We start from the raw sequence: 57,671 nt of genomic DNA, 5'->3' as shown, positions 1-57,671 counted from the left end.
CCATTTACATATACGTCAACGTTGTATTCGCCAGGTAAAACAGGGTTACCATATTTAAAACGAGAAATGTCAACTTTTTGAGCATCTCCAATTAAAAAAGCAGAATCAAATTCAGCCTCTACTGGAGCACTCGTCGTTGTTTCTTCAGCATGCACGAATACAGGCATTGTCATTGTGACAACACCAGAAGCCAAGTAGTAACAAATATGGCGTTTTAATAATTTATAAGATTCTTGCCTTTTTTTTGGCATAGCTAAGTCCGCCTACACATATAGGTGCTTAAATTTATTAAAAAGATAAATCTGATTACTGGAGTTTTATCGGGTGCTCAACACGACCACCGTAGTCATTGACATTAATAAAACTCATATCTTGAAGGTTGCCATTCTTAAGCTGAACTGACGCTTCAGAAAAAGGCTTAATCATGAGCCCTTGAGGTAATAAATCAACTTTTTTATCACCTGCCTTTTGGTAAACAGAGGTCATTGTGATATGAAAAGGAGTAGGATTTTTTACCGTTAAACTTTGACCAGATTTAACCCATTGAAGCTTATCTGATGCTAAATTCGCGTCTTCTTTAATCGATGAAGGACGGTAGAAGAATTTAATCCGTGAACGAATTGCAAGTTGTAGGAAGTTATCAGGTGTCGTATCTTCACTTTTTGAAGTAGGTCTAGGTGGGATGTCTAAAATATTCAACCACAAAACCGTTTCTTGCTTCTGATTTAATTGAGAAGCATTGGGCAAAGCGGTAATACGAAGCGTCTGACTTTTCGTTGCTTCAACACGAGAAATTGGAGGAGCAATCATAAAAGGAACTTTTGATTGGTCCGGTGTACTCTTTGGGTCACCTTCATCAATCCAAGCTTGGACAAGTGCTGGCTTTGAACCGTTATTGCTAACTTGTAGCGTAACTTCGCGAGCATCCGACGGATAAATTACACGGGTGCCATGAATTACAATTTCTGCTTGAGTAGCAGGTGCGACAACTGTCGAAGCCAATGCCAAACTTAACAAAAAATTATAACTGTTCAATTTCATTTTTCGAGTTCTCAACCAAGAAAGATTCAGGAAAGTGTTACACAAAACAGGGTTTCCATGCGGACATAGAAACCCCGCTATCAATTAATTATTGATAGATAATTGTGTATTGAACAGAAGTAGTTACTTTACCAGCAGTAGAAGCGCCAGTTGCATAGTATTCAGCATAGTAGTTAAGGTCAGCACTTGCGCCTTCAGCTACGTCAACCCATTGAGAGTTAGCTTGAGCACCGTTTGCACCCGCAGCAAGAACTGGGATGAAGTTATTGTTGCTACCTAAAAGTTGAACGTTAACGTTTTTAGCACCAGTAGCGTCTTGGTTAAGTAAACGACCAGTGTTGAAGTCAACAGTTGCACCTGGTTCGAAGTAAGTAGCTACTTTACCTTGTGAACAGTTAGCTAAGTTGATTTGGAAAGGAGTACGACCAGCAACATCCCCAGCAACAGCTAAAGTTTGTTTAGAAACAGTTGGAAGAGTAACTGTGAAGTCTTTACCAGCAGGGGTAACGATGTCACAAGTTTTGTCTGTAACTAAACCATTAATTGTAATTGTACCATCAGCAGCTTGAGCATTCGCAATCCCTACAACCGAAAGAGCAGCGATCAAAGCAAGTTTTTTCATAGTGTTTTCTCAAAAGTCTGGATAAAAGTTTAATTCCTTACTTTTCCAGTGTTTGACATCTTGAAAAGTAATGCGGCGATATTAACACTTCTTAAACAAAATGCAAACCACATCACATTATTTTTCCATAATTTTAATTTTATCACATTCATCATTTGGGATGTAGAACGAGTAATTACAGCTTATATAGCTGTTTATAAAGGCTTTTTTGTTTTATGAAAATGAGGTACTTAAGAAAAAAGTAAGTTACATAAGAACACGAAGTAAATAGAAAAGAATTAAACAAATTATGTGAAAAATAAGCTTAAATTCTTAGAATACAATTATATAGAATAAATTATGTATATGTATACAGAAAAAACATACAAATAGTCATTTTTTATGAAAAAAGAGCGATTCGCCTATCAATTCATCAAAAATGCGATCAAGTCGACAAATCACTCTTTTATCTAAACTTATAAAATAAGCTCAAATACTATAGTTGTAAGTTAGTGATAATTGATAAGCACAATCTTGTGATTTGAACCTATGCTTTCAATGCTAGTGTCCATTTTCTCGGTATGTTGAGTTAATTTAAAAAGACTATCTTTATTTAAGTATTCACTATCAAGTTTAGTATTTAAATTATTTACCTCAACACATTCTATCTCACTATGTTCTCTTGAACATGTATCTTCAACAATATTTCCTCTTATCATTATTGTGTTACTTGCATAACAAAATAGTGGGGAAGTGGAAAGCACCATCAAAACAACAAGTTTAAAAATATTATTTTTCATTTTATATACCTATTTATAAAATAGTTTATATCTATTTGATACAATATTTTTAATTTAAAAACAATTATTAATTTAAAGGTAATAAAAATTTGTCAATTTTCGCGTGATGTAAATCACATTAACTATTTCAAATAATGTAATAGTTAAAATTTCTTAAATCTATATTAGTAAATAAAATATAGATATTCTCACAAAAAAAATTATCAAATTGTTGATATTTATAGAGTTAAAACAGATAAAAATTTGATAAGCATATTATATCATTGGGTAATTAATATATGGTTTATTTTTAATTTTTTATATTGCAATAGCATTACTGACAAACAAGTTGCCAAATACAGCAAAAGTGCGACTTGCATCGCTATTATCCAAGTAAATATAAAATAAATTACTATCATTAATTAAATTACAGTCAGAAGTCTCAAATAAATTAATACTTATTTTTATCTCAAACATTAGAACGCATAGAAATAATGAAATAAAATTTAATCACTAAAATATTTTTCAAATCAAATAAATTACAAGCTAGAGAACAGCAAAAGAATAATTCAAAACTGAGAAATATCATTTTTTCCTTAAGTTGCTATAACTATTATTTGAATCAAAAAATTTTATTTTAAGAAAATGAATTGCGGAAAGTAAATATGGATGTTGCTATCAATAGAGCTACAGAGCTACAGAGCTACAAGGATATTCTTAAAGAAAAACTAACGTATGTTTAACTCAACTTGTTCCTTTTTGGTCTTATAAAATTCAATAACTTAAGTAATAAGGTAACAAGTTGAGTTAATTTTTTTTTAACTGAACTTGTTACCTTAATGAGCAGTAATATAAGGATATTTTTAATGAAGCCTATGTAGAATTGATTTCAGTCCATAGTATTAGTGAGATGAGATAACTGATGTGTTTTTATATATAAACATTGAATCCTTAGTTTTCTGATACTTATATCTAGAAGATAGTGTTCTGGCATCCTAAAAAAATCATTGAATTAAAAAGTGGTTATAACAAATATATAGAAAGTTATATTTGTCTAAAATAATTGTTGATAAAACAACACTAGCCTTGAAAAATGATGAAATATAAACATTTCCAATCCTGCTATACTTTCATAAACAACTGAAAATAAACAATAAATTAAATTGGCATAAAAGCTGCTCAATGTAAGTGATGAAAGTGGAATTATCCTAAGGAATCCGTATGTCACTTGTAGTAGATAAAAAAGAAAATTCTGAAGAATTTGTAAAAAGCATCCTGTCTGAAATTTGGGTTACTCGTTGTCCAGTACCTACAGCAACAGGTATTTCATTAAAACGCGGTACTTTGGTTAAAAAGTTTGAAAAGCACGGCATTGATGTTGCCGTCTTACAAGATGCACGAAAAGGTTTATCAGTTCATCATTTTGATCATCAATTGCCAGCTCTGTTCCGAGAAGGTGGAAATGTACCTGCATTAGCTGCACGCTCTGAAGGAGCACCAAGCCGACTTATTGGATTGACCTGGATTGATGAGTGGCAAGTCATTATTGTGCGACCTGATTCAGATATTAGCCAGCCAGAGCATTTAAAAAATGCGAAAGTTGCTTTACCAGAATACGCTGACAAACGTGCTGGCAGCATTTTTAGAGCCATGTCATTGCAAGGTATTCGTGGTGCTTTACAACTTGCCAATCTCACTTTCCGTGATGTGAATTTTATTGAAGTACCTGAGCGTGCTGGATCTAAAGAGAATCGTGATGCAAGTACGTATTGGTCAGGTCTAGATGCATTAATTACAGGTGAAGTTGATGCTGTGTATGTAAAAGGAGCATCTGCTGTTGAAGCTGCAACTAAACGTGGCCTAAAAGTTGGAATTGATTTAGATAAATTTGAAGATGTGACTTCTCGTGTTAATAACGGCACACCTCGTCCCATTACGGTCCATGAAGATCTATTAGAAGATCATTTTGATGTGGTCGTCGATTTTCTTGAAGAATTGTTTGATACAGCTGATTGGGCACAAGATCATTTAGATGAGGTCTTGGTCATTCTAGAAGATGAAACGATTGCAGGGGCAGAGAGTGTTGCGACAGCCTATCGAAATAATTTTCATAAGTCTTTACATCCCTCACTAAGTGAAGAGCGTTTAGAGCTTTTAAAACAACAAAAAGATTTTCTTTGGTTGCATGGCTTCTTAGAGCGCGACGTCGATATTGAAACATGGGTTGATCATCGTCCCTTACTCGAAGTTTTAAAACGCCGTCAAAATAAAAAATTTTAAAGAGGATTTGATCATGACAACCCTTATTCAAACGCCATTGTCTCGTGAACTCAATGACTTTATCGAATTGAACCGTGAAAAAGCTGAATTTGCTTTTGAAGTCTTCCGTGAAACAAGAACAATTACTGCAAACGGAACAGTTAATTTTGTTGAACGTGGACCTGAAAATACCTTAGTCACTTTTAACTATGCAGGACCGTGGTCTAAAGATAAAAAAAGCAAAGTATTGGTGGAGACTATTGATGGTGAAGTTTTGCTGGGAAGAAAAAGTGCAGGTGGGCGCTATAACAAGCTTTTTAAAGAACATGCAGATGTCACCACAATATCTCATGTACACGCGCCGAATTTAGGCGCATGGGCTCAAACCCATCGTACTTTACCGATCCGCTATGTGCCTGTTCAGCGCTTCCATTTATTTAAAGAGTTGCCGATTTACATTGATCGCCGTCAAGCTGAAGTGGATTTTATTTTAGATCAACTCAAAGTTGATATTGAACATCGGGCCATTTTGGAAGCCAATGGTGGAGCAACTGTATGGGGACGCCAAGGACTACAGGAAACTGCTGAATTTATTTTATTGCTTGAAGAAGGTGCTCAAATTCAGCTGCTGGCTGAATTAGTCGGTGGCAGCCGAGAATACGGGCAAGGGGTTTTACATCAGCAATGGAAAATGAGCGGATTGACTGAAAAAGCAAAATCGCTGGGTTTACTTCCCCTGAATTAGATAAAGATTAAAAAATAAAGATCGAGAATACTATGGCTGTAAAACTTTTATGGTATCTCACTTCTCCAGATGGACCATATCCTTGGTTGGAATCTGGGCGGTGGGATACCGATTATGAACACTTGCAACAGATTGCGATTACCGCAGATCGACTTGGTTTTTACGGTTCACTCATGGGTACAAGTGAGTATGAAACACTTGCTGTTGCTGCAAGTTTAATTCCATTTACTGAACGTTTAAAGTTTCTGGTTGCCCAACATCCTGGAGAAGTCCAACCAGCAGTTTTGGCAAAATATGCGCAAACTTTTGATGCATTTTCTAAAGGGCGTTTGTTATTTAATGTCGTCAATGGAAATGATAAGGGTTTGGCAGCTTTAGGCATTCACTATACTCATGATGAGCGTTATGACTTTAGTAAAGAATACTGGAATGCATTTCAACAAAACTACTTAGGTGATACCTCGGGATTTGAGGGCGAGTTTATTCAAATTGCTCCACGCTTAGAGGGTGGATCTCCAATGTCCAAATGGCGTGGTCCAACTCAAAAGCAGGGTGTTCCTTTGTGGGGAGCAGGAACTTCTGCCAAAGGCGTTCAGCATTCTGTTGAATTATTAGATGTGTATTTAAGTTTTGCGAATACACCACCATTACTTGGAAAAAAGTTTAGCAAGGTTGCGGCTGAGGCAGCAAAAATTGGCCGAACTTTAGAATTTGGGACTCGATTACAAATTATTGTTCGGGAAACAGAAGAAGAGGCTTGGCAATATGCTCAGTCGTTACTTGACAAGATTGATGTAAATTATGCAATCGAAGCTGTTAAACGACAGCTTCCTCCAACTGAAAGTTTTGAGAGTTATCAAAGTAACAACACATCTATTCAAAAAAACTTAGAACAATTACGTCAAGGTGTTTTGCCTCAAGCTAAAGATTTTGAAATTTATCCTAATGTTTGGACTGGCCCATCTTTATTTGGTTTCGATATTTTAAACCCAGCCGCAGGAACTGCCTTAGTGGGTAGTGCTGAAAATATTGCCAAACGGATTAAAGAATACGAAAGCTATGGTGTATCAGCCTTTATCTTGTCAGGTTTTCCTTTAATTGGAGAAGCCTATCGGGTAGCAGACTTATTGTTTCCATTATTAGAGCTAGATCATGGTTTTGAGTTACCTAAGCTAAATAAAAATTCATCCATTGATTCCCTCTTGAATCAAGAAGTCGTGGTTTAAGGGAGAAGGCATGAATAAAATTACACGTAGAGAACTCATTAAACAGACTGGATTAGGTGTTGGTGCTTTGGCTGCAATAAGCCTTATAGGATGTTCTAAGCCCGATTCTTCATCTTCTGAAAGCGCCACTGCCGCTTCACTCCAAAATGATACGCCGAAAAAGGGTGGTGTTATCAAAATTGGAGTGATCAATGGTAACCAAGCAGGCAATTTAGATGCACATAAACCTATTGGTATGTCTAGTGCGTTTAGAGGCTGGCCTTTATATGCAAAGTTATGGGAATGGGGCAGAGATATTCAGCCAAAACTTGCCCTTGCTGAATTTGCTGAACCTAATAATGACGGAACGAAATGGACCATTCGCCTTAAAAAAGGACTCGAATTTCACCACGGTAAAACCATTACAGCTGATGATGTTATTTTCTCTTTACGCCGTTTGACCGACCCAAAACTTGCCTCGCCATTCGCAGCTTATCTTTATTCTTTGCAAAGAGATGCAATTAAAAAGCGCGATGAATACACCGTTGAAATTCCTTTTTCTCAAGGAAAGGGATTGGTTGCTTTACCAGAAGCATGGATGAGCTGGGGTGGTATTGTTCCTACAGATTATGACCCAGTTAAAAATGTAGTTGGTGCTGGTCCCTTTAAGCTTGAAAGTTTTACACCCGGCCAGCGTTCACGTTTTGTACGTTTTGAAAATTACTGGAAAGAAAATCAACCTTATGCCGATGCAATAGAAATTATTGATTTTAAAGATCAAACGGGGCGTCTTGCTGCTTTGCAATCTGGTCAAATTGATATTGCATCTGGAGTAAGTGCTGAGCATATTTCTTTAATTCAATCTAATAAACGGCTAAATCTTGTTTCATCAGAAACCGATGCTTGGCAATCATTTGATATGAATACGGCTAAAGCGCCGTTCAATGATCTTCGGGTACGACAAGCTTTTAGATTGATTGCTAATAGAGACGATTTGGTCAAACGTGCTTTAGCTGGGCAAGGACGAGTTGCAAATGACCTTTATTCGTTTAGTGATCCTGTATATGACCACAGTATTGCGCAGCGCAAGCAAGATTTAAATAAAGCAAAATCGCTACTCAAAGAAGCTGGTTTTAATAATAGTTTGACTATTGATTTATATACAGGCCCCGATAGCAATGCCGCATTAGTTTTTGCTCAACATGCTGCTCAGGCAGGTGTCATTGTTAATGTTAAACAGGTTGAAGCTGCTACTTTTGCGGATGCAGTAAAACAAGATTGGGCATTTAGTACAGGCTCGAACGTTTCACGTCCTTTCTTATTAACAGTCTTGCAAATTGATGGGCCAGGTGCGGCAAATAATAAAACTCGTTTTAAGAATGAGCGTTTTACGGAACTAGTGCATGCAGCATTGCAACAACCCGATTTGGAAAAACGAAAAGTTCTTGTTCATGAAGCACAGCATATTCAACATGAGCAAGGTGGTTTACTCATTTGGGGCTTTAATAATGTCCTTGATGCACATTCGAACCAAATTGGTGGTGTAACGCCTGATCGCACTGGTTTTGCTGCGTGGCGTACAGATGAATTCTGGCGTAGAGGGTAACCAATATGACAATTCAATCCAGCAAAATAGAAGCATCTATTCAACAACCAACAATTGCCAAGTCATTTGAATTTCCTGCATGGTTACCTTGGTTTTTGACACGTTTGGTGTCAGGGGTATTGGTTGTATTTGTTATTAGTCTTATTGTTTTTATTGCTACACAAGCGCTTCCATCTGACCCGGCTCGCGTCATTTTAGGACCAGAAGCACCTGAAGCGACGGTACAAATACTTCGTGAACAATTGGGATTAAATGATCCGATATTGCTTCAATACTGGCATTGGTTGAGTCAATTGTTGCAAGGTAATTTTGGACGCTCGATTGATTCCAATGTGCCTGTTTTACAAATTATTCAGAATTATTTTGGTAATACAGTTGCACTCACGAGCCTCGTGATTGTCGTTACTGTACCGATTTCAGTCGTGTTAGGTGTGTGGCTCTCGCTTCATCGCGATAGCAAACTCGATCGTATTATTGTCTCTAGCTCTATTGTGTTTAAAGCGGTGCCGGGGTTTGTTATTGCGATTTGGTTAATAATGTTTTTTTCAACATCGGTTTTACACATATTGCCAGCGGCCTCGTTACTGATTCCTAATGAGTCTCCTTATAGCCAACTAGAGTTTTTAATTTTACCAATTTTAACTTTAGCTTTATCACTCATTCCATATCTGATGCGTTTAGTGCGTGGTTCCATGATTGATGCGTTAGAGTCGGAATATGTGACCTCTGCGCGACTGCGAGGTATTCCTGAGCGCCGGATTATTTGGAAACATGTTTTACCTAATGCATTGGTTCCTGTGGTGCAGGGTACAGCATTGACCATACGAGTTTTGCTGAGTGGTGCTCTCATTATTGAGGTGGTTTTCAGTTACCCCGGTATTGGTAATGCGCTCAATGCAGCAATCGAAATGAGGGATATGGCTTTACTGAAAAAGATTTCCGCATTATTAATTTAGATCCTGCTGCGGCCAATGCAGCACTTGCAGCTAAGCAAATTGATGCTAGCTGGGGTTTAATGCCAATTCTAGCGCTCAAACAACAGAAAATTGTAGAGGTTCCGCTGAGTACTGGCCAGAGACAAGATGGTGCTGGAACAATTCAATCAGGTTTGGTGGGCCGTAGTGAGTTTATTAAGCAACATCCTGAAATTGTCCAAACATTGGTCAATACGGTTTTACAATCAGCACATTGGGTTTCACAGCCTGAAAACCGCGATAATGCCATTCAACTTGTCACTAAAAATGCAGGATTACCAACAGAACTCTATGCATTGAGTCTACAAGACAAAGCCTTAAAAACAGTTTTTTCACCACTTTTGGATGAATATTATCTAGGGCATCTACAAGAAGGTGTACAGACTGCATTAAAGGCCAAACTGATAAAACGTGATGTTGATGTAAAACAATGGCAAAATGCTGAGTTTGTCGAACGAGGGATTCAACAGTTGAATTACGTCAATTATTGGAACTCTTCAAAATGAAATGATTAAATTAATTTAGCTGTGCAAAAAGACCTTAACAAAGGTCTTTTTTATAAACCTCATAATACGCACCTAAAATAACTAATGTTTGTTTGTGGAGGCAACAAGTACAGTTCAACGTACGGCAACAGAATCAAGGACTTAATAATGAATTATATAACTGTTCGCATAATGTATATTATGTTAAATAGAAGATTTGGAAACCTACCATGTATTAGGCTTTGCTGCTCTATGTTGTTGCTTCACTACTTATTCTTTACTGTGATGAATACTTAGCCTGGTTAACTGCATCTGTTGTTCAAGCAACTTACTAAACGCCTAAGCCAGTTTTCTATTGGCTACTTATGCACTAAACCCTATTTCCACTCTTAGCTAGAATACTTCTCTAAGTAATTTTCTATACATTGTGATTAAGCTTTTATTTTTACCCTAACTGTGCATGACCTTTACCCATGTATTTTGCTGCTACTAATTTTCTTAAGATTTCTTTTCTTAAATCACCTTTTAAACGACAAAAACTTAGATTGACTAACCTATATCCCAATATTTCAAAAATTAAGTATCCAATTGAAATTTAATAAAAAAATACTATAAAACCCTATAAAAATTAAGAAAATAATATATGTGCAGCTATTCTTTAAATGTAGTCCTAATTAATTTTTCTATCATCATATGGCTTACTAAAATTTTCTTTTAACGCATCGATTAAGATATTTAATAAAGGTGCTTGCTCACGTCTATGTGGATAATACAAGTGATAAGGCTCATAGCTATGTCGCCAGTCTTTAAGTGTTTCTTCTAATTCACCACTTTCAATATAAGGCTGAACCATATCAATAGGTAAATAAGCGATTCCTACACCGCTCCTTGCTGCTTGAAGCACTGGAGATAAGGTTGTAAAAACAACTTTAGCGTTAACGGTAACTGTTTGAGTTTTACCTTGTTTGGTAAATTGCCAACGATAGAGTTCACCATGCGTGGGTAATCTTAAATTAATACACTGATGTTCAACTAAATCTTTTGGTTGCTTGGGGTGACCATAACGAGCCAAATATTCTTTGGTAGCAACCGTTAACATTTGGATTGGCTCACTCACTTGTAAAGCGATCATATCTTTAGAAACTAAACCGCCTCTTCTAAGTCCTGCATCAAAACGCCCTTCTACAATATCGACAAGTCCATAGTCAGAGATGATCTCTACTGAAATTTTAGGAAATTGTTGGATGACTTTTTTAACTGCTGGCCATATAACACTTTGGATTCCATATTCATCGGCACTGATACGTAATGTTCCTGCTGGATCATTTTTTAAAGCACTAATTTGATTGATGCCATGTTCTATTTCTTGTATTGCCGGCTGAAGCAAATTGAGTAGATATTCACCTGCTTCTGTAGGCGCTACGCTTCTGGTGGTTCGTGATAATAGTTTTATGCCAATTCGGTCTTCTAAGTTGCGGAGTGTTTGGCTAATTGCTGACTGGGATGTCCTGAGTTTTGCAGCCGCCCGCGTGAAACTTCGTTCTTGAGCAACGACCATAAAAGTGTGCAAATCGTTTAAATTTTCTTTCATTATTTATAAGTATTCAATATAAGTGCTATCTGATTATAGTGGATTATCATAATAAATCACCACGGTTATATTAATTTCATCGACCTAGTTCCTCTTTCGGAGAGAAGATGATGAAAACTGTAACTTTCAAAAATAAAAATATCGATGTTTCTGCAACTATTCGTTTTCCAAAGGATTTCGATGAAAACAAAACATATGCAGCGATTGTATGTGCGCATCCAATTAGTAGTTGTAAAGAGCAAACTGCCGGCTCAATCTATGGTGAAAAACTGACTGAAGCTGGTTTTATAACTTTAGCATTTGATGCATCGTATCAAGGTGCTAGCGGTGGAGAACCTCGCTTTCTTGAAGACCCTGCAACACGTGTAGAAGATTTCCGCTGTGCAGTGGACTATTTAACAACGCTTAATTATGTTGATGAAAACCGTATTGGTGTATTAGGTGTGTGTGGTGGCGGTGGTTATGCTGTCAATGCGGCTATGACTGAACGCCGTTTTAAAGCGGTGGCGACTGTTGTGGGTGCAAATTATGGTCGTCTCATGCGTGAAGGTGACCAAACACCTGAAGCAGCTATTAAAACTTTAGAAGTCATTGCAGCACAGCGTACTGCCGAAGCGCGTGGTGCTGAATCATTTATTACTCAGTACATTCCAAACTCACAACAAGAGCGTGAACAAGCTGGAATCAATGATATTGATATTAAAGAAGCGATTGATTACTACAAAACCCCGCGTGGTCAGGCAGAAGGTTCACCAAATAAACTTCGCTTTTCAAGTTTAGCCGCTGCTGTTGGGTTCGATGCATTTCATTTGGCAGAGCACCTACTCACCCAACCATTACAAATTGTGATTGGTGAAATTCCGGGCGGGTTCGGTTCTTATCGTGATGGTTATGAGCTATTTAGCAAAGCCGCTTCTAAAGATAAAAACCTTTTTGTGGTGAAAGATGCAAGCCATTATGACTTATATGACCAACCTGAACCTGTTGCTCAAGCTTTAGAAAAAATTATTCCGTTCTTTCAAAAGCATCTTTAAGCCAAATATTGGAAAGTTTCTCAATCGGGGAACTTTCCAAATAGATAGGCTTTAGCGATAGTTAAACAAACCTTTTATAATAAATAGCTGTGCCGTCATAGTTGCCATTTGAGCTTAATGCGAATTCTGGAATTACTCCCACACGGACAAAACCAATTTTGCTATACAAAAGTTCGGAAACATCGCCTTCACGCGTATCTAAAACAAGTAAGCGCAGACCTTTTTCTCTTGAAAACTTTTCTAATTCATCCATTAGTAATGTTGCTATTCCTTGTTTTCGTGCTGTTGTCAGAACCATGAGTTTTTCAACTTCTGCCCTATGAATTCCGTTCTTTTTACTCACCAAAGACAATTGAACACTACCTACAATCTTTCTTTGTTGAATAGCAATCCATAGGCGGCTATTACACTGTACTATTTTATGGTTGACCTCACGCCAATAATTTACGACCTCGTTCTTTTCTATAGGAGCCAGAAAACCTATTGAAGCTCCGCTATTTATAGAATCTTCTAACAATAGTGATAGGCCTTCTTCATAATCACCAATTTCATTGATCTCTAAAATTTCAATGTCTTTCATATTTTTTCTCAAAGTTATTTGAATAAAATTTTCTATGATGGTTCTTAATTCGGATTTGGCATAGATATGATGAAAAAAATATTCCAGGTGTGAAAGCACTAGCATTATTTAGACAAAAACATATGAATAAAACAACTAATGATTAATACATTAAATAAATAAGATAGTTTGTTAATTTTAAAAGAGTTATTAATATATAATTTACTAATCGATAAACATAGTAAATTTATTTTTATATAAGGTATTTTAACCAAAATGAATAGTTTTTATGATATTGAAAATATAGTTCTTGATGATAAATATATTTCAGATCCTATGCTTATAGCGTTAGCTTGGAAACGCTCACAAGACTATATCCGTTCTTTAAATTGGTATGCTGATATTTTTGAACTAGATAGAACTTCTTTGTTTTTTGTAGAAAAAAGTAAGGAATGGTCACAAGAAATACAAAAAATGGATTATACATTAGAACCATTGAAACTTGTGCCTGCACCGAAATCTTTTGAATGGAGCTTCGAGAATAGAGAAAATGGTACTAACTGGGGTCCTAAGTATAAGACAGCTGAAGAGTTAAAGAGTTTTACATTAAGACCATTAGCCCATATTGGTATCAGAGAGCAAACATTCTTTACTATATTAATGATGTGCCTAGCTAATGAAGTAGAAACAATTCAAGGGAACCCATCTTTATCATTTAATAAAGTACATTTAGATTCTGAATTCGAGAAGAAGGATACTATCCATAAAAAAATTAAACCACAGATAGTTAATTATGGTAATCGTCTGTATTGCACATATGATGAAAATGGAGTAGCACAACATAACTATGGAGCTACAACAATTTATAGCAAATACTTTAAAGATTATCGAAACTTTTTACAACGCCCTTATTACTTCGCGCAGAAATATATTACCGAAAAATTACCAAGTGAGGAAGTATATATTGTTGAAATAGATTTGAAGCGCTTTTTTGATAAGGTAAATAGAAATATACTTGTTGATAAGATTCTTTCTTTTAAGTCTTGTGAGAATATTAAAAATATTGAATATCTATTAAAACAATTTATTGAATGGCAATGGAGCGATTGTGCTTTAGAGCAGTTTAAAGTTTGTAGAGCTTCTTCAGATGATGTGCTACCACTAGGAATTCCGCAAGGATTAGTCGCTGGTGGCTTTCTGGCAAATATATATTTATTAGACTTTGATGAAAAAATTAAACAATATTTTGATAATTATATTAATGTACCTTCAGAATCAGATACCTCCCCTTTCAAGTTGATCGATTATTGTAGATATGTAGATGATCTTAGATTTGTTATTATTGGACCTAATTCTGATAATAATATAGCAATAAAAAATTTATTAAAAAATGAAATACATAACTTTGTAAATAACTTTTTAGTAGATCTCAAATTAGAAATTGAAATAAACGAGACAAAAACGAAAGTTTCTGCTTATAGAGGCAAGAAAATAGGGATTTCTAAACAACTCAATGAGATTCAGAATAAAACAAGTGGCCCGATGAGCCCTAAACAAACGGATGATTTGGTTAATGAGTTAGAAATTCTACTTTCTGTAGAAAAACAAGATCCTATTGGAAATCAAAATAGCAATGAATTTAATTTAGATACATTAGCAAACATTGAACATAATATTTTCGATGTCAGAGAAGATACTATACGCCGTTTTGCCACAAACCAATTAACTCGACACCTAAGTGAAATACGTCATTTTACATCACGGGAAATTGATGAATATGGTAAACCAATTCCTGGTGATTGGGATTATTTACAAGAACGTATTGCAAGACGATTAATTTCTGTATGGAGCAAAGACCCTTCTTTGGCTTTATTGCTTAAAAAAGCATTAGAACTTTTCCCTAGTCCTAAATTACTTGAACCTGTGTTAAACCATTTTCAAGTAATCTTAAACAAACATGCTACAAGTGAATTAGATGAAAAAATGAAAGCTGTAGTGCGCTACTTGTTAGCAGAAGTTTTTCGTCATGCAGCAACTATCATTCATTGTAAAGATGCTCACACAATACCAGCTCATGCAGATAGAAATAATTTCTTTGAAATTCTCCAAAAACAAGCCGTAGATATTGTTAGAAACCATAATTTAGATATTTCTGAAGGAAATAATGATTGGTGTTTTTTAGTTGATCAAGCTCGCTTTTTATTATTAGTTCGCTTAGACACTTTACTAGAAATAAATTCTGGGAATATTGAGCAAGATCTCATTTTCAAAATTGCAAAAGGGTTTAGAAATATCACTATAGATAAGAATCTAAACGAAGAGGATATAGCTGTATGTATACTTATTGCAGATCAACTATTAGAAGATAATCAGACTCTAATACGTTCTGTAAATGAATTATTCAATGAAAATAAAGTGAATCCACATAAAATATTAACATCAATATCAGTGCAGAATACCGAGCTAGCAGAAAGTTTAATTATTTATGCAAGAAAATTAAATTACAATTGGATTAACAATAATTATATAAGAGATATTGTTAAAAAAATATATCTGGATATTAAACCATCTAAAAGTGAACTAGAAAAAATTAAAAGTAAGCAAAGTATAATTCAGCTTATAACACGTCCAGACAATCCATTCTCTAATGAGATAATGGCAATAAAGTTAATGTTAAGTTTAATTGACAAAAAGCCTTCTTCTGAGATAGATCTAACTAATCTGCAAATTGACTTGTCAAAGACTTATATTATTTTCGAAAATGGTTACTCACAGCCTCCAAAATATAATCATATTGATCATAAGATAATAGTTGAAGAAATTGTATTTCAGAATATGTTATCAGATGATTTACTAGATATTGTTGATATTACTTACGACCAGAGAATTTTGCAAAAAATTGCCTTTACAATTCGTGCTGCATTGGCGGGTTCTAAGGATATTACAGGATTTGGTAAACACTATAATAGGAGATCATATTATCGAGGATTGAGATCTACACAGTCGAAACGAATAATTGGATTGTATACTACACCTGAATCATTGATTGGTGCTAATGCTCAAGTAACTGGCTGGTTAACAACGCTTATTTCTAAACTATTACGTTGGCCTGGTATACGTGTTAACGAACAAGGTTATAAATGGCCAGAAGAGTTAAATATCAAAAAAACAAAAAAACTATTAGAAGATCGCCTTGCTCTACTAAAAGCTAATTACTGTCAATTATCTCAAATTCCCTCACTTCCAGAACTTATAACGCCTGCATGGGAAGATAAAAAAGATTTAACAGTTGTTATGGTTCAATCCAAGCTTCCATCTGATATAGATTTATTATCTGATATGTACTTAGAGAAACCTAATTACCGTACGAAGCATAGACGCCATATTGCTGAAGTTTCTGCCCTCATATTACAGCATATTCAAGCACAAAAAATAGATAAAAATCATACTAAAATTCGTGATTCCAATACTGATTTAATTATTTGGCCTGAATTAGCCGTGCATCAAGATGATTTGGATATTCTTATTCAACTATCAAGAAAAACACACGCAATCATTTTTTCAGGTCTTGGTTTTATAAGAACTGATAATAATAAAACTATAAATACAGCTGTCTGGATTGTACCCAAAAAACATAATGGTAATCAGACAGAGCTGATCAGATTTCAGGGTAAACATCATATGACCAAAGGTGAAAAGAAATTAGGTGTACAATCATGGAGACCTTATCAACTTATATTAGAGCTCCAACATCCTAAATACCTTAATAAACCAGGATTTATGTTAACTGGGGCGATATGCTATGACTCTACTGACATAAAGTTAAGTGCAGACTTAACAAATAAATCTAGTGCTTTTATTGTTTCTGCGCTTAATCGAGATATAGCCACTTTTGATAGTATGGTACAGGCCTTACACTATCATATGTATCAGCATGTTGTATTAGTCAATGTTGGTACGTTTGGTGGCTCTTATGCTATGGCTCCGTACAAAGAACATCACGAAAAACTTATTGCTCATAGTAAGGGGAAAGATCAAGTAAGTCTTAATACTTTTAGTATGAATATGTTTGACTTTAGACGTGATGGAATTGGAAGTTCACTTAGATCTAATATAGAGAGAAAAACTCCTCCAGCTGGAATAATAATGCAATAACGAAAATTGTAGGAATAACAATTAGATACCATCATGATTAAAGTATAGATTTTTTTACTTTTTGATCATGATGGTATTCCCTATCTGTGCCCAACCAAACCTTTTGACTGTTAAAAAAATAAAAGAAAAGTTATGTATCCAAAGGGTATACGTCAAATTGTGACGCAATACTGACCTTTCTATCTAGATACTTTTTAACTTTATTGTTTAGATAAAGACCAGTTAATAAAGAGGATGTTACATATGGAGTGGGTTAAACTAATTGTTGAAGCCTTGTTAGGGCTTGGCTTTTTAGGCACAGTTATTAAATGGTTTTTTTTACCAAGATTTCGTATTGAACTGAGGAAGAAAAATTTCGAAAAAGATAAGATAGAGTTGGATAATTATTTAGATTTATGTAAAAAATTCAGCCAAAAGCTATTGCAACCTATACAGTTCCAATATGCGACTAATCATTTTTTAGGAACTACTAGATATCACTATAGCTTGTTCAATGAGCGAATTAATAATTTATGGAACTTCAATAAGGTTTTTTCAAATTTAAACCATAGCTACTTCTTTCTAAAACAAGTAGTTGAAAATAATCAAGCACATTTAGAGTATATCTTTAAAGAAAAAACGATCAAGAAAATCAGATCAATCTCAATAACTATACTTATTTGTGCTGTATTTATTTATTTGGGATTAATAATATTTGAAGTATTTTTCCTTAAAGAATTAATTTCAAGTAAAATTATAAATAAGGATACATATGCATTTTATAAAATTCTTTCATGTGTAATATATGTCATTCTGGTCTTAGGAGCATCATACTTGGGTGGTAAAGCAAGTACAGCCTTAGCATTAAAAGATATTTTTAATATTAGAGATAAAAATATCAAGATTGAGGAGTCTAAGATTAACACTAAGCTTAGATATTTAAATTAAATTATTTCAGCAAATTAATAAACGATACTAATAGAATTTATTAACTATATTAACTATTGATCAGAATTAAGTTTGATCAATAGTTAATATTATAAAATCACAGAACCGAATTTCCCCCTCAAAAACACCTCAACCACTCTCTCATCAAGCTCACCCAAACTTAAGCCCTGAATAATGGCGCCTTCGATTAAATATAAAAATAGTTTTGCATCGGTAAAGGAAACATCGGGGTTAAGTGCTCTAAGCTGGCTATAAATTTCATTGGTGAACCATGTTCTATAACGCACGGCGACTCGGTAGGCTTTTGGATGCGTCAGTTTTGTTTCAAAAATGGCTTTAAATAATAGGTAGTACAGCCCGTCTAAGTCTGCATGTAAAAGATAGAGCTTTTTGAGTTTATCCATTGCATTTGTGTCACGGTCGTATTCAACCACTGAAACCACTTTTTCTTTTAGGCGTTCTTTTTGCACAATTAGGCAGATTTCAATTAACCGTTCTTTAGAGTGAAAGTAGTTATAGAAAGTCGCTTTGGTAACTTCACACTCTTTCACAAGTCTGTCGATGCCGACCAGATGAAATCCGTTGTAGTGAAATAACTCAATTGATTTATTTACGACTTGTAATGCACGTGTTGGGAGAACTATTTTTGGCATATTTTTACCGTTATAAAAAATTATTGTTGTATATAAATGAGATATAAAAACTGCTGCCTTTCGGGAGAAAAAAGGCATAGCAAAGCCGTAAGACTGTGCGCAGCACATCTCAAGTTTTAGTTGTCTAAGTTTTAAGTAATAACGAGCTAAAGCCTGAAAAAGCCTTACGGCGATCAAGCTGCGTTAAATGTTTTAAGCTGTGTTGTTATAGCTTTTGGCAATGGCTACCAAGAAATAATGGATGTGCAAAGCCAACTCCTTATATATGGAGTTCTGCCAGAGCCTAAGAATTATGGTGGCAGAACGAAAGAGGGTTGACAGACTGGTACGACGCCAGCACACCCGAGGGTGTCCCTCTCCCGTCCTACCGCTACGGGAGGGAACGAGGAGCTTACACATAAGACTATTCCTCAGAAGAAATAATCCTGATGCGGTCGTATAGCAGTCTGTCAAAACTGCCTGGCAATGTAGGCCAGCCTGCAAATGGTAATCTTCAATATTTGAAGTGTCAATGTGAAATTGGCTATAAAATATTTAAATAGTTATTATTTTTCATTTAATTAGATAATTAAGGAAATTCTTAAGTATTATTTACAATCTACTTTTATATCATTAAGTTAAAGTTTAAAATTTCAGAAATTTAAAGTCTAGATTGGTTCATATCAACTAAGAATGAATAAATAAAAATGAGTAATTACTCTGATTAAGAAGTATTTTTATGAGTAGCTATTCAGTATAAAATTATGACTTAAGCGACCTATCTCACCAATTAGGCCGTGTCATATACTTAAAGTAATCAGAGCAAAAAATGACTCAAAATAAAGTTGAATTAGCAGAGAAATTGTCAAAAGAATCTCATCAAGGTCAAAAGTATGGTCCTCATGATTACTTTGATTACCATATTAAAGGTGTGGTTAATTCACTCATTGAGCATCGATTTTCAGAAGTCTATATTATTACAGCCCTTCTACACGATAGCGTTGAAGACACTCCTCTTACCCTAGACAAAATCGAAAGCTTATTTGGAAAAGAAGTCCGTGATGCCGTTGATGCATTAACTAAACGGGAAAGTGAAACACGCGAAGAATATTTAATTCGTTGTAGTTCGAATCCGATCGCTCGAGTTGTGAAACTTCATGATGCAGCTTTTAATGCGCATAACTCGCATAAGGACAATAATCACTCACGGGTAGATTATTACCTTCAAACCATTCTAATTGTTTCAACGGCGCAAGATAGGTTGGAATGATAAGGTCGAATTAGCTAGGTTTATAAAATACAAAACGATTAACTTGATTTTGTAACATAATCAAAATCACCATGAAAAAGGACTCTTGCCCTAGCTAACATTCACCATTTTGCGCATATATTTGCTCAATCCTATTTAACTTTCCTAAGAATTGAGCAAATTTTTGCTCATTTATGATCTACGGCAAACCTATCTCAAGGTTAAATACGTCCAACTTCTAAATATGGAATCAGGTTTTTATCAAAATGCGGTCTTGGGTCGCCTTCATAACTAATAAAACCATGCATTCCTGTTAAGCGCTCACCTTTATAAAACTGGTTTAACTGATAACGCGGGTCTTTATGTGAAAGCGTAAAGCTGACTACACCAACGCCCTGCTGTTTTGACTTATTATAAGCATCTTCAAGCATTTTGTGATGCAAAGCTAAATCTTGTGGATGGCACATAAGCGTATGTAACACATGGTACTGAATAGAGTCACCAAGTTTTGGCAAACGCATGCCCTTAGTAATTGGTGTCAACAAGTTATAAACGGGTCTAAAAATTCCAATAACTGAACTGTAATGCAAAATTTTAGTTTGCTTAATACTGTGCTGATCCCATAAACCAAACATGCCCACCAGTTTTTCACCCTTAAAGTAAAGTGAAAAGTCTGAGAGTTTTATTCCTGAAAAATACTGGTGCCCTTGAGCCAGTTCTTCAAAGTTATAGGCGGGAATAAAGTTATAAAACCCTGCCATGTCGGCAATAAACTGATTCATAGCCTCCACATGCTGAGCTTCAGCTACACATGTACGAATCTCTTGAATGTCACTTTGCTGAGAAGTCTGCTTTAAAAAAGCCGTGATTTTTCGTTTTGCGCCTGTACTCGTCAGACTGAGTGTTTCTATAAGTCCTTCATCATAATAATCGGGCATTCCCGTTTTGCCCGTTTGGATGGCAGCCCGTGCCGCGTGGTTATCATCAAAAATAATCATTTGGCTATAGTTCGGTTCATGCATGGTCTGTTTTACATGCTTTGCCAAAACCTTCACCAGTGATTTGCCACGATAGTTATGATCTACCCGTAAATCACCCGCATATCTTAAATTTTGAATGGCTCGGTCGACATAACACGGGCGGTAACCATTGCTATAACAAGCGACATTCTTTTGACTCTCTAGGTCTTCAATCACGACGTGCAGTTTATGCCGATAGACAATGTCGGACGCCCTAAAATAACTCGGTTCGCGCTGAAAGCTAATTTGTATGCCTTTGGTGGTCATCGGTACGGCGATTAAGTCTCTTAAAGCCTGATCATCTGCCAAAGTGGCTTCACGGGTAATCAGCGTATTGTCAGCAAGTGATGGATTTGTTTTCATTCATTATTCACCTGTTGTGCGGTATGTACGGGGACCAAGTTATTTAAACGTCCCATTTGGTCGAGTAGCTGATAGACAAACACCACTTCGTCTTGGTCATTCACAGTTTTCTGGGTTTGTACATCGAGTAGCTTTTGCTCGGTATTGAGCAAATCAAACGTGGTTTTTGTGCCCACATCAAACTCTTTACGTGTGTAGACAAAGGCAATAGACGCAGCCTCTATCGCATTTGCCAGTGCTTCTTTATTTTGTCGAATGGTTTGAAGCTGTGCATAGGTGGTACGTGTTCGCTTATTTAAATCTAGTTCAAGACTTCGCGTTTTTTGGGTAGCCAAATCTATATCGGCCTGTGCTTTTTTGATATTGGCACGATTTAAACCATCGTCATAGAGCGGTACATTCAACTGCACCCCAACCATGTAGTTATTACTTTCCGAACCAATATAGCTTGCTTCATCTTGTTTTCCGGCACGGCTGGTGAACATCACCGTTGGCCAGAGTTCCCGTTTGGTTAGAGCATATTGTTTTTCTGCGGCCTGTTTTTCGTATTTGCTACGCATTAAAGCTGGATGGTTTTTGGTTTGAGCCAAAATTTCATCCAAGCTCGCGGGAATAGCGGGTAGTTGTTTAATCGCAACAAGGTTGTCAGGTATTGTACCCGTTACTTGGTAAAACTGTGCTTCGCTGACGGTCAGATTAGATTGCGCCTGTGTAATATCGGCTTGGCCTTGCGCGACTTGTGCCAAAACCTGGGCTAAGTCTGCACGGGTAATCATCCCTACATCAAAACGGCGCTTCGATTCATATAAAGACCGTTGCAGATTTGCCATGGTCTTTTGTCTGAGTTCTAAAATGGCTTTCTTTTTTAATACGTCGGTATAGACCATGACCGTATTTAAGATAGTTTCTGACCGTTGATCTGACAAACCTTCGTTTTGGGCAGAAAGCTGACTTTCGGCAACATCAACTCCTAAACGATGTCGGCCAGAGGTATAAATCGGATAATCTGCCTGCAATTGTAAACTTCTGCCTTTACGGTTTCCTTCGGTTGGAAACAGGACGTGTGAAGGCGTATCTATTCTTTCATAGTCCAGTTGGCCGACTAAATTGACTTTGAGCCCATCACGCTGCTTGGCTTGTTCAAGCATTGCAGTTGACTGGTTCACGCTTAAACGGCTGACTTCAAGCTGAGTTTCGTGCCTTAAGCTAGCAGACAAAGCCTCGTCTAACGTCATGGCATGTGTATTCGACACAACCAACACGCCTAAATATAAGGCGTGTCGAAGTATTAAAAACCGAGTATTAAATGGTTTCATCCCTTTCATAGTTGTTCCAAACTATTCAGGGTGACTTTTTTGAGTGGCTCAGGTTTGATATTGCCTTCAATAATGCCATCAAACATGACTAGTTTTTTGTAGGCATTCCAGCCATTATTGGCTTGGCGAATCTGAGGCTGGTCGAGCTGCCCCAAGTTACGTGCAAGTTCGTAATGGAAGTTTTGACGCAAAATACTGTCGATATATTCGTTGCTAATGCTGTGATGAATTTCACCTTCAAAAAGCACGCAATAAAATGGTTTAACCAGTTGTTGGGTATCAATCGCCAGTAAAGAAATCGCTTTCGATTCCGTTTCATTTAATTGTGACAACAACTGTTGAGCTGTTTCAGGTGCGAGTTTCTCACCAACCAGATCTACACCAAAACGACGGCCTTGGAACTCAAAACACGGAATTTGCTCTATAAAGCCAGTCACTTTTAAGCAATCATCCAGACAATAACGAAGTAAGCCATTACCCGAGGTAATGAGCGGGCTGACCACATCGCCTTGTTTAAGCTGCCACGACGGAATGATTTGACCTTGTTTATCGCCTTCTAAATATTCAAATTCGTAGAAGTGACTTTGATACGCCAGTGGGTATTGGTCGTTATAGGGAATCGTAACAACCCCTTCAGTCGCCCATAACCCTTTTCCTTCAAACTGGACACTGGGTAACTTCTCTTTTAATTTTTCGGCCCAAGCTTTTGAACCGGCGGTATCCCAACTCGACACTAAGCTTAACTTTGGCCAGAGCTTTTTAAAGTCGATTTGTTCGCCGTTTGAACTGTCAATTAAGGCTTGAGCACTTTCAGTACTATGCGGTGCATTTACTTCTCTTAATGAACTTTGGCGATGTCCCCATAAACCAGTCTCTAAAACCTCAATAACTTCCTGTTGCATCGACTCTAAACGCTCAAGCAATTGCAATGCAAACGTTGGGCTCCATACAGAAATCATGGCTAAGTTACGGTTTGCGACCAAATAACAAATGGTGGCAAACAGTGCGTCGTCAGCATTGGCTGCAAAGGCAACGTTACTTGGAACCGCTTGGGTAAACTTAGATAAAATTCGCTTACCTATACCGAGTAGCGCACTGTCATCATTTAAGTTTTTATCTTTTAAAACTTCACGCTGACTTTCAGGCAACCATGACACCGACCAATAATGTGTGCCGGAACTGAGCTGTGGGCATTTACGGTATAAACTCGCCATCCACGGCGCAATCGCATGATCAAGTTCATCTAAAAACAGCTTGGTGTATGGAATAAACTTGATTTGTTCACTCGAACCACTGGTCGGCTGGAAACGAACCAGCTTACTACTCGACAGTGAAAGTTTTTGTTCACGGTAACGTTGAATGTCTTCTCGCCATGCGCCATAACGTGTTGCAGGAAATGATTTTACAAACTGCTCATAGTTTTGAACTTTCTTATCTTTAGCAAAGGTCGAGGTCTGTAATATCGAATGCAAAATTTGACGTTGCGTGGTCTCTAAGGCATTAAATTGTTTTTGAAAATTACGGTCAGATGCATCACACCATTTTTTTAAAATCAGATGTGAACCTAAAGTGAGCCATTCATTAGATTTCATTGGATGGCCTCTCTACGTTTTGTTTTATGAGTTACGCATGCTTCAAACTTTCCTTTACTGGTTGGCTTAGTCATCAGCTTTACGGGGAAACGAGCTATATCTTTCCAACCAAGACGGCCTATACAAGGCAGTTCTGTGCCTGCTTTCCATGTCGGATTTTTTTGTTCAAAAAAATGAATATTAGGGTTCTTTTCTCTCATTTCGGCAGTAATCGGTGCAACTTCGCCTTTTAATGGTTGATAGTCATCACCAAAATTTAAAAGTCCCGCTTCACGGTCATAATATTCGCCAAAGAATTTTTCACAGTAGTGTTCAACAACTTCCGAGAGATGCTGGTTTTCATCTTTAATATTTGGGTAATAGACATAGTAGTTATTGGCAAGTAAGAGATAGGTCTTATAGCCCTTAGAAATGAGGAGCCAATAGAGTTCGTTAAATGGATATTTGATTCGAAGCTTAATCATCAGTTTGAGCATAGTACTTTGCAGACTACGCGTGCCCCAAAACTTTTTCAAAATGACCGTATCACCGCTAAATAACACGGTGTAGTCCTTACCGTTTAAGTAAAAATGCTGCACCACCACAGTAGAGAAACCGACAATCTCATCTGTTTGAGAGTCAAAAATTAAGATCGCGCCACTTTTATTTTGGAAATCATCTACGAAAATAGAAAATCTCGTATTTTCATAATACTGCTCGTAAATGGAATACATCACTTTTAATCGCTCTGTATCGATTTGTTCCTTTTCAAAATATTGCCCATAGGTACTATTTTTCAGGTTCAATTTTGAAATCAGTTTATACGTTGTATTAATCATAATCCTTTAACCTTCCACCTCTAATTTGCGAGTTCCCCGATCTCATCAACCGATTTTAGAAAACTCATCTCAATGTTCTTTTTCTATGAAGGGATACGTTTTGATATGCCCTATTGTTTTTCATTCTTTGAAAGCTGCTCTTTATTTCTAAATCGCTACATATTCATTTTCTTCCCCCGATCCATAAAGATGGTTAAAAAGGCGGTCACAAACATGATGATTGCGAGCATGCGTAATAAGTCATTAAAACTCGATGTCAGTGCCTGAAAATGAATGTCTCGATAAATCACACTGAGCGCGATTTGCTGAGCATTTGCACCGACTTCCTGATATTGCGCCGTGAGCTGATCCAGCCTTTCTGTAAAGATCCAGTTTTGAGGTGTCATCGACTGATTAATCTGGGTGACATGTAGCGCAGTCAGCCAATCTAATGATGAGTTAATCAGTGCCAGTCCAACCGCGCCGCCAATATTGCGCATCAGGTTATAAATACCGCTGGCATCGGCTACTTTGCTGAGTGGCAAAGTGCTCATGGCTAAATGTGAAACCACAATCAGGCAGATCATGAGACCAATACCACGGTAAATTTGCGGCCAGAACATAAAGTCGTAATCGCTATGAATGCTGAGGTGCGAATTGAGCCAAACACCAAAGCCAGCCAGAATCATTCCGACAAATACGGTTTTACGGGTATCAAAATTGGGAATCAGCCATGCAAGAAACGGTGCAAAGCAGAACATGACAATGCCTGTCACCATCATGACATGACCAATTTGGCTACTGTTCATTTCACGGACTTGCCCAAGAAACACGGGAATCATATAACCCAAGCCATAGAGCGCCATTCCAATCACAAAAGTGGTGATGGCACTTAAGGTAAAGTTTTTATTTTTAAATACGGATAAATCGAGCAAAGGCTTAGGCTGGGTAAAACTTCTAGAGAAGAAAATCATGCCGCCCACAACGCAGATCATAAATGCAATCCGAACACCTGTGTCTGCAAGCCAGTCATGCCGTGCGCCTTCATCAAGGAAATATTCCAGCCCACCCAAAAACATCGCCATACCCACGAGGCTGAACCAGTCCATACTTTTAATGAGTGAATAGTTCGCACGGTCGATATTTGGGCCTGAGTAGATGACCGTGGCAATGATAATGCCCGGAATAATATTGATCAGGAACATCCAGTGCCATGAGAAGTTATTGGTAAGCCAGCCACCAATGGTTGGGCCAATGGCCGGACCCAAAGTACTGATCATTCCAAACATCACCAAAGGCAAAGAACGTTTTGCTTCAGGAAAAAGTAAGTACAACGCTGTCATGGAAGTTGGAATCATGCCGCCGCCCATAAAACCTTGAATGCCACGAAAAACCAGTAAACTCTCTAAGTTCCATGCCAATGCACACAGTAAGGAACTGATGGTGAAGCCAATTGCACAGATGGTGTAATACACCCGTGTCGACAGCACCCGCGAGACAATACTCGACATTGGAATTGCAATAATTTCGGCAATTAAATAAACCGTTTGCACCCAAGTCACTTCGTAACGACTTGCACTCATCCCCGCTTGAACTTCGTTTAAAGAACTCGCCACAATCTGAATATCGAGAATCGCCATGAAGTTGCCAAAAATCATGGCCGCAAAAATTGCCCATGCCGTCTTTGCGGGAAACATCCACTCGGCTTCAAGGTGCTTATTCATTTGTTATTACCTAAAATTTTATTATTAAGTTCTTAGGTCAACGGTAGCGCTCACCGACATTCCAGGTTTTATCAAATCAATATGCGGGCTTGAATCTATGGCAATACGCACAGGAATGCGTTGTACAACTTTGTTAAAGTTTCCTGTGGCATTGTCTGGTGGCATGAGTGAAAAAGTTGCGCCTGATGCTGGTGAAAAGCTCTCAATTTTTCCGCTATAGGTCAGGCTTGGATAGGCATCAAGTTTTAATTCAACTTTCTGCCCAATATGCATTTTTTCAATTTGGGTCTCTTTGAAGTTCGCTTGTACATACAAACTATTTTCAGGAATGATCGCCATTAAGCGGGTTTGCGGAGAAACACGTGAACCTTTTTGAATTGCAAGGCTACCAATCTTACCGTTTACAGGACTGACCACTTTTGATGAAGCCAAATCGACCTGATACAGGTTTAAGTTTGCATTGGCACTTTGAATATCTGCTAGAAGCTGCGCTCGACTAGCCTGTAAACTCCCCAACTGAGCTTCTGCCGCATTTACGGCGGCTTGCGCTTTGCTGAGTTGAGCTTGGGCCGTTAAATATTGAGATTGAACCCCTTCAAAGTTTTGACGGGTAATCACGCCATCTTTTAATAAATCTTGATAACGTTCAAAATCTTTTTTTAAGCGGGATAAATCTGCTTGCGCTGCCACTACACCACTATTAGCTTCAATAATTGAAGACTTGGCAGACTTTTCATTTTGTTGTTGTACGCCTAGCGCTGCTTCTTTTAAGCTCACGACAGAGCGGGCTTGATCATAACGAGCTTGGTAATCACGATGGTCTAAGACAGCTAAAGTTTCCCCTTTTTTTACAAACTGATTATCGTTAATTAATAACTCAATCACTTCACCTGAAATCTTTGGCATCACCCAAGTGACATCAGCTTGCACATAAGCATTATCAGTAGATTGATAGAAACGATATACAAAAAAATAATATAAGATACCAGCAACTAAAAATAACAGCAGGACACTAAAAACCCCCCAAGTTATTTTCTTTCGACTTTGGAAATTAGTATCAGTTTCTAGCTGAGCTACGTTATCCATATTCATTCCGCTTATTTGTAATATTCGATTTTTTATTTAAGCCAATAAAATTATTGGTTTCTTTTTTACGTAACTTTTCACTTGGTTTTATTCAATGAATCGTGACAGCGTAAAATTTGGTGCAAATTATGGTTCTTAAGTGAATTAAATATCATTGACCTCTTTGCCAGATATTTTTTCTATTTATGTCAATAAAGCAAGTTATATAAACTATGTTTAAAAATTATGTAATTTTATATTTTTTCAAATAACTGCTTATAAAAACAGCTTAAATAAATAAAAATTATTATTAAAAATCAAATAATTACTAAAGTTGAATTTATTTAAAAAAGCTAATATATAAAGAGGTTTATTTCACTAATATTAAAGATTAACTTTCTATTTGTATTAATTAAGTAGAATTATTTAAAAGTCTATGTAATCAATAAATAGTTATCGAGAAGTTTTATAATATTAATAGAAAGATAAAATATAAATATTCTGGTTTAGCCAAAATAGTAAAAAAGCGTTTATCAAAAGACTATTCCGACAACTTTTCATTAATTATGTTAAGTAAAATAATATAGAACCCCCGCCCCAACCTGACATACGCCTAAGAAACCAAATATTATTAAAAAACAAAATTAATCTTAAAAAGAGTTACTTTTAACTCTTTTTTATTACTGATTATTTTTTAATGATTTAAAGCACTAAAAATTTCTTCTAGAGTTACTCCAATCGCAAGTATTTCACTATCCTGATGAGGTAAACCATCGACTTCCAATCCAATTGGTAGTTTCGATTTCACGCCCTTCCCAATCGGTAAACTCAGCCCTGGTATTCCGATATTACTTCCAGGATCTGTATTTCGAATGAGTGTCTGGAAATTTTCAATTGAACTGACTTGTTCGTTTGCTAGCGGTGCAACAATCGGTGACGTCGGGAATAATAAAGCATGTAAGTTATGCGCTTTAAATGTGTTTTGGTAGAGTTCAAGCAATTGTGGACGCGCCTCACGGATGGCCTTTTCATAGAAAGGTAAAACAGGCACAAGTTGCGCCGTCTGATCTTGAATTAATTGGGGAAGAACATTCTGTTTAAAAATTGCTTGTACATCTGGGCTTGAGATCTGATCAATTACATCCTCTAAAGTCAGATTTACATGATGAAGTTTTAAATATTGAATAAGGTCATATTTGCCTTCATAGACGACCACAGGAAATGAGATAGCGTGATTGAGTTGTTCTAAATTCGGCATATCGACATTAATAATTTCGACTCCTGCCTCTTTTAACAGCCCAAGCGCAATATATGCCTGCTCATAAACATCTTCATCTAAATGATTCCAAAAATATGGATTGATGCCAAGCCTAATTTGATGAGGCTTTAATGGTTTTTTTTTTGGCTCTTGAGTAATAAGCTGATCAATTAAAATAATGTCAGATACTGTATGTGCAATAGGACCAGCAGTATCCCGCGTATGTGAAATTGGGGTAATACTTTCTTGGGAATATCGTCCTACCGTTGGACGAAAGCCAACACAACCATTTAATGCACTCGGTAATCTAACTGAAGCGCCTGTGTCTGTACCAATCGCAATCGTAACCATATCTGCTGCAACGGCCACAGCACTACCTGACGAAGACCCGCCAGCAATATGCAATGGATTTACGGCATTTCTTGTACCCACAACTCCTTTAATGTGCATAGCAGTATTATAACCTGTTACCCCAAAGGCCAATTCGTGCATATTGGTTTTACCAACAATGATCGCACCGTGATCAATAAGCTTTTGAATAATCGGTGCGGAATTTTGAGGTTTAAATTGGGCTAAAGCTGGTGTGCCTGCACTATTTGAGAAACCAGCAACATGAATATTATCTTTAACCGCAATTAAAATGCCCATTAAAGCTGGACATGGTTTTCCACTCAGTAGATATTCATCCCAATATTGAGCTTGTTGAATTGCTGAAGCTTTATCTGTGCTAATAAATGCATTTAAAGACTCTTGTTTTTCAATAGCGGCAAAGTAGTGATGCACGAGTTCTTCACAAGATACTTTTCTTTCATGAATCAGTTGAGTGATGACATCTACTGAAGCATTTGATAAACCCTGTGATTCAATCCAATTATTTTTTTCAACTGCATTTGACATGGCGACTTAAAATCCCTTTAAGTTGTGATCTTAAGAACTTAGTACAAATTGCTCAATAATTCGTATCCTCAAAATTGAGGATTGCTTTGCTTTAATGTTGAATGAGTAAAGCTATTTCAGTGCGATTATTACAGCCTATTTTTCTCATAGAGTTATTTAGATGAGTTCTTAATGTGGTAAAGCTTATACCAAGTAAATTTGCCACCTCTTTATCACTTAAACCTTTAGAGACTAAATGAACCACTTCTTGTTCTCGTGGAGTCAGACCATATTGTGTTGACAAATCGGCTGGTAAGGCTTGAGTAAAATAAGGTTCAAGCAGATTTAATATTCTTTTTTCACGTTCACCAAATATGTCAGCGTCTTGAGCACGCCAAATACGTAAATCACCAATATCCATACCATTTCGGACAAAATAAATATTTATACCGTGATACAAACCATAGGTTTTTAAAAACTCATTGTAATACGGTGTTTCTTTAAGGTCAGTAAGAGGCAGGACTTCATTTACAAATGTTGGTTTTTGACGTTTTCGAAGCTGTGAAGTAATCGGATCAGCAAATTGCCAAACACACTCATAGTCCTCCATTGCTTTTGGGTCGATTTTCCATATCACACCTTCTTTCGATAAGTTATGAGTTGAATCCCAAATGTAAGATGCAGCGAAATCAGCCCGTAATAAGATGGCAATATCAGCAAGGATATTTTTACGTAAATTGTATTGCCCTTTCCCTGAGCCAAGTTTCCATAATATTTCAGAAAACAATGTAAACTCAGATGGGCTGAAATCCTTTTCAAAAAGTACGGTCATCGTTTACCTATTTAACAAAATTTATTGAATTTTAAAAAGATCGGTTAAGCGCTCCCTTTGAACTTAATACCCAATCCCATCCTTTTCTATAACATATCTATTTTTCGATTTGGTAGGTAATAGCTATATTTTGTCCGTAAAAATATTAATTTTCTAGTTTTCCTATGGCACTTTTAACTATTGAAATTCATCTTCTGAAATTACTTATCTAATAGGTACCAAAGGCTTCGATCAACTTTTCTCTCTTTTCTTTTTTGCTCCATTAGCTGTTCATATTCTTCTTCTGAAATTACTTTTCTATTAGGTGCAGATTCAATGTATGGAGAATAACCTCTATAATTAGCAAACTTATTTTCTCTGTAATATTGTGATTTATCATAATCAGTCATATTTGACGTTTGGAATAGAACATCTTTATCTCGCTCAGCCCTTCTAAAAAGTTGATTTGTACGATCTATTTTTTGTTGCATTGCTGACTCAAAAAAAACAACACTCTCACCACTTTTAGTATTTTGAGCCTCTTCATCTTTAACAATTAAAATAGAAGGTTTTTTTTCGAAAAAATCATCAGCACTGTACACTGGACTAATAATCAATAAACTTATAAAAGATAATAATATTCTATTCATAAAATTAATGTGCTCATTACAAAATAGTGGAATACGTAAATATTATATAAATTTAGTAAAAAATCTATTGTCCTACATCTTAATCTTTTGTTTTTTCTTTACTAATAAATAAACTCGTTAAGCTTATAGAATCAATAAAAAAGCCCGCCTAAGCGAGCTTTTCAAAACGGAAGCTTTTTATTTTTCAATTTTAGAATTTATATTGACTCATCAATAAGTTCACCAGATAAACATTTATTGAAAAATTTTTGTCTAAAGCGACTGATCATTGTTTCATTTTCAAAGTCATTTTCTTTGATATTCTCCTTATAAACTTCAATTAAAATTTTATTCATGACTGTTTCAAATGCGGATTTTACTCTTTCAGAATTATACTTACGTATTCCCATGAATTTTCTGAGTGCTTCTTTTTCCTGACTTAAGGTTACACCAGCTTGTCTCCTTTCCATAACTTTTACTGCTTGTACGCTTATATTTTCACACGATGTTTGAAGGCTAGGAGTATCAGAATATGCCATACAGCCATTTGAAGCGATGATACAAGTTAATAATAAATATCTTTTCATTTTTAATCTAATAAATTAACTTAAAGTATATTACCAAAATACATCAGATATTTATAAACAAAAAAGCCCATCTTTCCATGAGCTTTTAAATATTTTATGTGATCTTTATTTACACTTCGACCACTATAACGCAAAAATAGCATTTACCCAGTACAGGGCCAAGTTCTTATAAAGAATTCCCACATATATCGGTAGCTCCTGTAGGATAGGTATATTGCAATAATGAATGATCAGTAATTAATTCCATCGTCACTTCTTTTCCAAGACTCGAAGAACTACTTGTAAAACCTGAGAACCCATTTAATAACGCAAAACTAATATTATTGATTGGATCAGTAAAGGTCCACTTATATCCTTTATTTACTCCATTCAAAATATACCCAATCTGCTTGGATTGTCTGTTGATATACACACCAATTCTATTAACTCCACTACTTAAAGTTTCAAAGGATTGATATTTGGGTGTCGGGTTGCCTACCCCAACTAAAACGAGATTCAAACCAGTACTATCCGATGTCGGAGTAAATAATGCTCCACTAGTAACTGTGCCATTCGTGCTAGAGCTATGAAGAAGCCATCCTGCTGTCTTTTCATCACCTGTCAAATTCGCAGGTGTTACAGATCTATATTCGAAAGCAATGATATTCGATGCAGGTAAATTGGTTGGACTATTAGTTGCTGCTTGACTTTCCAAAGAGTTATTATCTTGAGTATAAGAAGTTAACTTCTGCCCTTTGAGTGTAACCAAACTGGACCATTGCCCACTATTAGAAGCTCCTGTTAACGTCATAGCTCCAACATTACAATCAGCTAAAACAGCAAAAGGAAGTAAGCAAGACAGTGCTAAAATTATCTCTTTTTTCATTTTTAGTACCTATAGATTAAGTTTAGTTTTATTAAATTTTTAAACCTAATAATTAACATAAGATTTATATAAAACAAAAAAATTACGATAAAAGGCTCTGCACTATCAAATTTTAATTTTTTGGTATTTATAAATTCCTGAATTCGCATATTGATTACTTTTTGATATATTCATCAGGAAATATTCATGAAGATAAAAATAACTCTCCTCATCAACTCAAATAAAGAGAACTCCATAGATGAATAAAATTTTCCTATCCGTCCTTTTATTATCATTATCAGGCTGCGCTGTTTTAATTCCTCCCGCTTATAATCCTGGTGCTGTGATGTCACATTTCAGAGAAGGACAAGCGGGTAAAGATTCTTTCTACGTCAGTTATAAAGGTGATCGTGGTAGCTCACCAGAACAAGCAAGAGATTTTGTTGTTCTACGTGGTGCAGAGTTAGTCATGCAAAATGATTTTCGCTATTTTAAAATTCCAAAAATGAATCAAGGCACTCTTGTAAACTCAAACTATCAAGTTGCTTCCGGGGTAAGAAATGATACCTATCAGCCTATGGTTGAAGCTCAAATCGTAGGAGTAAAAGAACCAGGAGCAGATACTGAAGTTCTAGATGCCATTAAAGTAGCGAAAGCATTAAGAATTAAATATCGACTTAGATATAAATTGACGCCATTAGAGCTAAAATATAGCTATTAATTTCTTGATGAAGAATAGTTAGCCAGAAATCTATCTGTTCACGTGTTTAATATTTATCATATACGTTACAACCAGTCTGCAAAATAGCAATGTATAAGTTCATCACAAAAATTCTTTGCAGCATTGTAAAACCCACTCATTGAGTGGGCTTTTTTATTACTAACCGTTTTGCCTGAGGTGGTCTTGGAACTCTTGGTCGTGTATTTTGTCGTAATTAACAGGGTCGTAAACGCAGCCGGTTAAAACAACAATTACAGTAAGTACAGCAACCAACTTTTTCATTGAGACAGCCTTTCTTTTAACGCAAAAGATTTGCTTTAAGTATACTCCTAGGTGATCACTTTGATTGGACATAATTAAGGCAAATGATTGTTATTTTTAAATTATCGCCGTGCTTTAGCATATAAATTGATTTTTTAACAAAATCAAATCAAGGAAGTTATACAACTTATACCTCGGTCGCTAAATACCAATTTTTCCAAGAACTGGTTCCTCTTGTTTCAATAGGCACAGTTGGAATCAGTTTTTCTTTTAATATTTCGGTTTGTTCAATGGCTTTTGCAAGTCGTGCTTTAACAGAGTGAATGCATTCACGGTCACCAAATTCGCAGCGGTCTAAAGTTGTTCCACCGCAAGGCCCATTGGCTAAACCTTTTGGGCAAGTCTCAGGGCAAATATATAAGGTGTCACCTAAACGGCACTGACCACAGCTTTCACAACCCACTAGGCTATGTTTACTCAGTACTTCCGTTTTAAGTAGTACTTTGGCGACCAAAGCATTTTCCCAAAAAGGCGCTTTAAAAATAAACCGGCCTACACCTTTGGCAATTTTAGATCCGAACAGGGCCTCATGCATCACATGCAGTTGGCGATATTTAATGATTTGTTTAGATGTTGGCTGACGTGAAAAACGAGCAATTTCAGGGGTAAACTCTTCGCCTGTCTTGACTTGCCAAAGTGAACTCCAAAGCTCTTCTAAGGCCTTAAGATTAAGATGTCTGTATTGCTCGATGTAACTTTCAAGCAGCATTTGCTCTTCTGGCTTATGACAAGCAGATAAATGAATACCCGCAAATCCTAAGTGTTTACATATTAAAATTTGTAAAGCGCAGCGCAAATAAACACGGTCTGTATGCCCTGCCTGTTTTTCCTCTGCCAAGACTTTTAGCATGTGTGGAGTAATCACAATACCCGCAACTTTATGCTTTACCATGTAGTTAGCACGGCCTAAAGTCAGTGGCATGACGCAAGCCAGTATTTGCTGCGAATAATCATGCTTGGTTAAAAATGATTTGGCTTGTTTTAAGGCTTCAATGTCATAGCCTAATTGGGTAATGATAAAGTCAGCACCTGCTTTAATCTTCTTATGCAGTTTTAAATACTGTGCATCACGCTCAGCTTCGACATATTTAAACGGATTAAAAGCAACCCCAATACGAAAACCACCATATTGCTTAGCTGCCATTACGGCGTTTACCGACTCTAGGTAACGACTACGAGGCTGACCATCTCGACCATTATGATGCTCTTTAAGTTTATCGCCTGTAAGCAATAACAAGTTTTGAATATTGGCAGACTTGGCTTGTTCTAAAAAGAGCTCGAAGTCTTGTATGTCTCGGGCCTTACCTGAAAAGTGTAAGACTTTATCAATTATGTCAGGATAACTTTTACTGGCTTCAAGCGGCGCAATATCATGATCTGAATGTACACGATCTGCCAATGTCATTGCAGCTGGATATCCTGCAAACTCATGTCTTACAGGATAAATTTCATGTAGTGAAGTGAGATACTCCACCAACACAAAAAACTGGTTTTGCTGGAAGCAGGGAGAAAGGTGTGACATAGGCAAAGCGCTTATCAAAACATGACATCAATCATAAGCGCGGCATTATAAATCAAAAGTGCATTAAGATGCGCTAGTCAGAAAGCTCATTGTTTTGCTTGCCTTCACCCTCTTTATTTCTAGGTAATTCGAGTGAACGAGGAAATATAAAATCAAAAGAATCGAGTGCATAGCGGTAAAGCTGAGCTGGTCGTTTGCCTACAATTTTACTGTGGCTGGTTTCTTCAACTGCGCCTGCTTCTATCATACGGCGTCTAAACGCTTTTTTATCTAAAGATTGCCCAAGAATAATTTCATAAATAGTCTGTAGCTCGGTCAGTGTAAATAACTCGGGCATGAGACTAGCTGGCAAAGCGGTATAGCGAGTTTTATTGGTTAAACGCTCTAAAGCTAAGCTGAGCAATTCATTATGATCAAACGCCAATGCTAAATCTTGTGCTTTTGCTACAGGCACCCATTCGCTGTACTCAGCCAAAGCTTGGTGTTGATAGGCATTAAAATCGATTAATGCAAAATACAAAATGGTTACTGCCCAGCCACGCGGGTCACGTTTCGCGTTACCGATAGAAGCAACTTGTTCCAAGTAAGGTGAACTAATTCCTGTTTTTTCGACCAGCTTACGATAAGCCGTAGCCATCAAATCTTGATCGTGCTTTAAATCGGCAAAACCACCCGGTAAAGCCCATTGGTCTTTAGCTGGAAAGTTTGGTCGCTTAATGAGTAATACCTGCAACTGACCATTAAATACCGAGAAAATAGCCATATCTACAGTGAGTAAAGGTGCGTCATAATCTCGGCGATCATAACTGGCAAGGAATTCTTGTTCAGTTTGAATAGTCACGTTCAGTCTCTCAGTGAAAATGATGAGCCGATACTCATGCAACGGCTCATCTAAACTCAGTTATGCGATGGATAAACGCTCACGTATTTGATCCAAAGTACACTCATACTGAAGTTTACCATTTTCAAAGACTGTTTTAAGTGCTCCGCCTTGTTCTTGTTCGGCTGTTTGCTCATCAAACAAAGTAAAGCCATTTTCACTTTCTTCAATGCGTAATAGACCTTTCGCAGATTTTTTAACGCCTGAGTCAGTAATCGGGTCTTTGAACAACTCACGGCCTACCCCATTTACTTGCCCCCAAGTCGCTTTCACAGCAAACCCAAAGGTGTCGCGAGTTAAGTAGTTATAGGTAAAGCTGCCTATACCAAACACCAAATTGTTTGAAGCAAAACCTTTGGCTTCTAACCCTTCTAAAATGCGCTGCGCACGGTCTAGAGTAATTGAGTCACCGTAAATTAAACCGACACGCTCATTTAGTACTTTATAACCTTGGTCAGTGGTTGTACCGCCAAACACTTCCCATAAACATTCAACTGCGCCTTTATATGCTGGACTGCCGACTTTGGCGTCTGGGTCACCGCAAATAATTTTAACAGGGTCGCCAGAGTCTGGACGGAAAACCAATTTAGCCAAGCCTAAAGCATTGGGTTGTCTTGCCAAAATTTCAGGTTTTAAAGCCACCGTGAATTCTGTAATTACTCGCCAAAAATCCCATGTATCAGACACGACACTAACCACACCAGACGGATAAAGCTCACAGATTAAACGCTTAAATGTGTCTAGCTCACTGTTTTCTGTACCCATACACATCACACTGTGTTCAGTTGCAGGTACAGATACCCCAATCACACCTGATGCATTGTAATATTCTTCTGCGTAGTCGATTGAAGCAACCGAGTCTGTTCCAATAAAACTGGTTAAGTGACCTACACCTGATTGCGCCGCATCATAAATGCCACTCATACCGCGGCTACTAAAATCGTGTCCTTGCACAGGTACAAAATCGAGTGGTGCGCCAGTTTTTACGGCATATTGAGTTAATAACCGTTTGTACTCATAGGCAATTGTGGCCGTAGTACAGCTTTTCCAAAGTTCAGCACTTAACACAGTTTCAATATAGTTGGTTAGCCAAAAGAAACGCGGGTCAGTATTAATTACGGTAAGCACAGGTACGCGTATATTGACGCGGCTGCCTTCCGGCAATGCTTTAATGCGTAAAGGTAAATAGCCCAAGTCATGTAATGCTTCAATGTGATCAACCGGCACAGCACCTTCACCTAATGAACTATCCATACGGCGTTTATAAGCAGCCACTACTTTGTCTTTAGGTTGCTTGAAAAAGCCTTCATTCCATGTATCAATTAAAAAGTGTTTGATAAAACCCTGAAGCCCAAAGAACACAACTTTATCGTCGAAGTCAGGCAACATTTTTGCGAGACGAGATGAACGCGGCGTAAAGTTGGCGTATACATACTCTGTGCCTGCTGGATACTGACGTCTGTGGTCAGCTTTATAAAAATCGATAGCGTTTAATGGATTAAGTTTAATAGTCATCTTTATTCTCTTTATTTTGCTGCAAAAGCAATTACTGAAATTTTGTCTGTTGGTTGTTGTGAAAAGCTGTCTGAGGTAAACAGTTGATCTAACAGTCCATCAAAAACCTCTATTCCTTTACTAAAAATACCGTGAGTCACGTATAGAACGACCTTGTGACAATTAAGGCGACGGAGTTCTTTGGCAATACCAATAAAGGTTGCACCGCCGTCGCAAATGTCATCGGTAATAACCGCGGTTAGGCCTGATAAATCAGATGCATGTACATGTGTACCCAAAATTTTGCCAGTCACTGGGTCGCGTTTTTTATCACAGTGAACAATAGTGATGGGTTGTTTTCGCTCAGAATTAAAAGCGTCTGCAACCATTTGTGTACGCGCTTTTGCGCCTTTATCTGGGCAAATCAATACGGTTTTTTCATCTTTTAATAAAGCACTTAGCGCTTCACTCTTTGCGATGATGTCGACTGAACTGACATTTACAACTTCACTAAAAGAAGTATTGGCAGTAAGTAATGCTGTTGTTACTTCACTATGACAGTCCCAAACAGTGATTTTGCCTTGTTTGCCCGCTTTTTTGTCGGCATTGATATTGAGTAATTTGGTCATCACATCGAGTGAAAATGCTTGCCCTACTGCACAAATACGGTCCTGACGTGCATATGGAAAATACGGAACTTCTAGGTCAACGGTTAGACCCTGAGTCAGCAATATATTTTCAAGTAACAAATAGTCCATCACATCGTGACTTGAGGTCATTTGTGCACGAACCAATACTGTGCCAGATAGTAAACCTAAGGTTGTCTCATCAATTTGAACATGACGCTCTCCACCAGAAAACTGCGTGAATTTCACTGGAATTTCATTTCTTGCCGCATCTAAAAGCTGGATAGCCATATCATCCTCTTTTTGTCTGATGACCTTCGATGAATATATAGTGGCATAAAGCCAATATATATTTCAAGTCTATTTTTCAAACTTTTTTCAAAGCCCTTTAAGACATAAAATTTGCAGTTTTAGAGCATTTAGAAATTCGATATTTAAGAGAGATTACTCTTCAATTAATTGAAATAAAAAGTTAATTTTCAAAAATCATGACGAGTAAAACTACTATTAAAAGTAGCGGATACAACTTTGCCCGCCATAAATCAGGTAGTTTTGAAATAAATTTTTTTAACAGACTATAAAGATTTACTCATGTGAATGGTGTCATAGGTCTCGATCCATTCCCGTTTGATAACGTCAAAGCCTTGTAGAGTCCAAAACTCTTCAGCCGCCGGTAAAAAAGGATGTGTGTGCAAATACAAGCGAGTAATCCCATTGTTTTTTGCATAGCTAAACAACATGTCACATAGCTTGGTTGCGATGCCCTTACGGCGGTATTCAGGTAATACAAACAACTTAACCACCTCAACCGTATTGGATGGCAAATTTAAATCAAAACGATGGTCATAAGCTCGATATGCAATGGTGCCAATCATACGGTTTTGATCTTTTACGGTAATGAAGCAGCCCAATGGATCCTGAACATAATATTGCTCAAAATTTTGTAAATCTTTGGGAACTTGCCCATGATAAATTTCTGGGAATAAGAGCTGTCTTGTATAAAGCGCAAACTCTATCGCAGAATCGTGATCAGATTTTTCAACCAACTGATAATAAAACATATTTATAGCCAAGAATGATCAGGGATAACAATGGTTTTGTCTTGAATCATGGCCTCATGAAACTCGACATCGTAGACACTTTTTAAAAACTTCGGATCGGTGATTCGTGTTTTTGACTCAGGCTTAACGACTTCGTGTTGGCGCATGAAAAATAGATGATCTGCAAATAAAAAAGCCAAGTTTGGATCATGCATAATCGCAATGACCGTAAAATTTTGCCGCGACAACTGACGCAATTTTTTCATTAAATAAGACTGATAATAAACATCAAGATGGTTGGTTGGTTCATCAAGCAAAATAACTTTTGGGGCTTGCACTAAAATGCGGGCAATCATAACCAATTGCCTTTCACCACCCGATAGCTCGGTATAAGGTCTGTCACGTAAATGCTCAATGTCTAAATCAAGCAAAGCTTGGTCTACACGTTGCCAGTCTGATTTTGAAGGTCTATATCTGCTAAAAGCCGCACGTCCTGTAATCACCACATCTTTAACCAAAAATGGAAATACGGTTTTATGGAACTGCGGTAAAAAACCGAGTAATGCGGCCCGATCTTTCCCTTTAAAGTCCGATAGTGGCTTTCCTGAATAACGAATCAACCCATCTTTTACAGGTTCTAGGCCCGCCATCAATTTAAAAAGTGTCGATTTACCACAGCCATTACGCCCTAAAATCACTGAAAACTGATTTTCAGGAAACTCCAGATGAATATTTTTAAGAACCTGTTTGTGCCCATAGGCATAATTTAACTGATCAATTTGAATCATGCCCAATGAGTCCTTTGTGTTTTCATTAATAATAAAAAAAATGGTGCACCAAGTAGCATGGTAAAAATACCAATCGGTATTTCAAACGTCAGTAAAACCCGAGAAAAGTTATCAATCATCAGTAGAAAACTACCGCCCAACACCATATTGGCTGGAATGCTATACCGATGGTCTGGCCCCACTAACATTCTCACAATATGCGGCATAAACAGCCCATATAAACTAATAATTCCCGCCGCTGCCACAGAAGTTGACGTACATACTGTCACCAGAGCAATTAAAAGAAGTTGTTCCCAACGTGGATTAACACCAACCGCCTGCGCTTCTTCAGCACCGAGTGCCATTAAGTTTAGGCGCCAACGCATCGCAAATAATCCAGCAAGGCCAATACAAATCGGTAGCACAGCGTATTGAACCTTTTGCCAAGAGGCTTGATGTAAGTTGCCCATGGTCCATTGCACAATGGCTTGCAGTTTAAATGGATCACTTAGGTATTGAATAACTGTAAGCCCTGCCAAAAACAGCCCCGAAACAATCATGCCCGATAAAATCACCATCACTAAAGACGTCTGGCTTTCATGTTTCTGATGCGCGAATAAATACGTTAAGGCAACAGCACAAACGCCAAAAACAAAGGCTGATAGATTTGGCGAAAGCCAACTTAAAGAAAGTGCTAAAGCTGCACCGAACGCCGCTCCAGATGAAATACCGAGTACATAAGAATCAACCAATGGATTACGAAACAATGCCTGTAAACCATTACCCGCAGTTGCTAAGGCAGCTCCCACCATAAAGGTCAGTAAGATTCTGGGCAATCTGACATTGACCAGAATGTTTTGCATAAGCCTAAATTGTTCCGAGTCAAAATATGGCGTACCAAAGACTGCTTGTACACCCCACAGCACATAGTCCCATGCACTCAAGGTCTGAGTTGGCCCAATAAGCAACGAGATAAAAATCATGAGGAACGGTAACGGATAAAACCAATAATATTTCAGCTTTTCCATATTCATTGCACCAACGCTTTGGCAAGCTGCTCACCATACAACTTAGTTAAAATACGCTGTTGTAAAGCACTTACTGGTAAATCGGACTGTTCAGGGTAAATACTGTGATTTAGATAAATCGCCGTAATAATAATTTTGATGGTATGGGGGTTATATATAAATGCAGGACTCAAATTAAATACCTTACGGTTTTGCACAGCGCTTAAACCTTGTAATTCTTTTCGTTCATAAATCAGTTGGGGGTTGGTATTCCAAAGCACAATATTGTCAGGGTTCCATTCAATGAGGGTCTCTGGGTTTACATTAGGTTGATTGGCATCGGTCTGAACAATGTTGTACGCACCCGCCAGCTCAATAAAATCATTGGTAATTGACTGACGTCCCGATGTAGAAAAAATACGTCCGCCTGACCATGCATAGTAAATTGATTGCTTATTGGGTTGACGTGCAGTTTTGGCTGCAACTTCCGCCACAATTTCATCCGAAAAGTTTAAAATTTCCTGAGCACGCTTTTGGGCACCGCTCAGAACGGCAATTTCAGATAACTCCTCTTTCACTTGCTCGTAAGTACCCGACTCCATCACATATACAGCAATACCAAACTGCCGTAATAGTTCAATTGTTTGGGTTTGCCCGCTCCCTACAATCACCAGATCTGGTTTTAACAACACGAGACTTTCAATATTGGTTGCATTAGCACCTTGTGAAGGTGTCGCAAGCTGCTTATTAGCAATACGTTGATCTATTTTTGAATAGGCATTAAATAATAAAGGTTGGATATATACTTCGGCTGGTATACCAATCACTTTGTGACCTTGCCCTAACATATATAAGCCATCTAAACCCGACTCAAATAAAGAAACAATTCTTTGAGCTGGTTTGGCTACACAGACTTTTGTATTTGTACTATCAAAAACACATATCGAATGAGTTGTTAAGTTTTCTTGAGTTTTTCTATTTTGTTCAGATGAAGAGCATCCGTACAGGATGAATAAAGTGAGTATCGAAATCAGCAATCTCATTTCGGCACTCCATGCACAAATACAGTGCAAAATAAAAAGATGTGCCTATTTAGTGCATTTTTCATGTGAAAAAACACCATAAGGGAGCAAGAAAATTTGAATCATCATTAATATAACAATCAAATTGAGTATGTTAGATAAGGTCTTAGATAGTAAGCAAAAAAAAAGCCAAATTTACCAAGTAATAAAAAATATTGAATGATTGGGTTAAAAAGCCTACACAAAAGCGAGTCAAATAATTTAATCATGTTTACAGCTCAATCAACATTAAAATAAATAACTCGTTATAATCCGCCCCAACACCTGATAGACATTATCTTCCGATGCTGACCCAATCATCTTTCTGGCGTAGTCTTTACCGTTTAATTCATATTTATGCTGGTATTTTTATTGCACCATTAATCTTGTTTGCTGCAATTACCGGTTTACTCTATGCCATTACGCCTCAACTAGAACAAGCCATTTATAAAGATGTTCTATACGTTCAGCCATTGAATCAAACGCCACATAAGCTGAGCCAGCAAATTGAAGCCGCAAAGCAAGTAATGCCTAAGTCTGCACAGGTGATTGAAGTTAGACCAGCCCCTAGCACTGACCAGACAACTCGTGTCATTTTTTCAGATCCTATCCATGATTTTACAAGTGAAGCCGTTTTTATTGATCCGTTTACACTTAAAGCCCACGGTCACCTAGCGGTCTATGGTACGAGTGGAGTGCTGCCGTTTCGAACTACGCTTGATCAACTGCATAGTAATTTATTGCTCGGAAAATGGGGGCGCTTTTATAGTGAATTGGCAGCAAGCTGGTTAGCTATTTTGACTTTAACTGGACTATATAATTGGTCGAAACGTCGTCAAAATCTTAAAATCCGACAGACACAAAAAAATAAATTATTGAGATGGCATAGCACACTGGGTTTAACTTTATTTCCACTCTTATTATTCATCGCCATTACGGGTCTCACATGGTCTGAATGGGCTGGAGATAATATTCGAGTTGCTCGTCAATGGCTGAACTGGCAAACCCCAACATTAGCAACTTCTCTTCAAGAAGATAATTTACCTACAGTGATGCACCATGAACATCACGAAATGCCACACAGTGAAAATCTTAATTTAAATATCGTTTCAAGTGAGTACGATAGCGCTCTTTCAATAGCTAGAGCACATGGTATTGACGCGGCACAAATACAAATCAAACCACCGACCAGTGGAAATCAAGCTTGGACCGTAGCCGAGATTCAGCGCAAATGGCCAACTCAAGCAGACAGTATCGCCATTGATATGGAACAACACAGAGTTATCGATCAACTTGCGTTTAAAGATTATTCGCTGGTAGCAAAGCTCACCCGTTGGGGAGTTGATGCGCATATTGGGATTTTATTTGGCTGGATAAACCAACTGGTACTGGCGCTTTACGCGCTTGCCCTGTGTATCATGATTATTTATGCATATAAAGCTGCATTTAAAAACTCGAATTTAAAACACATGACCACCCACTTTGTTAGTCAAAGTTTATTAATTTGGAGCCATGCAACTGGGCCACAAAAATTAGGGTTTATAGCGGTGAGCCTCGTGTTAGGAGTTAGCTTACCTGTTTTTGGTTTTAGTATTTTATTTACGCTATTTATTTTTGCTATGCGTAAATACATTCCGTCTAAATCATAAATTTCCATTTGAGTAAGGAGTTAGACTTAAGCTTTGTCTAACTCCTTGTATAACTGAACAATATAATTCTAAAGCCCGCAAAGTATTTGTTGCAACGTATAGCATCAACGACTTCCATATAGTGATAAATCACAAGTAATACTTTAATCAAAGCCAAGATAATGGTAATTATGACGGCCATCATATTATGGTTAGAGCTTTCTAACCAAGCCATAACAGTCGTTTGCCCCACTTGCACGATTCTTATACTTTTTACGCTCGGTAATAAACGATAAGTCTTATAATCAGTAAAAACATCAAAAACTTGATCTACCGGTGCAGGAATAAAAGTTGAAGCTCTACCATCATTTCAAATTTATTCTATCTGTCTTGGTGTTTTACCAGTCCATCTTTTAAAAGCCCTCGTAAAGTTTCTTACATCTGAATATCCTAGTTGATTTGCTATAAATTTGAGGCTTAAGTTTCGGTTCTTTAATAAAGCTAAAGCTTTAGCGCAGCGCATTTGATCTATTAACTCTCTGAAGTTTGTCCCTTCCTGCAAGAGTTTTCTCTGCAAAGTTCTTTCCGATATATTTAGTTTCTTGCAAACTTCTGTCGCAGTTAAGAAGCCACTTTTTTCATTAAAAATATTGTTTTTTAAAATACTTTTAAAATCATTATTCGTTTCTTTTAATTTTTGGAGTTCTAATCTACATTCATCTCTAATGAGTTTTTCCATAATTGGGTCAGCTGTAAGCAGTGGAAAATCTAAAATATCTTTATTAAAAACAAGCTTTGTCTCATTTTTCCCAAATCTGATTTCACCTGGTATTAAATGTAAATATTTATCAAAATATTCTGGTCTTTCAAAGCATACATCTGCATAGCCAGTTAACTCCTTACCTGACAGTATACTCCCCATCCGCACAAATCCCATAAGTAGCGCAACCTGAATTACTTCATCATTCCGATATCGCTCTGTTTGCCTAAAGTAAAAATGTGCAGAATCCCCCTCTATCTCAAGTTGGAGACTATGTATATTAGATTGTAATGAAATGAACTCCTGAGCTATTTTTAAAGCTCCTCGAATATCCTTTGCGACCATTGCAGCAAAACCAATTAGCCCATGACATGTTACAGTCATTTGCAATCCTAGATAAAAGCCAAATCCAATCTTTGGTTCACGAGTAAGTGATAGAGCTTTATCAATAATTTCTAAAGATACCCCGAAATCTACTTGCCAAAACTGTTGTAACAACTGTTCTTTTTGGACTCCCGTTCCCAATAGTAATTCATCAACTGATACTCCCCAATGAGAAATCACATCTGCAATTAGGGCGATATAAGCTCCCGGTACAGTTTTCATTTGTTCTCGATATTTTTGCATTTAAAGAAATACTTTGTCGGGAAATGATACCTATTTGACATGATTTGAACTTCTACAGCAATCAATTTGAATTAAAAATAGACAAACGGACTTAGTCCGATAAGTTATGCAACAGGTAGGATAAAAATGAATCAAACTATAGTTACAAGAAAACCCCTTGGGGCTCAAGTAAATATTCCACCTCGTCGAATGGATTTTGACTTTTCGAAAGCGCCTCGAAATGGTTATGCAAATGATGAGTACATGACAACATTTTGGGCCGCATTTTCTGCATTATTCCCTAAGGGTGAGTCCTTTTTTGTCGAATCAGTTCGTCATTATCGTAATCAAGTTTCGGGCGATATTCTAAAAGCTCAAATTGCAGGGTTTATTGGTCAAGAGGCAATGCATAGCAAAGAACATACTACTTTTAATAATTTCTTTGCTAAACAAGGCTATCCCATGGCCCAACTAGATAAAGATGTTGGAGTCTTATTACTTTTTATACAAAAGAAACTTCCTCCACGCCTTCAATTAGCGATTACCGTCTGCCTTGAACATTATACGGCCATTATTGCCGAATACTGCCTCAAAGCCGACCATATGCATAAGATGGCGGATCCAGAGATTTTAAAAATTTGGTTATGGCACGCATTAGAAGAAAATGAACATAAAACAGTTGCTTTTGATGTGTATGAGCAAGTGGGAGGTAATTATGTAGAGCGCGCGGCAATGATGATTCCAACCACATTAATCTTAGCATTTATGTTTATCTGGTTTCACAGTCGTTTACTCGCATACGATAAACAGCTATTTAATTTTAGAAAAAATTGGCCGGGTATCAAACATTTTTGGGGTAAAGGAAGTATGTTCCAAAATATTGTCCCACAATTATTAGATTTCTTTAAACCAAATTTTCATCCAAGCCAACATGATACAGATGCCCTATTAAATGAATGGAGAGAAAAATTATTTGGTGAGCTGGGAATATTAAAAGATCAAATTAAATAAAATTATCATTTATTCATAAGAGCCCTTTGGATAAAGGGCTTTCATGCAAATTACTATAATTATTAATTATATGCATTTCATCAGTATATAGAGATAGATAATTAGAAGTCGTATTGATAAGCTTCTTGGTCGGGCACCTGAGAAGTCAAACTTTGATTTACGCAAACCCTGCAAAAAAATAATCCAGCAGCCTTTCCCTGTCATCCACACTATTTACATCCAAAAGCTGAACCATTGCTCCATCAATCACAAACAAAAACATGTGGGCATCTTGTTTTGAAGCATTTTCGTTGGTGGTTAAAAGTAACTTATAGATTTCACTAATGAGCCAGTTTCGGTAGTCAATTACAAGTTGATAAGCCTTTGGATTGGTCTTCGCAATTTCAAAAATGGCTTTAAATGGCAGATGGTAAAGCCCTTCTAAATCTGCATGTAAAAAGTAAATCTTGCGGAGTTTTTCGATCACACATAAATCTTTTTGAACATAGATAATCGAAATGACCTCATGTTTAAGTCCATCTTTTTGGAAAGTTAAACTCATTTCAATCAGTCTTTCTTTTGAATGAAAGTAGTTATAAAAAGTGGCTTTGGGGATTTTTGCTGATTCAATAATTCGGTCTACCCCAACTTTATGAAAACCGTATTTATTAAAAAGATAACGCGAAGTGTGAAGCACGCTTAAAGCACGAACCGAGAGATCTGAATGTGGCATATTTTTACCGTTATAAAATAAATTCTTGTTGTATATGAATGAGATATAAAAACCACTGCTCTTTTGGGGAGAAAAAAGGCATAGCAAAGCCTATAAAGACTGTGCTTGGCACATCTCAAGTTTTATTGTTGCTTAAGTTTTTAGTTGTGACGAATTAAAGTCCGATAAGCCTATTGGCGATCAAACTGCTTTAATCATTTAAGTTGTGTCGTTATAGCTTTTGGCAATGGCTGCCAAGAAATGATGAATGTACAAAGCCAACTCCTTTTATTGGGAGTTCTGCCAAAACATCAAAATTATGGTGGCAGAACGAAAGAGGGTTGACGAACTGGTCACACGAGGCCAGCACACCCGAAGGTGTCCCCCTTCCGTCCTACCGCTACGAGAGGGAGACGAAGAGCCGCACAAAACTATCCCTCAGAAGGAATAATTCTGATACTCGTGTGAAAACGGTTCGTCAAAACCGACTGGCAATGTGGCCAGCCTGCAAATGGTAATCTTCAATATTTGAGGTGTCAATGTGAAATTGGCTAGAAAATATTTAAATAATTATTGTTTTTCATTAAATTACATAATTAAGGAAATTCTTAAATATCAACTTAATAATACTTTCCCGTTTAGAGACTTTTTTGAGCTGTGCACCTTAAGGCAGAATGCACAGCGCAGATCAAACTAGCTTAATGATCAGATAAAGTTTTCATATCAATCACAAAACGATACTTCACATCACTCTTTAACATACGCTCAAAAGCTCCATTGATATTTTGCATATCAATCATCTCGACCTCAGAAACGATATTATGTTCACCACAGAAATCTAATAATTCTTGTGTCTCTTTAATTCCACCAATCACCGAACCTGCAATGGATTTTCTACCCAAAATCATAGGTACTGAATTTGCGCTAATTTCACCCAAATATCCGACCAACACAATGGTTCCATTTAAAGCTAGCGTTGGAATATAAGGTTTAAGATCGTGGTCATAAGGCACAGTATCAATAATTAAATCAAATTGATTTAACACTGATTTCATTTGAGCTTCATCTGTTGAGAGCACAACATGATGCGCACCGAGTTGTTTTGCATCCTGTTCTTTGTTGGCTGAGCGAGTAAATAAGGTCACTTCAGCACCTAGAGCATTGGCAAGTTTAATGGCCATATGCCCCAAGCCACCTAAACCGACTACAGCGACTTTACTGTCCTTTCCAACATTCCAGTGACGCAGTGGCGACCATGTGGTAATCCCAGCACAAAGTAACGGCGGTACAGCTTGCACATCCAGATTTTCAGGTACTTTTAATACAAAATCTTCACTACAAATAATGGTTTGAGAATATCCGCCCTGTGTCTGTCGTTGGTCATGACGGTCTACGCCACCATAAGTTTGGATATTGCCTTGTTCACAATACTGTTCTAGTCCTGAATGACAAGCTGAACAAGTACGGCATGAATCGACCATACAGCCAATGCCTACCAAATCACCAACTTTATACTTTGTGACTTTGGGGCCAATTGAGGTTACGCGCCCTACAATTTCATGACCCGGAACTAATGGATAAGAACTGAACCCCCAATCGTTTTTAGCTTGATGTAGATCTGAATGACACACACCACAATATTCAATTTGAATAACGACATCATCTTCACGTGGAGTTCTACGTTCAAACTTAAATGGAACTAAAGGAGTTTCTGATGACAGCGCGGCATATCCTAGAACTTCAATTGTCATATTTTTTCTCTCATGTTTAATCTATAAATAAAGATGATTTTTCGTTGAATACTTAGGGAGGGCTACAGATTTTTAAACTCATCAATGTGTTTTAAAAGGTGTTGGCTCAATAGGTTGCAACTCATCGTCTTTTCGCCATGTTTCTCAGTATAAAAATGAAAGTCGACAGGCGTTGTTCTATTCCTCTTACAGATTTGCCTAATCCTCCGAATTGTTGCACTTCTCTCTATTTTTCTGTTTTGAAATGCCTACAATAAAAACACAGAGGGTAAACGGTGGAATCTGAATGGCGAATAGGTCTCTAAACCCTAATCAAGAATTAGCTCAACTTGTCGATCGATGGACTAAAGAAAAAGGTACATTCGAAACACCTATTATGGGACTGACCTTATTTCGTGCAGAAACACTGACCCAGCCAAATAGCAGCATGATGGATGCGAGTCTATGTATGATTGCTCAAGGGAAAAAACAGGTGATTCTTAGTGAAGAAACCTATACCTACGACTCTAACCATTTCCTTTTTACCGCAATTGACCTGCCTGTAATTGCCCAAGTTCTTGAAGCTTCAGTTGAGCGACCTTATCTTTCGATCGTGTTACGCCTAGACCCGTATGTACTCGCCCAAATCATGCTTGAGGCACATATTCCTTTTAAAGACGTAAATACTGAGAAAAAAGGAATGGCGGTTGGAGTAGTCAATTCAGAGCTGAATGATGCCTTTATACGGTTAATAAAACTACTGGATACGCCACAAGACATCCCTATCTTGTCTCCTCTTATTATTAAAGAAATTTTTTATCGTTTATTGATGAGTCCGCAAGGCGATCGCCTTAAACGTATTGTAGCGGCAGGAACTACAGGCCATCGAATTGTGAAAGCAATTGAATGGCTGAAAATAAATTTTGCAAAACCATTTAGTATTGAAGAACTGGCAAGCACAATGGGGATGAGTGCTTCTAGTTTTCATCAACATTTTAGGGATATAACTTCAATGAGCCCCTTACAGTATCAAAAGAGAATGCGGTTGACCGAAGCACGGCGTTTATTAATGACCGAAGAATATGATATTTCATCTACAAGCATGCAAGTCGGCTATGAAAGCTTGTCCCAATTTTCCAGAGAATATAAACGCTTTTTTGGGGTTCCGCCGTCGGTGGATATTAAGAATATATAAAAGCAGTAACAGGCCTTGAAAAATTAATACCCAATAAAAAAAACGATACTTGATTATGTCTATTCATCAAGTACCGCTAAATTTAAATCAAAGCAATATCAAGTTGGATTCATTCGCTCAAGTTCACGAATTAGGCCAGAATGATCCAACTCACCGTCTCCAGCAGCAAGCATATTTTCAAACAATTGACTCACTTGTTGGGCGATAGGTAAATTCAATTCAAGTGATTTAGCATAGCTAACGGCTGTATGAATATCTTTATGCTGGTTTCGAGCAGTGCCTCCCGGTTTAAAATCTCGATTTAACATACGCTCGCCATGCTGCTGTAAAATTGGGGAGTCGGCAAAGCCTCCTGTGAGTGCCTGTTTTAGCTTAATAGGATCGGCGCCCGCTTTACTGGCAAGCAATAAACCTTCACCTACTGTTGCAATGGTGGTGGCTACAATCATTTGATTTACAAGTTTTGCGAGCATTCCGCAGCCAGTCCCACCCACTAAAATTGGTCGGCCCATTGCACTTAAAATAGTTTCAGCCTGTGAAAACGTTTTAGCGTCACCGCCCACCATAATGGCGAGACTTGCATTTTGTGCACCTTTTTCACCGCCAGAAACAGGAGCATCTAAGTATCTAAGTCCGTTTTCTTTACACTTTTCACTTTGTGTCTTTGCAACTTCAACCGGTATTGAACTCATGACAATAATCGTGCTTTCAGGTTTTAGCTGTGAAATTGCACCGTGTTCTTTAAACAGAATTTCATCACAGGTTTTCCCGTCGCTAAGCATACAAATTAGAAACTCTACATCTTTTCCGACTTGTTCAAGTTCAGAGCAAACTTGGGCACCCGCCTCTTTTAAACTATCTGCTTTAGAGGAAGTTCTATTCCAGACCTTAAGTTGATGACCTGCCTTCAGTAAATTCATAGCCATCGGCATGCCCATAATGCCTGTTCCCACAAATCCGATGGTCGCCATTATTTCATCTCCGTAGCTGTTCGAACTTTAAGTTGCTGTTGTTCTACTTTTAAGCTATTCGATTTTAACTTTGCTAATAGCAATAGTCCTAAGCCACCCATCGCTACAAAGCCTGCAATGGCAAGGAATGCGACTGTATAGGTGCCTGTGGTCGTATATAAATATCCAGTTAAATATGGGCCAGTAAAACCACTTAAATTACCTACCGAGTTAATTAATCCAATTCCGGCTGCGGCCCCCACTCCCGTTAGAGTTTGCCCAGGAATGGTCCAGAAAATGTTAATTGCGCTAAACACACCAATTGCAAGAAAGATAAAGCCCGCAATAATAGCCCACGGTTGATTTACAAGTAGTGCAATCGCAATTGCTAATGCAGCCATAAGTGCAGCACACGCACCGTGTTTATAACGCTCTTGTTTACGGTCAGAACGGCGGCTCCATAAAACCATCCCTACTGCTGCAAATGCATATGGAATTGCAGTGAGTAAACCATTTTGAATAAGGCTAATTTGCATACCAAATGTATTACGGAACGACTCTAAAACACTTGGTAAGAAGAAGAACATTGCATTTGATCCAGAAGTAATTCCAAAATACACAATTGCCATAATCCAAACTAAAGGGTTTTTAAACACTTGTTTAATGAGTTCACCTTTGGTTAAAGCAGCATCGGCAGATTGCTCTTTTTCTCTTTCTTCACGCTCTAGTGTAGTCATTAACCACTGACGCTGTTCAGCCGTTAACCATTCTGCTTCTTTTGGGTTATTGGTTAAATATTTAAGACAAACTAAGCCCAAAATAATGGATGGAATACCTTCTAGCACATACATCAAACGCCAGCCTTCATAGCCAATGCTATTACCCCATTGCATGAGACCGACTGAAATTGGTGCTCCAATAATTTGAGCAATTGGCAATCCAAGATAAAACGTGGCAAAAACACGGGCACGATATTTTGCAGGAAACCACAAGGTTAAATAAAAGATAACGCCCGGAAAGAAACCCGCTTCTGCAATACCAAGTAAAAACCGTAAAACAATAAACTGCGTACCGCTATGTATAAAGCCCATCAGTGCGGCAATAATGCCCCAAGTAATCATAATTCGGGCAATCCAGATTCGTGCTCCAAAACGATGAAGCAAAATATTACTTGGAACTTCTGCAATAAAATAACCTAGAAAAAATACACCTGCACCTAGACCAAAAATGGTTTGAGTAATTCCAAGTGCATCATTCATGTGTAGGGCAGCAAAACCAATATTGGTCCTGTCTAGAAATGCCATAATGAAAAGAATAATGAGAAACGGGATAATTCGATTCGAAATACGTTTGATTGTCTGCTCTTCGAGAGCAGTTAAATTTTTGATATCTTCCATAATAACTCTCACATCAAGTGGCGATCACTGCCATTAATTTTGGGTATCTTCTATATGTGCCTGAATCACGCTTTCAAAATTTTTATCTGCTTGGAAACCTAAAGATTCGGCATATTCAGCTTTCACCTGAACAGGCCAACTTTTAACAATACGTTGAATGGTTTTGTCTTCTTGCCATTGCACCAAATCAGTTGCTTGTTTGCCCGCAACTTTTTCTAGCGCCTCAAGCATTTCTTTAACCGTGACTGTTAATCCCGGTAGAGGAATGATTCGGTTGTCTTGAAGTACATCTGAAGAAATTGATGCCGCTTTAATCATTGATTCAACACAACGTCGCGGTGAAGTAACAAAAACTGGAGTATCTGACGGTACTGGGCAAACGGCCGTTTCACCTTTTAACGGTTCACGGATGATTGAGCTAAAAAATGTCGATGCCGCTTTATTGGGTTTGCCTGGACGAACCACGATAGTCGGTAGTCTTAAAATACGGCCATCAATAAAGCCTTTTCTTGAGTAATCTGAAACAAGTAATTCTCCTACTGCTTTTTGCATACCGTAAGAAGACTTTGGTGTAACCACTGTCTCATCTGTCACAACTTCTGGTAATTGACCACCAAATACAGCACAGCCGCTAGCAAAAATGACTCGAGGCGTGGTTTGTTTCTTTCTTAATTCTTCTAATAAATTTAGGAGTCCATACAAATTAACATCCATACCTAAATCAAAATCAGCCTCTGCTGCTGAACTCACCACAGCGGCCAAATGCCAAACGACATCAATATTTTCTGTAATATGAGCAACTGTCGTTTTATCGGTAATATCACCGACAATCACTTCAATTCTTGGGTCTTGCGGCAAGTCATCGCCAGCAAATGCATCAAACAGAATAATTTTATCGATGGGTTCAGGTTTATTGTTATCTAAAGTCAAACTGCCAGTTTTTAAGATCTCTTTGGCAATTTGTTTTCCAATAAAACCTGTTCCACCAGTGATTAGCACATTCATAAAGAGGTCCTTTCCTAGTTTTTATTCACTTAAAAACTTTTGTAATTGTCGTGAATTAAACGATAAGGACTCCTTTTAATAATTTCCAATGAATATTTTCTAAATATTGATAACTTTTTAATATCAGTTTTATGTTTATAAATTTACTAAACCAAGCAAGTTGTCTTTTAGTTTTAAAACCTCAAACCTCCCCCCTACTTGAGACTGAATACTTTATTTACGTTTTGCATTTTTAAGTAAGATATTAATAAATGCTGCTGCAATATCAGATACTGGCTCATCTTTACGCGTCAAAATTCCATAATCCTGCGCATCTAAAATTAGATCTGTTTCTAAAATCTGTAATTGCCCTTCTTTTACCTGATCAATCACCATCGCTTCGGGCAACATTCCCACCATAGGGGCGCCTTTCAAGATCTGCAAAAAGGTCTGCATCGACATGGTATTAACCGTATTTAAAGGAATTTTGACTTTTGCTCGGGCAAATGCACCTTCCATACGTTCTCGAATTGGCGTTCCTTTAGGATAGAGTACCCACGGCCAGTTTAGTAATTCTTCTAATGTACAAAACTTTTTCTGGGCACATGGATGAGCATGATTAACTACAATACAAAACGGCTCCGGGCCTAAAGGTTGAAAATCAAAAAACTGACTTTGTGTCACATCGGTAAAACGGCCTATGGCTAAATCTAGAGTATGCTCACTTAACATTTCCATTAAATGGTCACTGGTTTGTTCAACAACATCGATAGAAAGTAATGGCCATTGTTTCTTAATCTCAATGATGGAGTTTGGAATCACCACTGCGGTTGCGGCAAAGATACCACCTACTTTTAAAAAACCGTGACCGCCCAACCGTAAAATTTCTATGTCTTCGACAAAATGCTTTGCATCATTTAAAACTCGCTGCGCATATCGAATCACGTGCTCGCCCAAAGCTGTTACTGGCATATTTCGAGGCAGTCGCTCAAAGACCTGAAACCCCAGAAGACTCTCAATTTCTTTTAGCATTTTACTCACCGCAGGCTGACTTAAGTTCATCTGCTCGGCGGCCGAATGCATGTTATTGGTTCTTGCCAAAGTTTCAAGAAGAACCAAATGTTTGAATTTCAACCAATTATTTAAGCTTGAGTATGTCAAATCTGCCATTTTCAAAAATCCTTTTCGATAACTTTTCGTTATTAATAATTAAATTATTACGATTGGTGTTTATTAAATAAGAAACATATCATGATTTCAAATAAAAGAAGGATGCTTTAAATGAACTTTACCTTAAATTCCCAGAACTCATTACCAGACGATGCTACTCAAGGATGTTTAATTGGCCGTGCGTGGATTCCAAATCAAATTTCCGGTCCATCTCCGATTCTTTTAAAAGGCGATCAGGTTTTTGATATTTCTGAAAAGTTCCACACGATTTCTCAGTTGCTTGAAAGCACTGATCCTTTAAAAGCTTTATCTGAAATTGAAGGAAAATTAGTTGGATCAATTGATGAGTTATTTGCCAATACAGTCGCTGAGCCAGATACAAACAAGGCATATTTTTTAGCCCCTATTGATTTACAAGTGATTAAAGCGGCTGGTGTTACTTTTGCAGCAAGCATGTTAGAGCGTGTGATTGAAGAACAAGCTGGTGGCGATGCACAAAAAGCTCAATCGATCCGTGAAGTGGTACAAGGGGTAATCGGCGATAATTTAAAAACAATTGAACCCGGCTCGGAAAAAGCCCTTCAACTCAAAGAATATTTAATTGAGCAAAAAATGTGGTCTCAATATCTTGAGGTGGGCATTGGTACCGACGCAGAAATTTTTACTAAAGCACCTGTTTTAGCGGCTGTGGGAACTGGTCAAAATATTGGTATTCACCCGAAATCTGAATGGAATAATCCGGAACCAGAAGTTGTATTGGTTGCAAATAGCCACGGTAAAATTTTAGGTGCTACGTTAGGTAATGACGTTAATTTACGAGACTTTGAAGGTCGTAGCGCCTTACTGTTGAGTAAAGCCAAAGATAACAATGCATCTTGTGCAATTGGCCCGTTTATTCGCCTTTTTGATCATACTTTTACTTTAAATGACATTCGTGCTTGCGATGTTGAACTGAAAATTGAAGGTACAGATAACTTTGTGCTCAATGGTGTAAGTTCTATGTCTCAAATTAGCCGTGATCCGGAAGATTTAATTCAACAAACCCTGAATGAAAATCACCAATATCCAGATGGTTTTGTTCTATTTTTGGGAACTTTATTTGCGCCTACTCAAGATCGTGAACAAGCTGGGGCTGGCTTTACCCATAAAGTCGGAGATGTCGTCCGTATTCATTCACCTAAACTTGGTACTTTATACAACACGGTTATGACCAGCGACAAAGCAACGCCGTGGAATTTTGGAATAAATGCTTTGATGCGTAATTTAAAGCAACGTGAATTACTGTAATTTTCACGTATTATCGATCGGCTGAATTGTAAGATTCATCTCGTGAATAAACTAAATTTCAAAAAGTATGAGTGAAAGGATCAAAAAATGAATGATCAAAATAAACGGATTTTTTTACGTAGCCAAGAATGGTTTGATGATCCTGAACATGCCGACATGACAGCACTCTATGTTGAGCGTTATATGAATTATGGCCTGACCCGTGCCGAACTACAATCAGGCCGCCCGATTATTGGTATTGCACAAACGGGTAGTGATTTAACTCCATGTAACCGTCATCACAAAGAACTTGCTGAACGGGTTAAAGCAGGTATTCGAGATGCGGGTGGTATTCCCATGGAATTCCCCGTTCACCCGATTGCAGAACAAACCCGTCGCCCTACTGCTGCCTTAGACAGAAATTTAGCTTACTTAGGCTTAGTTGAAATATTACATGGCTATCCGCTTGATGGTGTGGTGCTAACCACAGGTTGTGACAAAACTACACCTGCTTGTTTAATGGCTGCCGCAACAACAGATATACCAGCCATTGTTTTGTCTGGTGGACCAATGCTAGATGGACATTTTAAAGGTGAGTTAATTGGTTCTGGTACTGTGCTTTGGCATGCCAGAAATTTACTTGCCACAGGTGAAATTGATTATGAAGGGTTCATGGAAATGACCACTTCAGCATCGCCTTCGGTCGGACATTGCAACACTATGGGCACTGCACTTTCCATGAATGCCTTGGCAGAAGCTTTGGGCATGTCTTTACCGACATGTGCAAGTATTCCAGCGCCGTATCGTGAACGTGGGCAAATGGCCTATATGACAGGCAAAAGAATTTGTGAAATGGTTCTAGAAGATTTACGCCCTTCTAAAATCATGAACAAACAATCATTTGAAAATGCCATTGCGGTAGCTTCAGCATTAGGTGCATCAAGTAATTGCCCTCCTCACCTCATTGCAATTGCTCGTCATATGGGGATTGAGCTGAGTTTAGAAGATTGGCAACGCGTTGGGGAAAGCATTCCGCTCATTGTAAACTGTATGCCAGCGGGCAAATATTTGGGTGAAGGTTTCCACCGTGCTGGCGGTGTTCCTGCTGTTTTGCATGAATTACAAACAGCAGGCGTTTTACATGAAGACTGTGCATCAGTCAGCGGTAAAACAATTGGGGAAATTGCTAAAAATACAAAAACTTCAAATGCAGATGTCATCTTCCCTTATGAACAACCATTGAAACATGGTGCAGGTTTTATTGTGCTTAGCGGCAATTTCTTTGACAGCGCCATTATGAAAATGTCTGTCGTGGGTGAAGCATTTAAGAAAACCTATTTATCTGACCCAAATAGTGAAAATAGCTTTGAAGCACGTGCGATCGTTTTTGAAGGTCCCGAAGACTATCATGCACGAATTAATGACCCTGCTTTAAACATTGATGAACATTGTATTTTGGTCATCCGTGGCGCAGGTACGGTGGGTTATCCAGGTAGCGCAGAAGTCGTGAATATGGCTCCTCCAGCGGAGTTAATTAAAAAAGGTATCGATTCACTGCCTTGCTTAGGAGATGGCCGCCAAAGTGGTACGTCTGCCAGCCCTTCTATTTTAAATATGTCACCCGAAGCGGCGGTAGGCGGTGGAATTGCTTTATTAAAGACCAATGACCGTTTACGCATTGATCTCAATAAACGCTCCGTTAACGTACTCATTTCTGACGAAGAGTTAGAACAACGCCGCCGTGAATGGAAACCGACGGTCTCTGCCTCTCAAACGCCTTGGCAAGAAATGTATCGCAATATGGTTGGCCAATTATCTACTGGCGGTTGTTTGGAACCTGCAACTTTATATATGCGAGTCGTAAATCAAGACAACCTTCCAAGACACTCTCATTAATTTCAGGATATTTGTTATGACCATTATCGGACACAACTTTATTGGCGGTTCACGTAGTGCACAAAGTACCACTTTATTGAAAAGTGTGAATGCAACAACCGGTGAGGCTTTGCCTTATGAGTTTCACCATGCAACTGAGCAAGAGATCAATCAGGCCTGTGAAGCAGCTAGCCAAGCCTTTAAAACCTACCGCCATACCTCACCTGAACAGCGTGCTACCTTTTT

48 protein-coding genes and 3 pseudogenes (2 of these 51 only partly in view) are annotated in these 57,671 nt (G+C 37.6%); 17 read left to right on the top strand and 34 right to left on the bottom strand.

Features of this window, described 5'->3' with window-relative positions; translation table 11 throughout:
• From HLV59_RS09345 to HLV59_RS09330, 4 genes are all read right to left on the bottom strand, one after another.
• On the bottom strand, positions 1-251 hold the start of the coding sequence (locus tag HLV59_RS09345) for a fimbria/pilus outer membrane usher protein (RefSeq protein ID WP_031948323.1). Its footprint begins 2,311 nt before the window's first position; the window shows 251 of its 2,562 coding nt (coding positions 1-251); its start codon is at positions 249-251; the stop codon falls past the left edge of the window.
• Between the two features lie 55 nt (positions 252-306).
• Complete coding sequence (locus tag HLV59_RS09340; protein ID WP_031948324.1) at positions 307-1,041, bottom strand: fimbrial biogenesis chaperone; 735 nt, start codon at positions 1,039-1,041, stop codon at positions 307-309.
• Positions 1,042-1,129: 88 nt separating this feature from the next.
• Positions 1,130-1,663 (bottom strand): fimbrial protein, encoded by a 534-nt coding sequence (locus HLV59_RS09335; RefSeq protein ID WP_000731819.1) that lies wholly within the window; start codon positions 1,661-1,663, stop codon positions 1,130-1,132.
• A gap of 488 nt (positions 1,664-2,151) precedes the next feature.
• The gene (locus tag HLV59_RS09330; protein WP_016145265.1) at positions 2,152-2,442 is read right to left on the bottom strand and encodes a hypothetical protein; all 291 of its coding nucleotides are present in this window, start codon (positions 2,440-2,442) and stop codon (positions 2,152-2,154) included.
• Between the two features lie 1,200 nt (positions 2,443-3,642).
• Here HLV59_RS09330 and HLV59_RS09325 point away from each other — a divergent pair.
• From HLV59_RS09325 to HLV59_RS09300, 6 genes and pseudogenes are all read left to right on the top strand, one after another.
• Positions 3,643-4,701, top strand: coding sequence for an ABC transporter substrate-binding protein (locus tag HLV59_RS09325; RefSeq protein ID WP_171429825.1), 1,059 nt, complete (start codon positions 3,643-3,645; stop codon positions 4,699-4,701).
• A 13-nt stretch (positions 4,702-4,714) separates the two neighbouring features.
• A complete protein-coding gene (locus HLV59_RS09320; protein WP_000209266.1) occupies positions 4,715-5,425 on the top strand; it encodes a class II aldolase/adducin family protein in 711 nt (236 codons plus the stop codon).
• Between the two features lie 32 nt (positions 5,426-5,457).
• The gene (locus HLV59_RS09315; RefSeq protein ID WP_171429824.1) at positions 5,458-6,651 is read left to right on the top strand and encodes an LLM class flavin-dependent oxidoreductase; all 1,194 of its coding nucleotides are present in this window, start codon (positions 5,458-5,460) and stop codon (positions 6,649-6,651) included.
• Positions 6,652-6,661: 10 nt separating this feature from the next.
• Positions 6,662-8,236, top strand: coding sequence for an ABC transporter substrate-binding protein (locus HLV59_RS09310; protein ID WP_171429823.1), 1,575 nt, complete (start codon positions 6,662-6,664; stop codon positions 8,234-8,236).
• A gap of 5 nt (positions 8,237-8,241) precedes the next feature.
• Positions 8,242-9,186 (top strand): annotated as a pseudogene (locus tag HLV59_RS09305) (ABC transporter permease); the annotation flags it as partial.
• Positions 9,147-9,716, top strand: a pseudogene (locus tag HLV59_RS09300) (ABC transporter substrate-binding protein); the annotation flags it as partial. The pseudogenes HLV59_RS09305 and HLV59_RS09300, both read left to right, overlap by 40 nt.
• A gap of 649 nt (positions 9,717-10,365) precedes the next feature.
• Here HLV59_RS09300 and HLV59_RS09295 read toward each other — a convergent pair.
• Entirely contained in the window at positions 10,366-11,286 is a 921-nt protein-coding gene (locus HLV59_RS09295) for a LysR family transcriptional regulator (protein WP_171429822.1), read from the bottom strand.
• Between the two features lie 110 nt (positions 11,287-11,396).
• Here HLV59_RS09295 and HLV59_RS09290 point away from each other — a divergent pair, with 110 nt between their 5' ends.
• Positions 11,397-12,320: an alpha/beta hydrolase gene (locus HLV59_RS09290; RefSeq protein WP_171430607.1), complete on the top strand. Its 924-nt coding sequence runs from the start codon at positions 11,397-11,399 to the stop codon at positions 12,318-12,320.
• A 61-nt stretch (positions 12,321-12,381) separates the two neighbouring features.
• Here the strand turns inward: HLV59_RS09290 and HLV59_RS09285 are convergent, their stop codons facing one another.
• Positions 12,382-12,900 (bottom strand): GNAT family N-acetyltransferase, encoded by a 519-nt coding sequence (locus HLV59_RS09285; protein WP_141316845.1) that lies wholly within the window; start codon positions 12,898-12,900, stop codon positions 12,382-12,384.
• A gap of 255 nt (positions 12,901-13,155) precedes the next feature.
• On the opposite strand from HLV59_RS09285, the gene HLV59_RS09280 reads away from it, so the two are divergent.
• Together HLV59_RS09280 and HLV59_RS09275 are read left to right on the top strand one after the other, a co-directional pair.
• On the top strand, positions 13,156-17,034 hold the full coding sequence (locus HLV59_RS09280; protein ID WP_125698722.1) for a reverse transcriptase domain-containing protein: 3,879 nt from the start codon (positions 13,156-13,158) through the stop codon (positions 17,032-17,034).
• Positions 17,035-17,277: 243 nt separating this feature from the next.
• Positions 17,278-17,961, top strand: a complete 684-nt coding sequence (locus HLV59_RS09275; RefSeq protein WP_125698721.1) for a hypothetical protein — start codon at positions 17,278-17,280, stop codon at positions 17,959-17,961.
• Positions 17,962-18,050: 89 nt separating this feature from the next.
• On the opposite strand, the gene HLV59_RS09270 is transcribed toward HLV59_RS09275, so the two are convergent.
• On the bottom strand, positions 18,051-18,614 hold the full coding sequence (locus HLV59_RS09270) for a TetR/AcrR family transcriptional regulator (RefSeq protein ID WP_141316846.1): 564 nt from the start codon (positions 18,612-18,614) through the stop codon (positions 18,051-18,053).
• A gap of 808 nt (positions 18,615-19,422) precedes the next feature.
• Between HLV59_RS09270 and HLV59_RS09265 the strand changes: the two genes are divergently transcribed.
• Positions 19,423-19,863, top strand: a complete 441-nt coding sequence (locus tag HLV59_RS09265; RefSeq protein ID WP_171429821.1) for an HD domain-containing protein — start codon at positions 19,423-19,425, stop codon at positions 19,861-19,863.
• Between the two features lie 200 nt (positions 19,864-20,063).
• Here the strand turns inward: HLV59_RS09265 and HLV59_RS09260 are convergent, their stop codons facing one another.
• From HLV59_RS09260 to HLV59_RS09210, 11 genes are all read right to left on the bottom strand, one after another.
• On the bottom strand, positions 20,064-21,224 hold the full coding sequence (locus HLV59_RS09260; RefSeq protein WP_171429820.1) for a hypothetical protein: 1,161 nt from the start codon (positions 21,222-21,224) through the stop codon (positions 20,064-20,066).
• Positions 21,221-22,549, bottom strand: a complete 1,329-nt coding sequence (locus HLV59_RS09255; protein ID WP_216606709.1) for a TolC family protein — start codon at positions 22,547-22,549, stop codon at positions 21,221-21,223. Before HLV59_RS09255 ends, HLV59_RS09260 begins: the two co-directional genes overlap by 4 nt.
• Entirely contained in the window at positions 22,546-24,132 is a 1,587-nt protein-coding gene (locus HLV59_RS09250) for a GH3 family domain-containing protein (RefSeq protein WP_171429819.1), read from the bottom strand. The genes HLV59_RS09255 and HLV59_RS09250 overlap by 4 nt, the downstream gene beginning before the upstream one ends.
• Positions 24,129-24,917 (bottom strand): hypothetical protein, encoded by a 789-nt coding sequence (locus HLV59_RS09245; RefSeq protein WP_171430605.1) that lies wholly within the window; start codon positions 24,915-24,917, stop codon positions 24,129-24,131. The genes HLV59_RS09250 and HLV59_RS09245 overlap by 4 nt, the downstream gene beginning before the upstream one ends.
• Positions 24,918-25,105: 188 nt before the next feature.
• Positions 25,106-26,653: a DHA2 family efflux MFS transporter permease subunit gene (locus tag HLV59_RS09240; protein ID WP_057105876.1), complete on the bottom strand. Its 1,548-nt coding sequence runs from the start codon at positions 26,651-26,653 to the stop codon at positions 25,106-25,108.
• Between the two features lie 24 nt (positions 26,654-26,677).
• Positions 26,678-27,739, bottom strand: coding sequence for an HlyD family secretion protein (locus tag HLV59_RS09235; RefSeq protein WP_057105877.1), 1,062 nt, complete (start codon positions 27,737-27,739; stop codon positions 26,678-26,680).
• 673 nt (positions 27,740-28,412) lie between these two features.
• Positions 28,413-29,873 carry an indoleacetamide hydrolase gene (gene iaaH / locus HLV59_RS09230; protein WP_171429818.1) on the bottom strand — a complete coding sequence of 487 codons (1,461 nt, stop codon included), beginning with the start codon at positions 29,871-29,873 and terminating at the stop codon, positions 28,413-28,415.
• Between the two features lie 91 nt (positions 29,874-29,964).
• Positions 29,965-30,684: a response regulator transcription factor gene (locus HLV59_RS09225; RefSeq protein ID WP_171429817.1), complete on the bottom strand. Its 720-nt coding sequence runs from the start codon at positions 30,682-30,684 to the stop codon at positions 29,965-29,967.
• Positions 30,685-30,884: 200 nt separating this feature from the next.
• On the bottom strand, positions 30,885-31,313 hold the full coding sequence (locus tag HLV59_RS09220) for a hypothetical protein (protein ID WP_016145320.1): 429 nt from the start codon (positions 31,311-31,313) through the stop codon (positions 30,885-30,887).
• Positions 31,314-31,510: 197 nt separating this feature from the next.
• Complete coding sequence (locus HLV59_RS09215) at positions 31,511-31,879, bottom strand: hypothetical protein (RefSeq protein ID WP_171429816.1); 369 nt, start codon at positions 31,877-31,879, stop codon at positions 31,511-31,513.
• Between the two features lie 166 nt (positions 31,880-32,045).
• Positions 32,046-32,744, bottom strand: coding sequence for a DUF4882 family protein (locus HLV59_RS09210; RefSeq protein ID WP_016145322.1), 699 nt, complete (start codon positions 32,742-32,744; stop codon positions 32,046-32,048).
• A gap of 238 nt (positions 32,745-32,982) precedes the next feature.
• Here HLV59_RS09210 and HLV59_RS09205 point away from each other — a divergent pair, with 238 nt between their 5' ends.
• Positions 32,983-33,444: a CC0125/CC1285 family lipoprotein gene (locus tag HLV59_RS09205; RefSeq protein WP_016145323.1), complete on the top strand. Its 462-nt coding sequence runs from the start codon at positions 32,983-32,985 to the stop codon at positions 33,442-33,444.
• Between the two features lie 448 nt (positions 33,445-33,892).
• Here HLV59_RS09205 and HLV59_RS09200 read toward each other — a convergent pair whose 3' ends face one another.
• The 9 genes and pseudogenes from HLV59_RS09200 to HLV59_RS09160 all read right to left on the bottom strand — a co-directional run bounded on the left by HLV59_RS09200 (position 33,893) and on the right by HLV59_RS09160 (position 42,144).
• Positions 33,893-35,287 carry a methylenetetrahydrofolate reductase C-terminal domain-containing protein gene (locus HLV59_RS09200; protein WP_171429815.1) on the bottom strand — a complete coding sequence of 465 codons (1,395 nt, stop codon included), beginning with the start codon at positions 35,285-35,287 and terminating at the stop codon, positions 33,893-33,895.
• Between the two features lie 73 nt (positions 35,288-35,360).
• Positions 35,361-36,128 carry an ADPR responsive transcriptional repressor NtrR gene (gene ntrR, locus HLV59_RS09195; RefSeq protein ID WP_021510684.1) on the bottom strand — a complete coding sequence of 256 codons (768 nt, stop codon included), beginning with the start codon at positions 36,126-36,128 and terminating at the stop codon, positions 35,361-35,363.
• Between the two features lie 60 nt (positions 36,129-36,188).
• Complete coding sequence (locus HLV59_RS09190; protein ID WP_171429814.1) at positions 36,189-37,682, bottom strand: nicotinate phosphoribosyltransferase; 1,494 nt, start codon at positions 37,680-37,682, stop codon at positions 36,189-36,191.
• 11 nt (positions 37,683-37,693) lie between these two features.
• The gene (locus HLV59_RS09185) at positions 37,694-38,578 is read right to left on the bottom strand and encodes a phosphoribosyltransferase family protein (RefSeq protein ID WP_171429813.1); all 885 of its coding nucleotides are present in this window, start codon (positions 38,576-38,578) and stop codon (positions 37,694-37,696) included.
• A 181-nt stretch (positions 38,579-38,759) separates the two neighbouring features.
• Positions 38,760-38,855 (bottom strand): annotated as a pseudogene (locus tag HLV59_RS09180) (sulfite exporter TauE/SafE family protein); the annotation flags it as partial.
• Positions 38,856-38,862: 7 nt separating this feature from the next.
• Entirely contained in the window at positions 38,863-39,354 is a 492-nt protein-coding gene (locus tag HLV59_RS09175) for a GNAT family N-acetyltransferase (RefSeq protein ID WP_171430604.1), read from the bottom strand.
• The gene (locus HLV59_RS09170; protein WP_081173926.1) at positions 39,351-40,115 is read right to left on the bottom strand and encodes an ABC transporter ATP-binding protein; all 765 of its coding nucleotides are present in this window, start codon (positions 40,113-40,115) and stop codon (positions 39,351-39,353) included. The genes HLV59_RS09175 and HLV59_RS09170 overlap by 4 nt, the downstream gene beginning before the upstream one ends.
• Positions 40,112-41,122, bottom strand: coding sequence for a FecCD family ABC transporter permease (locus tag HLV59_RS09165; protein ID WP_171429812.1), 1,011 nt, complete (start codon positions 41,120-41,122; stop codon positions 40,112-40,114). Before HLV59_RS09165 ends, HLV59_RS09170 begins: the two co-directional genes overlap by 4 nt.
• A 2-nt stretch (positions 41,123-41,124) precedes the next feature.
• The gene (locus HLV59_RS09160; RefSeq protein WP_171429811.1) at positions 41,125-42,144 is read right to left on the bottom strand and encodes an ABC transporter substrate-binding protein; all 1,020 of its coding nucleotides are present in this window, start codon (positions 42,142-42,144) and stop codon (positions 41,125-41,127) included.
• A 323-nt stretch (positions 42,145-42,467) separates the two neighbouring features.
• Between HLV59_RS09160 and HLV59_RS09155 the strand changes: the two genes are divergently transcribed.
• Complete coding sequence (locus tag HLV59_RS09155) at positions 42,468-43,811, top strand: PepSY-associated TM helix domain-containing protein (protein WP_171429810.1); 1,344 nt, start codon at positions 42,468-42,470, stop codon at positions 43,809-43,811.
• A gap of 355 nt (positions 43,812-44,166) precedes the next feature.
• Here the strand turns inward: HLV59_RS09155 and HLV59_RS09150 are convergent, their stop codons facing one another.
• Positions 44,167-45,156: an AraC family transcriptional regulator gene (locus HLV59_RS09150; protein ID WP_407646327.1), complete on the bottom strand. Its 990-nt coding sequence runs from the start codon at positions 45,154-45,156 to the stop codon at positions 44,167-44,169.
• A 147-nt stretch (positions 45,157-45,303) separates the two neighbouring features.
• Here HLV59_RS09150 and HLV59_RS09145 point away from each other — a divergent pair, with 147 nt between their 5' ends.
• Positions 45,304-46,167, top strand: a complete 864-nt coding sequence (locus HLV59_RS09145; RefSeq protein WP_151748439.1) for a metal-dependent hydrolase — start codon at positions 45,304-45,306, stop codon at positions 46,165-46,167.
• Between the two features lie 157 nt (positions 46,168-46,324).
• Here the strand turns inward: HLV59_RS09145 and HLV59_RS09140 are convergent, their stop codons facing one another.
• The gene (locus tag HLV59_RS09140) at positions 46,325-46,879 is read right to left on the bottom strand and encodes a TetR/AcrR family transcriptional regulator (protein WP_216606769.1); all 555 of its coding nucleotides are present in this window, start codon (positions 46,877-46,879) and stop codon (positions 46,325-46,327) included.
• A 677-nt stretch (positions 46,880-47,556) separates the two neighbouring features.
• Positions 47,557-48,609 (bottom strand): NAD(P)-dependent alcohol dehydrogenase, encoded by a 1,053-nt coding sequence (locus tag HLV59_RS09135; protein ID WP_171429807.1) that lies wholly within the window; start codon positions 48,607-48,609, stop codon positions 47,557-47,559.
• A gap of 286 nt (positions 48,610-48,895) precedes the next feature.
• On the opposite strand from HLV59_RS09135, the gene HLV59_RS09130 reads away from it, so the two are divergent.
• Positions 48,896-49,783, top strand: a complete 888-nt coding sequence (locus tag HLV59_RS09130) for an AraC family transcriptional regulator (RefSeq protein WP_016145335.1) — start codon at positions 48,896-48,898, stop codon at positions 49,781-49,783.
• A gap of 98 nt (positions 49,784-49,881) precedes the next feature.
• Here the strand turns inward: HLV59_RS09130 and HLV59_RS09125 are convergent, their stop codons facing one another.
• The 4 genes from HLV59_RS09125 to HLV59_RS09110 all read right to left on the bottom strand — a co-directional run bounded on the left by HLV59_RS09125 (position 49,882) and on the right by HLV59_RS09110 (position 54,284).
• Positions 49,882-50,754, bottom strand: coding sequence for an NAD(P)-dependent oxidoreductase (locus HLV59_RS09125; RefSeq protein WP_171429806.1), 873 nt, complete (start codon positions 50,752-50,754; stop codon positions 49,882-49,884).
• The gene (locus tag HLV59_RS09120; RefSeq protein ID WP_087088615.1) at positions 50,754-52,130 is read right to left on the bottom strand and encodes an MFS transporter; all 1,377 of its coding nucleotides are present in this window, start codon (positions 52,128-52,130) and stop codon (positions 50,754-50,756) included. Before HLV59_RS09120 ends, HLV59_RS09125 begins: the two co-directional genes overlap by 1 nt.
• Positions 52,131-52,163: 33 nt before the next feature.
• A complete protein-coding gene (gene denD, locus HLV59_RS09115) occupies positions 52,164-53,135 on the bottom strand; it encodes a D-erythronate dehydrogenase (protein ID WP_031948374.1) in 972 nt (323 codons plus the stop codon).
• 213 nt (positions 53,136-53,348) lie between these two features.
• Positions 53,349-54,284 (bottom strand): LysR family transcriptional regulator, encoded by a 936-nt coding sequence (locus HLV59_RS09110; protein WP_031948375.1) that lies wholly within the window; start codon positions 54,282-54,284, stop codon positions 53,349-53,351.
• Between the two features lie 111 nt (positions 54,285-54,395).
• Between HLV59_RS09110 and HLV59_RS09105 the strand changes: the two genes are divergently transcribed.
• The 3 genes from HLV59_RS09105 to HLV59_RS09095 all read left to right on the top strand — a co-directional run.
• The gene (locus HLV59_RS09105) at positions 54,396-55,571 is read left to right on the top strand and encodes a fumarylacetoacetate hydrolase family protein (RefSeq protein ID WP_016145340.1); all 1,176 of its coding nucleotides are present in this window, start codon (positions 54,396-54,398) and stop codon (positions 55,569-55,571) included.
• 87 nt (positions 55,572-55,658) lie between these two features.
• Complete coding sequence (locus tag HLV59_RS09100) at positions 55,659-57,446, top strand: IlvD/Edd family dehydratase (RefSeq protein ID WP_171429805.1); 1,788 nt, start codon at positions 55,659-55,661, stop codon at positions 57,444-57,446.
• 16 nt (positions 57,447-57,462) lie between these two features.
• Positions 57,463-57,671 carry the beginning of an aldehyde dehydrogenase (NADP(+)) gene (locus HLV59_RS09095; RefSeq protein ID WP_171429804.1) on the top strand. It continues 1,369 nt past the right edge of the window, so only the first 209 of its 1,578 coding nucleotides appear in the window; it begins with the start codon at positions 57,463-57,465; the stop codon falls past the right edge of the window.

Origin of the sequence: Acinetobacter lactucae, assembly GCF_013122135.1 — a bacterium.
Taxonomy (GTDB): Bacteria; Pseudomonadota; Gammaproteobacteria; order Pseudomonadales; family Moraxellaceae; genus Acinetobacter; species Acinetobacter lactucae.
Note: the sequence above shows the minus strand (reverse complement) of the source record. Positions and strands in the feature narration are given on the sequence as shown.

Bases quoted from the DNA above. Each gene is read 5' to 3' on its own strand.
- HLV59_RS09170 (WP_081173926.1), bottom strand. From the start codon at position 40,115: ATGATTCAAATTGATCAGTTAAATTATGCCTATGGGCACAAACAGGTT.
- HLV59_RS09105 (WP_016145340.1), top strand. From the start codon at position 54,396: ATGAACTTTACCTTAAATTCCCAGAACTCATTACCAGACGATGCTACT.
- HLV59_RS09260 (WP_171429820.1), bottom strand. From the start codon at position 21,224: ATGAAAACAAATCCATCACTTGCTGACAATACGCTGATTACCCGTGAA.
- HLV59_RS09145 (WP_151748439.1), top strand. From the start codon at position 45,304: ATGAATCAAACTATAGTTACAAGAAAACCCCTTGGGGCTCAAGTAAAT.
- HLV59_RS09100 (WP_171429805.1), top strand. From the start codon at position 55,659: ATGAATGATCAAAATAAACGGATTTTTTTACGTAGCCAAGAATGGTTT.
- HLV59_RS09265 (WP_171429821.1), top strand. From the start codon at position 19,423: ATGACTCAAAATAAAGTTGAATTAGCAGAGAAATTGTCAAAAGAATCT.
- HLV59_RS09250 (WP_171429819.1), bottom strand. From the start codon at position 24,132: ATGAAATCTAATGAATGGCTCACTTTAGGTTCACATCTGATTTTAAAA.
- HLV59_RS09255 (WP_216606709.1), bottom strand. From the start codon at position 22,549: ATGAAAGGGATGAAACCATTTAATACTCGGTTTTTAATACTTCGACAC.
- HLV59_RS09215 (WP_171429816.1), bottom strand. From the start codon at position 31,879: ATGAAAAGATATTTATTATTAACTTGTATCATCGCTTCAAATGGCTGT.
- HLV59_RS09240 (WP_057105876.1), bottom strand. From the start codon at position 26,653: ATGAATAAGCACCTTGAAGCCGAGTGGATGTTTCCCGCAAAGACGGCA.
- HLV59_RS09135 (WP_171429807.1), bottom strand. From the start codon at position 48,609: ATGACAATTGAAGTTCTAGGATATGCCGCGCTGTCATCAGAAACTCCT.
- HLV59_RS09285 (WP_141316845.1), bottom strand. From the start codon at position 12,900: ATGAAAGACATTGAAATTTTAGAGATCAATGAAATTGGTGATTATGAA.
- HLV59_RS09130 (WP_016145335.1), top strand. From the start codon at position 48,896: ATGGCGAATAGGTCTCTAAACCCTAATCAAGAATTAGCTCAACTTGTC.
- HLV59_RS09200 (WP_171429815.1), bottom strand. From the start codon at position 35,287: ATGTCACACCTTTCTCCCTGCTTCCAGCAAAACCAGTTTTTTGTGTTG.
- HLV59_RS09310 (WP_171429823.1), top strand. From the start codon at position 6,662: ATGAATAAAATTACACGTAGAGAACTCATTAAACAGACTGGATTAGGT.
- HLV59_RS09120 (WP_087088615.1), bottom strand. From the start codon at position 52,130: ATGGAAGATATCAAAAATTTAACTGCTCTCGAAGAGCAGACAATCAAA.
- HLV59_RS09190 (WP_171429814.1), bottom strand. From the start codon at position 37,682: ATGACTATTAAACTTAATCCATTAAACGCTATCGATTTTTATAAAGCT.
- HLV59_RS09235 (WP_057105877.1), bottom strand. From the start codon at position 27,739: ATGGATAACGTAGCTCAGCTAGAAACTGATACTAATTTCCAAAGTCGA.
- HLV59_RS09205 (WP_016145323.1), top strand. From the start codon at position 32,983: ATGAATAAAATTTTCCTATCCGTCCTTTTATTATCATTATCAGGCTGC.
- HLV59_RS09275 (WP_125698721.1), top strand. From the start codon at position 17,278: ATGGAGTGGGTTAAACTAATTGTTGAAGCCTTGTTAGGGCTTGGCTTT.
- denD (WP_031948374.1), bottom strand. From the start codon at position 53,135: ATGAATGTGCTAATCACTGGTGGAACAGGTTTTATTGGAAAACAAATT.
- HLV59_RS09140 (WP_216606769.1), bottom strand. From the start codon at position 46,879: ATGCCACATTCAGATCTCTCGGTTCGTGCTTTAAGCGTGCTTCACACT.
- HLV59_RS09320 (WP_000209266.1), top strand. From the start codon at position 4,715: ATGACAACCCTTATTCAAACGCCATTGTCTCGTGAACTCAATGACTTT.
- HLV59_RS09220 (WP_016145320.1), bottom strand. From the start codon at position 31,313: ATGAATAGAATATTATTATCTTTTATAAGTTTATTGATTATTAGTCCA.
- HLV59_RS09325 (WP_171429825.1), top strand. From the start codon at position 3,643: ATGTCACTTGTAGTAGATAAAAAAGAAAATTCTGAAGAATTTGTAAAA.
- HLV59_RS09280 (WP_125698722.1), top strand. From the start codon at position 13,156: ATGAATAGTTTTTATGATATTGAAAATATAGTTCTTGATGATAAATAT.
- HLV59_RS09335 (WP_000731819.1), bottom strand. From the start codon at position 1,663: ATGAAAAAACTTGCTTTGATCGCTGCTCTTTCGGTTGTAGGGATTGCG.
- HLV59_RS09155 (WP_171429810.1), top strand. From the start codon at position 42,468: ATGCTGACCCAATCATCTTTCTGGCGTAGTCTTTACCGTTTAATTCAT.
- HLV59_RS09160 (WP_171429811.1), bottom strand. From the start codon at position 42,144: ATGAGATTGCTGATTTCGATACTCACTTTATTCATCCTGTACGGATGC.
- HLV59_RS09290 (WP_171430607.1), top strand. From the start codon at position 11,397: ATGAAAACTGTAACTTTCAAAAATAAAAATATCGATGTTTCTGCAACT.
- HLV59_RS09225 (WP_171429817.1), bottom strand. From the start codon at position 30,684: ATGACCGTACTTTTTGAAAAGGATTTCAGCCCATCTGAGTTTACATTG.
- HLV59_RS09210 (WP_016145322.1), bottom strand. From the start codon at position 32,744: ATGAAAAAAGAGATAATTTTAGCACTGTCTTGCTTACTTCCTTTTGCT.
- HLV59_RS09185 (WP_171429813.1), bottom strand. From the start codon at position 38,578: ATGGCTATCCAGCTTTTAGATGCGGCAAGAAATGAAATTCCAGTGAAA.
- iaaH (WP_171429818.1), bottom strand. From the start codon at position 29,873: ATGTCAAATGCAGTTGAAAAAAATAATTGGATTGAATCACAGGGTTTA.
- HLV59_RS09330 (WP_016145265.1), bottom strand. From the start codon at position 2,442: ATGAAAAATAATATTTTTAAACTTGTTGTTTTGATGGTGCTTTCCACT.
- HLV59_RS09315 (WP_171429824.1), top strand. From the start codon at position 5,458: ATGGCTGTAAAACTTTTATGGTATCTCACTTCTCCAGATGGACCATAT.
- HLV59_RS09295 (WP_171429822.1), bottom strand. From the start codon at position 11,286: ATGAAAGAAAATTTAAACGATTTGCACACTTTTATGGTCGTTGCTCAA.
- HLV59_RS09150 (WP_407646327.1), bottom strand. From the start codon at position 45,156: ATGAAAACTGTACCGGGAGCTTATATCGCCCTAATTGCAGATGTGATT.
- HLV59_RS09270 (WP_141316846.1), bottom strand. From the start codon at position 18,614: ATGCCAAAAATAGTTCTCCCAACACGTGCATTACAAGTCGTAAATAAA.
- HLV59_RS09340 (WP_031948324.1), bottom strand. From the start codon at position 1,041: ATGAAATTGAACAGTTATAATTTTTTGTTAAGTTTGGCATTGGCTTCG.
- HLV59_RS09110 (WP_031948375.1), bottom strand. From the start codon at position 54,284: ATGGCAGATTTGACATACTCAAGCTTAAATAATTGGTTGAAATTCAAA.
- HLV59_RS09165 (WP_171429812.1), bottom strand. From the start codon at position 41,122: ATGGAAAAGCTGAAATATTATTGGTTTTATCCGTTACCGTTCCTCATG.
- HLV59_RS09125 (WP_171429806.1), bottom strand. From the start codon at position 50,754: ATGGCGACCATCGGATTTGTGGGAACAGGCATTATGGGCATGCCGATG.